The organism is Rodentibacter caecimuris (genome assembly GCF_010587025.1).
Lineage (GTDB): Bacteria > Pseudomonadota > Gammaproteobacteria > Enterobacterales > Pasteurellaceae > Rodentibacter > Rodentibacter caecimuris.
The window spans coordinates 512,853-570,523 of the sequence record NZ_CP040863.1 but is presented as its reverse complement, the minus strand read 5'-3'; the positions used below and the strand labels follow the sequence as shown (position 1 = coordinate 570,523).

Genomic DNA, 57,671 nt, shown 5'->3' with positions numbered 1-57,671 from the left:
GCTTACAAAGCAAAGAGACGGATTTAATTTTACGCACAGAACCGGCAGAGATTCTCTATTTTGGTAAACGCCTTGAATTGGATGAAATTACCGAAGCGGATGTGATGAGCATTGAACGTGGTGTAGCAAACGGTAGTCTTGATGTAGATACGCCAATTACCCTCGCCGCAGAAAACGGCAGAGGCTATTTTGGCGTTTCAAGTGTGGAAGGACATCGCAACGGTTATGATTGGGCGCCGGTATTCATTACCAAAAACATTGCGAAAACCGACCGCACTTTAGTGTTAGAAATGGAAGACAATATCGCAAAACTGGCTTTCAAGGCAGAAATTGAATGCGATGAAAATGGGGTGTTTAAATTCCGTCATACTTTAACTAACTTAGGCGAGGGCGAATTTACCGTAAATCGTCTCACCGTTACCTTGCCGGTGCCTGAATATGCCGATGAAGTATTAAGTTTCTACGGGCGTTGGTGTCGTGAATTACACGAAAATCGAGTATCACTTAAACACGGTGCGTTTGTCCAAGAAAATCGCCATGGACGCACCTCTCACGAATATGCCCCTAATCTGATTTTGGGAACACCTCATTTTAGTCAGCAACAGGGTAAAGTCTGGGGATTTCACTTAGCATGGTCGGGAAATCACCGTATTCGTGCAGATGTATTGATTGATGGTCGCCGTTTCGCCCAATTAGAAAATCTTTATTTACCGGGAGAAATTCAACTTCAACAAGGTGAAAGCCATAGCACGCCTTGGGTGTATTCGGTGTATTCGGAAGAGGGACTAAACGGTATGTCACGCCAATTTCACAATCATGTCCGCCAACATATTTTACATTTTGCTCATCCTGTGCGTCCGGTACACTTGAATATTTGGGAGGGCGTTATGTTTAATCACCACCCTAAACACATTATTGCAATGGCGGAGAAAGCCGCGGAAATGGGGATAGAGCGCTTTATTATTGATGACGGTTGGTTTATTGGGCGTAATGATGATTTTGGCGGTTTAGGCGATTGGTATTTAGATGAAGAAAAATACCCGAACGGTTTAAACGAAGTCATTAATGCTGTGAAAAAACTAGGTATGCAATTTGGTATTTGGGTCGAACTGGAAATGATCAACAAACCCACCAAATTGTACCAAACCCACCCCGATTGGTTATTACAATTAGAGGGGTATGACCAACCGGAAGAACGCCATCAATATGTATTGGATCTCACTAAACAGGAAGTATTTGATTATTTGTTAGCGCGTATGGATTGGTTACTGGGCAGTCACGCCATTGATTATATTAAATGGGATCACAACCGCCGTCTTGTTCAACCGGGTAGTCGAGGGCGTGCAGCGGTGGTGGAACAAACTCAAGCCGCTTATCGTTTATTTGATGAATTGCAAAAACGTTATCCGCACGTTGAAATCGAAAGTTGTTCATCGGGTGGGGCGCGTATCGACTATGAAATTTTAAAACGTTCACAGCGTTTTTGGGCATCGGATAATATTGATGCCTACACCCGCCAACAAATTCACCGCGGGATGAGTTATTTTTATCCGCCTGAAGTAATGGGCGCGCACATTGGCGGTTCGCCTTGCCAAACGACGCATCGTTGCTTTTCCATAGATTATCGGGGATTAACCGCCTTATTTGGACATATGGGAGTAGAGCTTGATCCGGTGAAAGAAAGTGAAGAGGAATGTATCGGTTTTGCAAAATATATTGCCTTGCACAAACAACTTCGTCCGTTATTACACGGCGGAGAGGTATTCCGTCTTGATTATCATGATGATAAAACGCTTCTTCATGGCGTAGTGGCAAAAGATAAATCGCAAGCCGTAGTGCTTGTAAGCCAACTTGATATGCCGGATTACAAGCAAATGGGGAAACTCCGATTGCCTTACTTGCAAGCCAACGGGAATTATCAAGTCAGTGTGCTTTCTGTTCCGAATTATATCCGCGAGGGGAAAGCGGGGCATTTAATGAAAGTTTTCCCACAATGGTTGCGTGATTGCTTTGACGGAAAAATTCTCTCTATTTGTGGCGAATGGCTTGCTAATGCCGGTTTAACTATTCCTGTGTTAGATCCGCAAAGTGCAATGTTATTGGAATTTAAAAAGTTATAGATAATCGGCATTATGTAGCTAACGCACAATTTAAAGAAAATGTAGGGAGGTCACACTAGCGTCCGTAAAAATTTAATGATTTTAAAGGTTGTATGGCGGATGTCAGTGTGGCGCCCCTACCTATGAGATAAAATTTAAGTTTGTGCAACTGCTACATAATACCGGAGATAATGAAAAGTGCGGTCAATTTTGACCGCACTTTTTGCTGCTGAAGGAGTTTTAGCGTTGAATCAAATATCTCAACTTTGTTCCATCTTGTTCAACACTCAGGAGCGTATAACCGTGGTTTTTGGTATCCACAGGAATATTATTGATGGATTGGGCACAATCACTTAATAATTCCAAAATCTCACCTTTTTGTAATCGTGGCATGGTTTCAAGCATTGCAATCGCTGGATAAGGACAAGGTTCGCCTAAGGTATCTAATGTATAATCCGGTGTGATGTCTTTCGGATCTTTATCTAATTTTTGAACAACGATAAATGCCATAATCATTTCCTTTTTACTGAATAAGAATTAACAACCGCAAGATGGTTGTGTCGCTGTAATTTTTGCTTTGGCTTTTGCAAGGAATCGGCGTTCCCACCAAACCACCGCAACTAAACAGAGAATTAATAAAGCGTAATTTACTAATAAACCGCCTACCGGGCCGAAAGATTTAAGTAGGTTCAATTTTTCGTAATCCAAGGCGAGGGCTGGGGCGATGTCATCCCAAACGTAGGCAAGATAAGTAGAACCGATAATATTACCTAATCCCACCCACATAAAATGAACTTGCCCCTCCATGGCGCGATACATCCAACCGGTTTCACAGCCGCCGGCTAACACGATACCAAAACCGAATAGTAATCCGCCGATAATTGCATTTGGTCCTGCCCACATAATTTTTGGTGAAACGCCCAATTGAATATAGGAGAAAACACCGATCGTTCCTACGATAATTCCATAAATAATGGCTTTTGCCATATAAGCACGACCGGTTACCCAGAGATCACGGAACGCAGAGGTAAAGCAAATTTGTGCGCGTTCGATTAATAAACCGAATGCTAAGCCGCAAAACATAGCGAACCCAAGTTTAATGGAATGTGTCATCACATAAAGTGATGTCATGAGATAGGCAAAGAAAATCACCATACCCAGCCAAAAACGACGAGAGGCTTGTTTGGGATCGGTTTCGTTTAATTTTGCCGCGCCTTTTTTTAATGCTAATTTCACGCGGAACATTGGGAGTAAGGTCACTTTTACTCCGATATAAGTCCCAAGTGCGGTAGCAATAGTAAAAAACCAAGCGTGGACAGAGAATTGCGGAATACCGGTGAAAAGTGAGGCAAGGTTACACCCCATGGCAAGGCGAGCGCCGAAACCGGCTAATGCTCCGCCGATTAAGGCTTGGGCAATACGGCGTTTATACGGTTGATTGCGCCATTTAACGTTATTTGCCCAAAGTGCTGCGGACATACAGCCGGCGAACATCCCTAGAATCATCACACCGTCAATACGGGTAAAAATACTTCCTTCCATTCCAATGATTTTGTAATAGCTCCATTCGCTCAGATCGACACCAAGCATTTGTAACGCATGCCCTCCCCAACGGGTGAATTCTCCCGTTACAGCCCAGTAAGTACCGGTTACACCGAAATAATAAGCGGAAAGCAAACCGGCTGCGATCACGGCTGCGACAGGATTCCAATATTTAATGAGATAGTTTTGTTTGAATTGTTGCCAAATCTCTAACATAAGTTCTTAAATCCTTAAGAAAGTTAATGATTTGCAAGCAAAGGTATATGATGAAAAATAGAATTGAGAATACAATCAGATTTGTTCATTTCCTATACACAAACTTGCGATATATGAATGAATATGCTGTTAAAGCGGTTAGAGTATAAACAAAAATATGGGGGAAACAAAGGGAATTAATATTTTTGTCACGTTTTTGTCATTTTTATCGGTTATTTTTTCCATTCGAAATGTAACGATAAAAATAGGGATATTACAATGACTGATAACAATCGTTTTCTTTGTCGAGAAATGAGTTTACTGGCTTTTAACCGTCGGGTTTTAGCACAGGCGCAAGATCCGAATACGCCATTATTGGAACGGTTACGTTTTCTTTGTATTGTTTCATCAAATTTAGATGAATTTTTTGAAGTTCGGATTGCCAGTTTAAAACGTGAAAGTAAATTAAGTCCTTATACATTATTAGATAGTGGCAGAACGGCAGAAGAAGCGATTGCTTTTGCTTCAAAAGAAGCCCGTGATTTAATTAATGAGCAATATGCTCTATTTAATGATGTGCTTGAGCCGGAGTTGGCAAAAGAAGGCATTCATTTTTATCGCCGTTCAAGTTGGACTGAGGCGCAACGTGAATGGGTAAGTCAATATTTTGATCGTGAATTATTACCTATATTAACGCCCATAGGGCTTGATCCTTCCCATCCTTTTCCGCGTTTATTGAATAAATCGCTTAATTTTGCGGTGGAACTTGACGGCAATGATGCTTTTGGCAGACCTTCCAGTATGGCAATCGTACAAGCTCCACGAATTTTACCTCGAGTGGTAAAAATGCCGTCGGATATTTGCCAAGGCGAAAACGGGTTTGTTTTTCTTTCTTCTATTTTGCATTCTAACGTACATAAATTATTTTTAGGTATGACGGTTAAAGGCTGTCATCAATTTCGCCTTACCCGAGACAGTGATCTGAGTGTGGAATCGGATAGAGATAGATTGGACAACCTACGCACTGCAATACAAAGTGAGTTACATTATCGCGAATACGGTGACGGTGTACGTTTAGAAGTGGCGGATCTTTGTCCGGCACATATTTATGATTTTTTACTGGCACAGTTTAAGCTCGGCAGCAATGAACTTTATCGGGTGAAAGGCCCGGTTAATCTTATTCGTTTGAATGCTATTCCCGATTTAGTTGACCGACCTGATTTAAAATTTCCTCCGGTTACTCCTAGCCCGCTATCCAAGAAAACAAAAATTGATTCGATTTTGAATCATGTCAGGCAAGCCCCTATCTTATTGCATCACCCTTATCAATCGTTTGATCCTGTGGTTGAAATGATTAGCGAAGCCGCAAACGATCCGGATGTATTGGCAATTAAGATGACGATTTATCGCACAGGTAGCCGTTCAGAACTGGTTAATGCCTTGATGAAAGCCGCGCTTTCAGGCAAACAGGTTACCGTTGTTGTTGAATTAATGGCGCGTTTTGATGAGGCTAATAATGTTAACTGGGCACAACAGCTTGAAAATGCAGGTGCTCATGTTGTTTATGGTGTCTTTGGTTATAAAGTACATGCCAAAATGGTACTGATTATCCGGCGTGAAAAAGGTTTACTTAAACGTTATGCTCATTTAGGCACAGGGAATTACCATCAAGGAACATCCCGTATTTATACGGACTTTGGTTTAATCACCGCCGATGAACAAATTACCGATGATGTTAATACCTTATTTATGGAAATTACAGGATTAGGTCGTCCGGTAAAATTAAACAAACTCTATCAAAGCCCTTTCACTTTACATCAATCGGTTTTGTCTCACATCAAGCAAGAAACTCGAAATGCACAAGAGGGCAGAACGGGGCGAATTATTGCAAAAATGAATTCATTGGTCGATACCGGTGTAATCGAAGCTTTATACGAAGCCAGTCAGGCTGGTGTGCAAATTGATTTAATTGTGCGAGGAATGTGTACATTACGTCCCGGTGTAGAAGGGCTTTCTGAGAACATTCGCGTACGTTCCATTGTGGGTCGCCAACTTGAACACTCTCGCGTTTATTACTTCTATAATAATGGTGCGGAAAATACTTACATTTCGAGCGCCGATTGGATGGGACGTAATTTCTTCCGTCGTATTGAAACGGCAACACCGATCGAATCCTCAGAAGTTAAAGCACGCGTGATTGAAGAAAGTCTCACTATGGCGTTAAAAGATAATACGAAAGCATGGGAGATGCAGCCGGATGGTTGTTACAAACAAGTTGTTCCGACAGAAAATGAAGTGCCTTTTAGTTTACAAAATGCTTTATGGGAAAAATACGGGCAAACTTTATAACAAGCTCTCTTGATCTTATTAAAGTATAGGTAGCAAATAATTTATCTTTCAATCATAGTTTACTAATAAATAAAAAAGCATTTTGAACTCAAAATGCTTTTTTTATATTTATTTTTATTTTTGATATGTTAATAGTGGTACTTGAGATAAATCCATTTCAGTATTGGCTAATGTTTCTATGGGTAAATTTGAGGTTTTGGAACGATGAAAACAAGCTAAGTTATAATCTAAACCGGAAATTGTTTTTTCCTGATTGAAATAATTATTAGCTTGATAACGATCGGAAATAAACCAAAAACATTGATAATCAAGTTGATTTAAATAATTTAATATTGCTTCGGATCTATGGGGATGAGCTTCAATGAAAATAACGGGTTTATATTGATTAATAATATTATTTGCACCTTGTAATACGTTTAGATCAAAACCTTCCGCATCAATTTTTAGTAAAGATAATTCATTTAGTTTTTGAATTTCGGGATGTTCGTCCAAGGTGAGAACTTGAACCCATTCTTTATGCTGACAGTCTTGAAAATAACCTTCGGTATCAAATCCTTTGTCTAAAGAAAAACTGCCGTAATTCCAAGCCGTATCGTAATTTGATGAGGGAATTTCAATATTTTGTTTTTGATTGCTTACACCTTGATGATATGTATAGACATTCGTGAGGTGATTTAATGAAATATTGGCACAAAGTGTTTGGAAAATAATGCGTTGGGGTTCAAAACAAAATAATTTCCCCTGTGGAATAAATTTTGCAAGGGGGATGGAGTGCATTCCAATATTTGCTCCCACTTCAATAATATTGCTATGGCTAGATAGAACACTACGGAAAAATTGAACTTCAACTTCGGACCACTCTCCATAAGTTTTGACAAATTGACTAATAAAGTCACCTTCAATGAGATTAAATAGTCCCCATTTCGTTTGGTGTAATGAAGTACGCATAAATTTAACTAATATTAGAAATTAAGTTCGGATATTATAAATTGTTTTTTAAGAGAGAGAAAGGTAATTTTTTGCATATTTTTTTATTATTAACGTAGCAGATGTAATAAAGTGCGGTTAGTTTTATATGAGTTTTTATTGATAACTAAAAACTATATTTATAAAAGGTGTTTGTTTTCATTTTGGTAATACCGGATTTGCAAGGCTTATATATTTTGACAATAATCTTATGAAGAGAGAGTGTGATCTAAAAATGAAATGCGTTTAATCGACGATTGACGAGATTTCGTTTATTCAGCAGAGAAAACAAAAAACAGACTATTGAAAGGTATTCAATGAGATCATCATAATGCATAATCAAGTTGTGCTTTGGAATTCTTGACATAAATGACGAAATTAGACAACGGCAAACAGTTATCAATATAGGCTTTGTTTAGAAACTGCAAGGATTAATCGCTTATCAAATCTTTTTGTAACGTATTGGTGTAGAAATTCGTATAAATGGCTAAATTTTGTTGCATAAAATATGCGGATACTATAGAATTCGTGCGTTTTTGCTCGTTTTACTCGGGTAATAAAATTTGGAATCTTTTGTGTGTTACAGAGGATTTTTGCATAAACCAATAGAAGGAATACGATTATTAAAACCGTGAAAAAAGCGCCGGCAGTAAATCGCCCAAATCGCATTAATGATGAAATTCGCGTAAAAGAAGTTCGTTTAATTGACCAAGATGGTGAACAATTAGGGATTGTTCCTATTCAACAAGCCTTAGAAATGGCGGAGCAAGCAGAGCTTGATCTCGTTGAAATCAGTCCAAATGCAGAGCCGCCGGTTTGCCGTATTATGAATTACGGTAAATTCCTTTACGAAAAGAGTAAAACTGCAAAAGAGCAAAAGAAAAAACAAAAAGTTGTTCAAGTTAAGGAAATTAAATTCCGTCCGGGCACTGACGAAGGTGATTACCAAGTTAAATTACGTAGCCTTATTCGTTTTTTAGAAGATGGCGATAAAGCCAAAATTACCGTACGATTCCGTGGGCGTGAAATGGCGCACCAAGAGATCGGTTTAGATGTGTTGGAACGTGTAAAAAATGATTTGGCTGAGATTTCCGTTGTGGAATCGGCACCGGGTAAGTTAGAAGGTCGTCAAGCCGTGATGGTGTTGGCACCGAAGAAAAAATAAGAATTTTTTATTGAGATATTCATTTCAATAAAAATCTTTTCACTTAGGTGAAAAGTCATTGTATGTTGGGCACACTACGCAGCCTAACTACTTTGGGAAAAGGCAATTTGCCTTATAGTGGAAATAATCAGTGCCTCCAAGTAACTTTTTAGTTCGCCTGATTATGTTGTTTTAAACAAAAATGCGGAGTTATTTTAACAATGCCTAAAATCAAAACAGTACGCGGCGCAGCTAAGCGCTTCAAAAAAACTGCTTCCGGCGGTTTCAAGCGTAAACAATCTCACTTACGTCATATTTTGACTAAAAAATCAACTAAACGTAAACGTCATTTACGTCATAAATCCATGGTTGCGAAAGCAGACCAAGTTTTAGTCGTGGCTTGCTTACCATATGCATAAGCCGTTATTTAAGCAAAACGTACGATTTAGTTCATTTTAGAAAAATATACATAGGAGATTAAATAATGGCTCGTGTAAAACGTGGTGTTATTGCAAGAGCACGCCATAAGAAAGTTCTTAAGGCTGCTAAAGGTTATTATGGTGCACGTTCACGCGTGTATCGCGTTGCTTTCCAAGCGGTGATCAAAGCAGGTCAATACGCATATCGTGACCGTCGTCAACGTAAACGTCAATTCCGTCAATTATGGATTGCACGTATCAACGCAGCGGCTCGTCAAAATGGTTTATCTTACAGCAAATTTATCAATGGCTTGAAAAAAGCGTCTGTTGAAATCGACCGTAAGATCCTTGCCGATATTGCAGTATTCGACAAAGTAGCTTTCGCTGCATTAGTTGAAAAAGCAAAATCTGCACTTTAATTTTTTAAAGTTTAGAGAATGAGGACGCTGAAAAGCGTCCTTTTTTCTTATATTTACTTTCATCTTTTCGCTTTTCCCTGCAAACCGTATAAAATAGTGCGGTCAGTTTTAGTTAAATTTTTACGAGGTTATTGTGGCATTAATTAGCTTAACGAATGGCTATCTTTCTTTTAGTGATGCTCCATTGTTGGATCATACCGAGCTCCATATTGAGCCTAATGAGCGCGTTTGTTTGGTCGGGCGAAATGGTGCGGGCAAATCAACATTACTCAAAATTATTGCCGGCGACGTCTTGTTGGATGATGGCAATATTCAATATGAAAAAGATTTAGTGATATCCCGTCTTGAACAGGATCCGCCTCGTAATGCGGAAGGTAATGTATTTGATTATGTGGCGGAAGGTATCGATCATATAACGGATTTATTAAAAGAATATCACCGTATTTCCATTCAATTGGAAGAAAATTATAGTGATCAAATCTTGAATCAATTTGAACAAATTCAGGCAAAGTTAGAACATGCTGATGGTTGGCGGTTTGAAAATAAAATCAAAGAAGTTTTGCTCAAATTGGGATTAAATCCGAACACAAAATTGACCGCACTTTCCGGCGGTTGGTTACGTAAAGCGGCTTTAGCCCGTGCCTTAGTGTGCGATCCGGATGTGTTGTTACTTGATGAGCCGACTAACCACTTAGATGTGGAAGCAATTGAATGGCTGGAAAATTTCCTCTTAGAATTTAACGGTAGTATTGTTTTTATTTCCCATGATCGTTCTTTTATTCGCAAAATGGCGACCCGTATTGTTGATTTGGATCGCGGACAGCTGGTTTCTTATCCGGGGAATTATGATTTGTATCTCACGACAAAAGAAGAAAATTTACGTGTAGAAGCACTTCAAAATGAATTATTTGATAAAAGATTAGCGCAAGAAGAAGTGTGGATTCGCCAGGGAATAAAAGCACGCCGTACTCGTAATGAAGGACGGGTGAGAGCATTAAAAGCAATGCGTGAAGAACGTAGCCAACGCCGTGATGTGATGGGAACGGCAAAATTACAACTTGATAGCTCAAGCCGTTCCGGAAAAATCGTGTTTGAAATGGAAAACGTGAGTTATGAGGTGGCGGGTAAGACCTTGTTAAAGGATTTCAGCACAACTATTTTGAGAGGCGATAAAATTGCACTAGTAGGAGCAAATGGCTGTGGTAAAACCACTTTTATTAAATTACTACTCGGTGAAATTCAACCGACAAGTGGAAAAATTCGTACGGGGACAAAATTAGAGATCGCCTATTTTGACCAATACCGCTCGGAGCTTGATCCGGAAAAAACAGTTATGGATAACGTTGCCGACGGTAAGCAAGATATTGAAGTGAACGGTATAAAACGCCATGTACTGGGGTATTTACAAGATTTCTTATTTCCGCCTAAACGGGCAATGACACCGGTGAAAGCCTTATCCGGTGGGGAACGTAACCGTTTGTTGTTGGCAAAATTATTACTTAAACCGAATAATTTACTGATTCTTGATGAACCCACCAATGATTTAGATGTGGAAACCTTAGAATTGTTAGAAGAAATTTTGACGGATTATCAGGGCACATTATTGATCGTTAGTCATGATCGTCAGTTTATTGATAATACCGCCACTGAATGCTATTTATTTGAAGGAGAAGGCGTAGTCAATAAATATGTAGGCGGTTTCTTTGATGCAAAACAGCAGCAAGCCAATTTTTGGGCAGCTAAAGCCGAACAAGAGATGACGAAGAAATTGTCAGCTAAGCCACAAGAAAATACTGTCAAAACCGACCGCACTTCTAATAAGTCAAAGTCCGTTAAATTATCCTATAAGGAGCAACGGGAATTAGAACAACTCCCGCAGCAATTGGAAGAATTAGAGGAAAAATTGACCGCACTTCAAGCGGAAGTTGGTGAGCCTACGTTTTTCCAACAATCACATGAAATTACAGAGGCGAAGCTAAAGGAGTTGGCTGATATTGAATCCCTGCTTGAACAAACATTTTTGCGTTGGGAAGAATTGGAAGAGAAAAAAACGATTGCAGAAAGTAAGTAACAAAGAAAAACCGAGCATTGGCTCGGTTTTTTTATGGATTAAAATAAGTTACTGATGAAAATCACGATAATAATCACAGGTACAACAAATTTTACATAGTTAAACCAAATTTTGGTGAAGGTCGAATCAGGTGTTTGAGAGAGCTCTTTTTTGGCTTCATCTTTTAATACAAAACCAACGAAAATTGCGCAGCCTAATGCGGTGAGCATAAATAAAATATTGCCACTCGCATAATCATAGAAATCAAAAATACTTTTACCGAAAATAGTAACGTCTTTCCAAAGATTATCGCCTAGAATGGCCGGAATGTTGCCCGCAAGAAAAATCCCTCCTAGGGTTAAAATGATTGCTTTGCTACGGCGCATACGAAGTTTTTCTTGTAATGCGGTAATAATGACTTCGTAAATAGTAATAGAAGTCGTGAGGGCTGCAATTAATAATAAGCTAAAGAAAATGATGGCAAAGAATTTTCCCGCCCATAAATGGGAGAAAACAATCGGTAAACTTTGGAAGACTAAAGTTGGGCCGGCATTGGGTTCGATACCAAAAGTGAATAATGAAGGAAAGATCATAAAACCGGCAAGTACCGCAATTATGGTATTGGTAAAACCGGTAATGACAGCTGTGTGAATGAGGTTTTCTTCCTTATTAAGATAGCTTGAAAGGGTAATTAAAACACCAAAGCCAAGGCTCAAAGCAAAGAAGACTTGTCCTAATACAAAAATGAAAAGTTGAGGAGTAATCTTACTGAAATCCGGTTTTAAATAGAAAGTAATCCCTTCCATTGCACCCGGCAAGGTAATATTGCGGATCACCATACCGATCAAGAAAATAAACAGTAACGGCATTAAATATTTGACCGAACGTTCAATACCGCCAATGATACCTTTTGCCAAAATAATGTAATTGACGATGACAAAAAGGAAGGTGTAAAACATAATTTCATAAGGGCTGTTGCCAATATGAAGATCATAGAAGTTTTTGGCGACATCTTTTGTAATGGGGGTTGAAATATCAAGAGTACCGTTGATTAAGTTTAGGATATAAGAAATAACCCAGCCACCCAGTACCATATAATAAGCCATAATACCAAATGCCCCGAGCAACCCCATATAACCGATGATCTTCCAATGTTTTGAAATATGTTTGCCTTTATCTAGAATTTTATCGCCAAAAGCATCAATGGAGTTTACTCGTAAACGGCGACCTATTACATTTTCCACTAAAATCATTGGAATTCCGATTACAATCATGGCAAGACAAAAAAGCAGTACGTAAGCGCCGCCGCCATTTTCTCCGACAAGATAAGGGAATCGCCAAGTTGCACCGAAACCAACGGTTGCGCCGGCAACGGTCATTACATAAGTCAGTCGGCTAGACCAAGTTTGACGTTGTTGTTTATTTGTTGTCATTGTCTTTCCTATTAATAAAAGTGCGGTCAAAAAATGAGTTGTTTTTAATATTCGGTTTTTTCTTTATATTCGCAGAGATCCTCAATAATACAGGAACCGCAACGGGGCTTTCTGGCAACACAAGTGTAACGACCGTGTAAGATCAGCCAGTGATGCACATCTACTTTAAATTCATCGGGCACCACTTTTAAGAGTTTTTCTTCCACTTTGACAACATCTTTACCCGGTGCAAAATTAGTGCGATTGCATACGCGAAATATATGGGTATCGACTGCAATAGTGGGGTGACCAAAGGCGGTATTTAATACCACATTCGCAGTTTTTCGTCCAACGCCGGCAAGAGCTTCTAAGGCTTCACGATTTTCCGGTATTTCACCGTTGTGTTTTTCAATGAGATCGCGGCAGGTTTTAATGATGTTTTCTGCTTTACTATTATAAAGTCCGATCGTTTTAATGTAGCTTTTTAAGCCATCCAAGCCCAGATCTAAAATCGCTTGTGGAGTATTGGCAACGGGAAAAAGTTTTTCTGTCGCTTTATTTACCCCTTTATCAGTGGCTTGCGCCGATAAAATCACCGCGATTAATAATTCGAAGGGCGAATTATACTGCAATTCGGTAGTCGGGTGGGGATTTTGATCCCGTAGTCGGGTTAATATTTCAATTCTTTTTTTCTGATTCATAATTTTATTTCCTTCTACTTTCTTGCTGTGCAAGAAAGTAGCAAAGAACACACCCCGATTAAATCGCTTTTCCGACCTTTGTTGTCATTTCTTTACGGAAAATTTGTAAACTCGCCGTTGGCTCAAACAATACAAATTTTCCTAAAAATGCCAAGTTGGTCGGGCGATTTACACGGGGAAGATTAAGTGTGTGTTCAATCTATATTTTTCTTCGGTTATCAATTCTATTTTTTAGGGCAAGGAGTAATCCCAATCCAATAAATGCACCCGGCGGCAGGATGAAGAGTAAAAAGCTGCTATCCGTTTGGTAAATATGGAAAGTGAGAAATTTTGCTTGTTCGCCAAAAAGATTTTCGATACCTTCAAAAATCGTCCCTTGCCCGAAAATTTCACGGAGTGCGCCAAGCATAGTAAGGCTTAAAGCCATACCGAACCCCATCGAGAAACCGTCCCAAATAGACTGTAAAAGATTATTTTTGGACGCAAAGGCTTCAGCTCGACCAATGACAATACAGTTTGTCACAATCAGTGGAATAAAAATGCCAAGAGATTGATACAATCTGTAGGTATAAGCATTCATTAATAATTGCACCACGGTGACTGTCGTTGCAATGATCATCACATAAATAGGAATGCGAATTTCGTGAGGAATTTGTTTGCGAAAGAGCGAAATGACCGTATTGGTGCAGATTAAAACCAGCATGGTTGCAAGCCCTAAACCGAGAGCATTGGTCGCAGTGCTGGAAACTGCCAATAAAGGACAAAGCCCTAATAGCTGCACGATTGCCGGATTATTTTTCCAAATACCTTGTATAAAAATTTCCCGCCATACGGATTTTTCCGTCTGATCCTTAACGTTGTTTTGAGGTAGCGCTTCTTCAAGTGCGGTGGTTTTTTCCGTTAAATTTGTCATATTATTCCCTTTCTTGAATCGCAAGCTGTTGCAATGTTGCCTGATTGTTAAGCATGGTTAGGGCCGAACGTTTTACTTGATTTACAATGGCGCGGGGAGTAATGGTTGCTCCGGAGAATTGATCAAATTTTCCGCCGTCTTTTTTGACCGCCCAATCGGTTAAATTAGTTTCATTAATAGACTGATGATCGAAAGATAAAATCCACTTGGAAATACGGAGTTCGATTTTATCGCCTAACCCCGGTGTTTCATGATGCTCGATCACCCGTACGCCTAACACGTTGCCCTCAGGCGTTAAACCGACAAGTAAGCGAATATCGCCGGAATAGCCGTCCGGTGCGGTTGTTTCATAGACATAGGCTGAAAGATGATGGTCTTTCTTTGCGAAATAAACTTTTTGAATACCGGCTAAATTTTCTGACTTTGGCGTCACCGCACTTTCTAGCAAATTATTATCAAAATAGCTTTGTGGGATTACTTGGAGCAGGAGTTCCCGTTGTTGTGCCGCCATGGCTTCATCAATTTTACCTTTTGTCAGAAAAAAAATGCCGGATGAAATAGCACTACAAAGTAGCGCAATAAAGCCTAAAATCACGCCATATTGAGAAGTAGTTTTAATAATGCCCATTAGTTTTTTCTCCCTTTTATGCCGTAGCCCGCAACACGAGGGCGGGTGTAATGGTCGATGAGAGGAACGCAGATATTACTTAATAAAATCGCAAATGCAACGCCGTCAGGGTAATTGCCGTGATAGCGGATAAGATAGGTGAGAAGTCCTACTAATGCGCCAAATACGATTTTTCCACGCGGTGTAATGGAGGCTGTAACCGGATCGGTCGCAATAAAAAATGCGCCAAACATCATTGCACCGCTGAACATTTGGCTCACCGCACTTAAATGTGTCCCCCCCGTTATGGCGGTAATGGTTGCCAAGCAAAAAAATGTGGTGAGCATTGCTACGGGGATTTGCCAATGAATGGTGCGTTTTAAGATTAAAAATACGCCGCCGAGTAAAAAAGCAAGATTGACTTGCCACCACCCCTGTGCAAAGTCCGTACCGTTCCCCATAAAAATTGGCATTTTAATCAGTCCATAGAAATCCGTTAATTCTTTGTGATTAGAATAAAAGATTTTTGCACTGTCTAACGGTGTAGCCTGCGTGATGCCGTCAATACTATGGGTAAGTTGTGGCAAGGAAAATCCATCGGTGGTTAAGCCGGAAAAAATTAATGCGACAGCATCGGAGAGTGTAGGCGGTTCCTGCAATAAATGAATTGGCGGTATCCAAGTAGTCATTTGTAATGGGAACGAAATTAATAATACGACATAGCCAATCATTGCCGGATTAAAGGGGTTTTGCCCTAATCCGCCATACACATGTTTACCCAGTAGTACCGCACAAAGTGTACCGATAATAATAATCCAATAAGGGGCATAGGGAGGAATTGCCACGGCTAAAATCAAGGCGGTTAGAACTACGCTGAAATCGGAAAGATAGGATAACGGCTTTTTACCGCGTAATTTCATTGCTAACAATTCAGCAAGTAACGCCACAATGATCGCTAATACCGATTGAATGAGTACACCGAAACCAAAATAATAAATTTGTGTAAATAGAGCCGGCATCATGGCTAAGATGACCCAAAGCATAATACGAGCTGTTAACTTCCCTGAATGTGAGTGAGGAGAACTGACCATTTTAAACATTGTTTATTCCTGTGCATTATCTGATTTCTGTTGGGCTTGAGCCAATTTCTTGGCTTTCGCACGGGCAATTGCAGCAGCCACAGCGGCTTTTTTCGGATCAAGTGCGGTTGGTTTTTCGCCTGTTTCTTGTTCCGCATTTTCCGTTGTTATATCGCTATCATGGTTAGTCTGAGCCAATTTTTTGGCTTTCGCACGGGCAATAGCGGCAGCCACAGCCGCTTTTTTTGGAGCAAGTGCGGTTGGTTTTTCGTCTGTTTTTTGTTCCACACTTTCCGTTGTTATATCACCATCATGGTTAGTTTGAGCCAATTTCTTGGCTTTCGCACGGGCAATAGCGGCAGCCACAGCGGCTTTTTTCGGATCAAGTGCGGTTGGTTTTTCGTCCGTTTTTTGCTCCGCATTTTCCGTTGCTATATCGCTATCATGGTTAGTCTGAGCCAATTTCTTGGCTTTCGCACGGGCGATAGCGGCAGCCACAGCGGCTTTTTTCGGATCAAGTGCGGTTGGTTTTTCGTCTGTTTTTTGCTCCGCATTTTCCGTTGTTATATCGCTATCATGGTTAGTTTGAGCCAATTTTTTGGCTTTTGCGCGGGCAATAGCGGCAGCCACAGTCGCTTTTTTTGGATCAAGTGCGGTTGGTTTTTCGCCTGTTTCTTGTTCCACATTTTCCGTTGTTATATCACCATTATGGTTAGCCTGAGCCAATTTCTTGGCTTTCGCACGGGCGATAGCGGCAGCCACAGCGGCTTTTTTCGGATCAAGTGCGGTTGGTTTTTCGTCTGTTTTTTGCTCCGCATTTTCCGTTGTTATATCGCTATCATGGTTAGTTTGAGCCAATTTTTTGGCTTTTGCGCGGGCAATAGCGGCAGCTACGGTAGCTTTTTTCGGATTTGCTGAGGCTGTTTCTTCGCTATTATTTTCAAGATTTTCTGTTTTTATTTCCGTTTGTTGGCGGGCTAGACGACGTGCTTTACGCAATGCCGTCATATCGCTATTATCCGGTAAAATTTCGCCTTTTTCTGTTGTTAATGTTTTCTGCTGAGTTATTTCTTCTGAAGCGGCTTTTTTCGCTTTGAGGCGTGCTAATGCTGCTTTTACCGGATCTTCGCCTTTGGTTTTGGCTAATTCTTCGCGACGGGCTTCAGCTGCGCGTTGAGAACGGGCTTTACGTTCCTGTTCTTCACGTTCCATACGTGCTTGTTTCGCTTCAAAGCGAATTTTTGCTTCTTCCGCTTTTTTCTGTTTCTCTTTTATTTGCCAAATTTTTGCTTTTTCTTGGCGGAAATATTGAATAAGCGGGATATGGCTCGGGCAAACATAAGCACATACGCCACATTCAATACAATCTTTTAAAGCATATTCTTCCGATTTTGTGTGATCTTCACTGCGTGCGAACCAGTAAAGTTGCTGTGGCATTAAATTTACCGGACAAGCGTCCGAGCAGCTTGAGCAGCGAATACAGGCTTGTTCCGGCTCCGGTTCGGTATATTCAAAATGATCCGGCGCAAGTAAGCAATTAACGATTTTGGTGACCGGTGCATTTAAATTCGGTAGCTCCAAGCCCATCATTGGACCGCCGACAAACACAGGGAAACGTTCGTCAAATTGATAACCCGTATGAGTTAATGCGTGATAGATTGGCGTGCCTAGACGTACCCAATAATTCCCTTTTTCTTGAATTTTATCGCCGGTTAATGTAACTACGCGTTCAATTAAAGGTTCGTCATTGATGACCGCTCTTTTTATCGCAAAAGCGGTTCCCACGTTGTGCATTAAAACGCCAATATCGGAGGAGCGTGAGCCGCTTGGCACTTCCATACCGGTGAGTAAATAAATGAGTTGTTTTGCTGCGCCGGACGGGTATTTCGTTGGGATTACGCGTATATCAATATCATTTGCGCCGTGTAGCGCCGCATTAATTGCTTCAATGGCGTTAGGTTTGTTATCTTCAATGGCGATAACCACTTTTTCAGGGCGTAGGATATAGCGTAAAATACGCACGCCTTCAATAATTTCATCGGCATGTTCACGCATTAGGCGATCATCACAGGTGATGTAAGGTTCACATTCCGCACCGTTAATAATCAATAATTTGACTTTTTTATCCGCTGATTGGATCTTGGCGGCGGTAGGGAATACGGCGCCTCCCAAGCCCGCAATGCCGGCAAGATAAATTTTTTCGATAAGTTGTTCCGCAGTGAGGTGAAGAAAATCTTCAATCGGGTGTTGTTCAATATGTTGATCCAAACCGTCAGCCTGTAAATAAATAGTCATTTCATCAAGCCCGGAAGGATGTGCGGCGACATAGGGGGTAATATTTTTAATTGTGCCGGATGTCGGAGCATGAACGGGGAGTACGCGTAAACCGTCACCTTGCGTTAAGGCTTGTCCTTTTAAAACATAATCACCGACGCTCACTAAAATATTACCCGCCTGACCTGAGTGTTGTTTGAGCGGAATATAAAAATCCTTGCTTAAAGGAAGTATTCTGATCGGTTGATGGTTAGATTGATCTTTCATTTCCGGAGGATGAATTCCCCCTTTGAAATCCCATAGTTTACCGGAATTAAAACGAGATAAAACGTCCGCCATTTATTCCCCCACAACCCATTTTTTTTTCGCTACCGTTCACATTCACCACCGGAATAACCAGCTTTGCGTCAAATTTCCAATCCCAACTATCAATACCTTTTTTTACCGGAATCATTGAGATGCAATCTGTCGGGCAAGGTGCGACACAAAGTTCACAGCCGGTGCAAAGATCGGGAATAATAGTGTGCATCATTTTATTTGTCCCAATAATGGCATCGACCGGACAGGCTTGAATACATTTGGTGCAGCCAATACACATATTTTCATCAATAAACGCCACGGTTTCGACCGGTTCTTCCATGCCATCAACTGCCGGCACGTCAACACCTAGAATCTCTGCAATTTTTACTATGGTGTCCCGCCCGCCCGGAACACATTTGGTAATTGAATCACCATTGCAAACTGCTTCCGCATAGGGTTTGCAGCCGGGATAACCGCATTGACCGCATTGGCTTTGCGGTAATATGGCATCAATTTTTTCCACAATAGGATCGGCTTCCACTTTTAGTTTTAAGGAAGCAAATCCCAAAATAGCACCGAAAATGAGCGCAAGCAGACTGATGACAATAAGTAGAATAGTCATTATTTCTTCATTTTCCCTGAAAATTTTTGATAGAGCCCGATAAGTAAAATTAACACGGTAACAGCCATTAAAAAGTAGATCATAATTAACGATGAGTGTTACTTAACGAGCCCTGTGAATCCCATAAAGGCAAGTGACATTAAACCCGCCGTGATTAATGCAATGGATGCACCCTGAAATGTATTGGGTACATCTGCCGCCACTAAGCGTTCACGTAATGCGGCAAATAAAACTAATACTAAGGAAAAGCCTAGTGATGCTCCAAAGCCATAGAGGACTGATCCGGTTAAGTTATGGGCAAGATTGACATTGAGTAATGCCACACCTAGAACGGCACAGTTTGTTGTGATCAGCGGTAAAAAAATACCAAGCAGCCGATAAAGTGTCGGGCTGGTTTTATTAATAGCCATTTCGGTAAATTGAACCACAACGGCAATCACCAGAATAAACACAAAGGTTCGTAAAAAAGTTGCATTTAAAGGTAATAAAATATAGTGATCGACCAAATAAGCAGAGAGTGAGGCAACGGTTAAAACGAACATGGTTGCTAAGCCCATGCCGATTGCGGTTTCAATTTTTTTTGATACGCCCATAAAGGGACAAAGCCCAAGAAACTTCACTAGGACGAAGTTGTTAATCAATGCGGTACCAATAATTAATAAAATATAATGTGTCATCACTGCCTGCCTTTTAAATAGGGCGTTATTATCCCTATTTATGGGCGGAAGAACAATAGGAAATTTAGGGTAGAATCCTACCCAAAAATAAGTGTGGTTAATTTTAAAAAGGTATGATTTCAATGCCTTTAAATGATGACATAAGGTGACAATTCGCCTTGTTTTATTGTAATACTCGGTTTTTACCGTAAAGTGCGGTTAAAAAATCCAATTTTTTATTAATCTCCATGGTTTAAGTCATGATTGGATGTTTTATGAAAGTAACTATAAATTTGCGGCAATAGTTGTGCGATTAGATTTAACTGCTGATATGGGAGTACAAATGCCGTACTTTCAGATACGTGAATCTCTTTCAAACTGGATTCAATATTTTCAAATAATTTAGCAAAAACCTCAGGCGTGAGTTTTTCGATGTTTTCAAGGGCGTAAATAATTTTTTTGGCTGCTGGATAAAAGACCGATAGAAAACCGGTGGTTTGTTGTAATTCGCGCATTTTATAGCGGTATGAGCCAAGTGCAGAGATATAGCTTAATAAAGAATAATTGATTTTGAGTAAATCAAAGCCTTCTTGCAAATGTGCTTGATATTTCATCGGTTCACTGTTCATATTGGAAATGGTTGTACTCAGTGCGGCGTTGTATTCGTGTGCATTACGGCGGGCAATGCGATATTTAAGATCATCGCTTTTGCTAAATTGTAACTGACTGGTGATATGTAACAAATATTGTGCATCACTTTTGATAGCAAGTCGGCTGACTTTATCAAGTTGTAAGTATTTCCAATCCGGCCATAAATAAGAGACACCAAACCAAGCGATAGCCGAACCAAGTAAGGTATCGAGTACACGGGGAATCAGCGCGGTTTCTGTGCTGAAGCCCATGATATCAAAGCCTAATAATACTTGTAGGGTAATGAAAAAAGTTGAAAAACTGTAATTATTACTGCGAAAGAAGAAAAATAGTGTACTGGTTAGCACAATTAGGCCGAGTTTTAATTCAAGGGTCGGATTTAAATAAGGCAATAGTAGCCCCACAATTACACCTAAGATTGTGCCGATAATACGTTGGCGTAGTCGTGCTTTAGTTGCGGAGTAATTGGGCTGGCAAACAAAAATTGCCGTGAGTAAGATCCAATAACCGAGATTGAATTGGAAAAAATCCACAATGACACAGCAAAGGAAAACGACAATAGATAAGCGCACGGCATGACGGAATAATTGCGATTCAAAGGTAAAGTGTCCGGCAATAGTGGAAAGAATATTCTTTAGCCCCGTTACTTGCACGGTATGAATTTGCGCAAGCGGCTCATTGATGTTGGACTCTTGTTCTAATTGATTCATTTGCCAATTAATATTTTGCAAATTATCCAATAACCCTTGAATATGAATAATCAGATCTTTGTCATCGGGGTATTTTTGACGATACAGCTCAAAAGATTGTAAGGTGCCGAGGAGGGCTTTTTCTACCCGTTGGTTATAATGATAAGGGCGGTTATGACGTAAACTTTGCTTAATTTCTTGACAGGATTGGGCTTGTAATTCCAATAATCGTTGAATACGGAAAATCAGATCCGTATTTTTAAGTTTTTCGGCAATTTGTTGATAATCAAAATGGGTGGAATTGGCACGCTCGTGGATTTCTTGTGCGGCAAAATAATAGCGAACCATTTTTTGTGTGCGGATATGTCGGTGTTGCCCTCGAATACGATAAAAAAGTGCGGTTCGGGCAAGGTTAAACGCATTTATGACGTTGGCATTTTTGAGGGCGAAATTGAGGTGTTTTTTCTCGATTTCATCAATTTCATCGGGATCGAAAAACATTGATTTGGCATCTAAATATTCCCCTAAGGAGCAAAAGGCTTTAGCAACACTTTCTTGTACGGGGCGATTTGGGAAAAAAAGATGAACGATTAGGGTTATCACACTATAAAGTAGCGTACCGAGCAAAATCAGTGTTGTTTTAATAAACCAACTTTCTGTGTCATTGGGATCATGAGTGAGCGTTGTATAGAGCGCGACAACAAGTGCACCGAAAGCAATGGTACTGTAACGTTGTCCAACAGCCCCTATCATAGTAAAAATGAAGGTAAGCGAAGTAATTAATGCAATGTATTGAATCGGTTTGCCGATATTGAGCTGCACTACAAAAGAAGAAATGGCAAAGGCAACTAATGTGTAAAAAATATTTTTTAAACGACCGGTTAAACGGTTATCCAAGTCCACTAATCCACCTGAAATAATTCCCAAAATTAATGGCATGGATTGACTGGAAATATCAAAGAACCAAACACCGAAAGCGGCGAGATTCACGCTAATAAATATTGGAATGGAAGCGATGACTTTTGCGTTTAACCAGTTATTCATTTTGAATCCTTATCAAAATAGAAAAGTGAGCTTGATAGCTCACTCTCCGTTATAAAGTGCGGTCATTATTTATGGGATTTTGCCCAATTTAAGAAACGGGTTTGGGTTTCTTTATCCGCTTGTTGGAACCAATATTGCAATTGTTGTTCCGCAACATTTTCACCTTGAACAACGACTTTACCCTTGGTTGCTTTACCGTTTGTAGCAGGCATCGCCCCCATCATTGGTTGCATACTTGCCGTAGCCAGTGCCGGAACTGCTGCGGTTGCACCCGAAGCGTTATAGTTTGCTAGATCACTCACAATATTCGCCGATGGAAACAAACCTTCTTGTTTTAACGTATCTATTTTTGCCGGAATATCCTGACCTGAGGTTGTTTTCACGCTGATAACAGGAGCACCGTTGAATTTTTCTGCTTCAGCTTTGGTGCGAATGCTAGGAGTGGAAATCACGATATCTTCGGTTGAACCTTGAAAGGTAACAATAATTGGGTTGGATTCAAATAGAGATTGGCTTGAACCGCTACCAACAATTTCGCCCACACGCACGACGACTTGATGGGTGTTGCTATCATTGATGTTGAATGAGTTATTTTTGTTTAGAAGGGATTTACTTGCTTTTTGACCATCAATAGCTAGAAAATCGATATTTGATGAACTGGAAACCACACCGGCAAAACTTGCCGTACTGGCTAATAGTGTTGCGATACTAAAGGCAAACGTGCGTAATTTCATGATTACTCCTTTTATTATGGTGAAAATAAGTTTCGCTGCCTATGCTATGCTAATTTCTATGAAATGGAAATAAAAAAGTGCGGTCAAAAATGAAAAAGTTTTTCGGTATTATGTCGAAGTTGCATAAAACCGACGTTTTAGCGGATTATAGGGACACGCTGCATTAATGTTCCAAGGCGCATGCAGTACACCTACACATTTTGTATAAAGCTAACTTATATCACATCGGAATGATAAAAAAGTGCGGTTAATTTTAACCGCACTTTTTGGTCGCTTGAATATGGCTTAAACTTTCGGAATTTCAGCACCAGAGGCAAGCAGATCTTGAATATCGGATTTCAGCACATCGGCTTTTGGCCCGTAGATGGCTTGAATGCCGGTTCCTTTGATAATAATCCCCATCGCGCCGGCTTGTTTCCAACCCGCCTCATTGCCAACTAAATCGGCATTATGCACGGTAATACGTAAGCGTGTCATACAGGCATCAACATCGGCAATATTATTGCGTCCGCCAAGTAAGTTCACAATTTGCACGACTTGTGCGCTTGCGTTGGCGACTTTGGGTTCGTTGGACGTATTTTCATCGGCATTTTTCGCATCATAGTTACCATTGCGTCCCGCCGTTGCTAGGTTGAATTTTTTAATCATAAAATTCGCAATCAGGAACATAGCTAATGCAAAGAGAATAGAAACCCAAATAAAGTTGATAACATCCATGCCAATGCCGGCTTTAATTGCCATTGGTGTACGGGTTAAAAACTCAATATTACCGAATGAATGCATCCGTAAATTCACAATATCCGCCATGGCAAATGCCGCACCTTGAACCAAAGCATACACGATATAAAGCGGCATGGCGGCGAACATAAACATATATTCAATCGGTTCTGTTACACCGGTAAGGAAAACGGCAAGGGCAGAAGAGAGGAAAATCCCTTTATAAATTTTTTTCTTATCTGCATCGACATTGACATACATTGCTAGGGTAATTCCCATCAAGATACCGCTTGAACCAATCATTTGCCCGACTTTAAAACGAGCCGGTGTGACGCTTGAGAGTAGTTCGTTATATTGAGCCAAATTACCCGTATCTTTTAAATTGATTAAGTCGGAGATCCACGCCAGCCACAATGGATCTTGTCCAAAGACTTGCACACCTTTTTGCGCTCCTGTTAAGAACTCATAAGTGCCGCCTAATGATGTATAGTTCATTGGGATAGTGAGCATATGGTGCAAACCGAAAGGCAATAAAAGACGTTCTAATGTACCGTAGATAAAGGGGGCAAGGATTGGGGCGCTATTTTGTGAACTGGCTATCCATTGACCGAAATGATTGATTCCCGATTGTACTAAAGGCCAAAATAAAGCAAGGAGTAATGCAACTAATACGGAACGATAAATCACAACAAAAGGCACGAAGCGTTTGCCGTTAAAGAAGGTGAGCACTTCAGGTAGTTTGCGGAAGTTGTAGTAGCGATTGAATGTTGTTGCCCCTACAAAGCCGGCGATGATACCCACAAAGACTCCCATATTCAATGCCGGTTGTCCGAGTATATTGACGAAGTAGTTTGCGACGGGAATTTCACCGGCAAGTAGGGTGCCGACATGCGCGTTGGGATCTGTCAGCATTTCAATTTTTACACCGAAAATATGTCCGGTAACAAGGTTGATTAAGATAAAGGCTAATCCTGCTGCAAACGCTCCGCCTGCACGCTCATTTGCCCAACTGCCGCCAATGGCTAGGGCAAATAAGAGATGTAGATTACCGATGATCCCCCAACCAATTTGGGCAATGATATTACCAATGCGGAAGACCCATTCGGCATCACTCAACAAAGGCAATGAGTTACCAATACTCACCATTAATCCGGCAGCCGGCATAACGGCAATTACCACCATAAGGCATTTGCCGAATTTTTGCCAAAATTCAAAACTTAGCAATTTTTTCATTTGTTTTCTCCTAAAGAATGACATCCACTTCCAAGCCAAAATGATCGGAAATCACAGGTTTATTTTTACCATTAAAAATAACCTGACTAGATAAAACCCTTTTTGCTTGATTTAAAAAAATATAATCCAAACGTTTTTCTTCGCTATGGCTATGCCAACCATCAATGGCTTTTGCCACAGTGATCCCCGAATCTTTTTGTTCCGCTATTTCATAGCTATCAAGCAAACCTAATGCTTTGATTTGTTGATAGGCTTGAGGGTTGGTGATGGCATCGGTATTGAAGTCACCCATTAGGATTTTTAGATTATTACTCTGACTGCGCGTCATAATGGTGCGAATATTGTCGAGTTGATCTTCGCCTTTCGAATCCGGCAAATTAATATGGCAGGAGTAGCAGTCTATGAGCTGCTCTTGATACTCTACGGTTAAACCCAGAATTTTGCGTGAGAGAATGGAATCAAGGCGTTGATGGCGGCTGCAATAAAAAGGATCAACGTCATAAACGGGTAGTCGGGTTAAGAATGCGACACCTTCATCATATTTATCATAGCCAATGTGTGAATTACTCCAAAACAGCGAATATTTTTGCTCGGCTTGTTGGTTAATTTGGCGTAATAGTATTACGCCATAATTATCCCGTTTTAAGGCTTGGCTAATCGGTGGCGCTGTCATCAGTTGATTGACTTCTTGTAACGCAATGATGTCATAGCCTTTTTCTACGATAGTTTGAGCAAGAATGGCTATTTTCTCCGCTTGGTTATCTTCTAACCAAGCGTGTACATTTAGGGTAAGTAGTTTCATTGCCCCCCCCTTTAATCCTCACAGTGCCAGATATCGGCGTTGTATTGTGCAATAGTTCGATCTGACGAGAAGAAGCCCGCTTTTGCGATATTTTGAACGACTTTTTTATTCCAACTATCTTGATCTTCATAATCCGCCAAAATTTGCTCTTTAGCTTTTACGTAAGCGTTGAAGTCAATTAAGGTCATAAACCAGTCTTTATTCAATAATTCGTTATAGAGGCGTTTTAAACGCACCGGATTACCGAGTTTCACCAAGGTCGGATTGATAATAAAATCTACCGCACGTTTAATATACTTATCATTGGTATAGTAATCTTTTGAAACATAGCCGGCGGTTTCATAAAGTGTAATGATACTTTGTGAATCTTTACCAAAGGTATAAATGTTTTCTGCTCCCGCAAGTTCTGCGATCTCAACATTTGCACCGTCCATAGTACCCAGTGTTAATGCGCCGTTAAGCATAAATTTCATATTACCGGTGCCAGAGGCTTCTTTTGAGGCTAGAGAGATTTGCTCTGAAATATCCGTCGCTGGAATTAATTTTTCAGCCACACTCACATTATAGTTTTCTACTAAATAAACATTTAAATATTTGTTTACTTCCGGATCATGATTGATGAGTTCGGATAAACAAAGAATTAAGTGAATAATATCTTGTGCAATGATATAAGCAGGAGCTGCTTTACCGCCAAAAATAACGGTAATTTTGCGTTGGGGTAATTTCCCTGCTTTGATCTCAAGATATTTATGAATCACATAAAGTGTATTCATCTGTTGGCGTTTGTATTCATGGAAACGTTTAATTTGCGTATCAATAATTGAATTTTCGTCTAATTCAATGTTTTTATTTTCTTTAAGATAGGTTTTTAACGCTAACTTATTTTTAAATTTAATTTCGGCGAGTTTTTGATGAACTTGCTTATCGTCGGCAAAAGTAAGTAATTTTTCTAACTGTGTTGCATCTTGTAGATAACTATCCCCAATAAGCTGTTTTAGATAAGCTGCCAACTCTTGGTTAGAAAATTCTAACCAACGACGGAAAGTAATACCGTTTGTTTTATTATTAAATTTTTCAGGATAGATCGTATAAAAGGCTTTGAGTTCCGCATTTTTCAAAATGTCAGTATGTAATGCCGCAACACCATTGACCGAGTTTGAAAAATGGATATCCATATTAGCCATATGTACACGATGCTGTTTATCAATAATTTGTACCGCCGGATCCTTATGTTCAGCACGCACCAATTTGTCTAATTTTTTGATAATGACGACTAAATGTGGAACGACTTCTTCTAAATAATCAAGAGGCCATTTTTCTAAGGCTTCAGAAAGGATCGTGTGGTTGGTATAACCCACCATACTACGGACGATTTTTACCGCATCTAAAAATTCAAGATGATGTTTTTCGGTGAGTAGGCGAATGAGCTCCGGAATCACCATTGAAGGGTGGGTATCATTAATTTGCACATAAGCATAGTTCGCAAGATCCCGTATGTTACTTCCACGCTCAATTGCTTCATCAAGTAATAATTGTGCCGCATTGGATACCATAAAATATTGTTGATAAATGCGTAGCAATTCTCCATTTTTATCAGAATCATCCGGATAAAGAAATAAGGTTAAATTTTCTTTAATGTTCGTTTTATCGAACTCAATCCCATCTTTGATTAAGTGATAATTCACTGATTTTATATCAAATAAATTGAGATAATTTTTAGTTGATTTTTTATAACCCAGAATATCAATACGATCTAATTTTGAGGTCAACGTAAAAGATTTAAACGGCACTTCATAGCTAACGTTGGTTGGGCGCAACCAAGAATTTTTTTCGATCCAATAATTTGGTTCGGTTTTTTGTTCATTTTGTTTAAAAACTTGTTTAAATAACCCGCAGTGATAATTTAACCCCACACCTTCTGCATTTAAACCAAGTGTTGCCATGGAGTCAATAAAACAAGAGGCTAAACGACCTAAGCCGCCATTTCCTAAAGAGGGTTCGGGTTCAATATCTTCAATATGGCTTAATGATTTTCCGGCACGAGCCAATTCATCTTTAACGTCTTGATATACCCCAAGATTGATGAGGTTGTTAGATAATAATTTGCCAATCAAAAATTCAGCAGAAATATAATAAACTTTCCGTTTTCCTACATTTTTTGGTTTATCCGCCGAAAGTGTTTTTACATAGTTTAATAATTGTACATAAATAGCCTGATCGTTTAATTTTTCAAGCGGCTTCTTTTCATTGGTTTGCACAAAATCACTAAATTTAATCATTGTTTTTTTCCTTATTCGCTCTTTGATATAACGTGGTTATTTTCGTTAAGAAATCTTTTTTATCTTGAGTTAAATCGCTTTCTTGCATCCGCCATTGCCAGTTTCCTCCAATGGTAGAGGGAATATTCATTCTTGAGCAGGTTGGTAAATCTAAAATATCTTGCATAGTGGCAATCGCCGTATTACTTACTGTTGCAAATAATTGACGGACAACCGCCTGACAAATAGATTCATCTGCACTGCGATGGGTATAATCATTCACATATTGTTGTTGATCCGAGGTTAAACTGTCATACCAGCCGTTTAGTACGTCGTTATCGTGCGTACCTGTGTAGGCAATGCAATGAGGGATGCAGTAATGCGGGCTGTCAAAACTTTCTCCCGTAATATCTTCAAAACCGAATTGTAAAATTTTCATACCGGGATAACCGCAATCGGCTAATAATTTTTTCGCTTTATCATCAATATTTCCGAGATCTTCAGCAATAATCGGTAAGTCGCCCAATTGTTGTTTTACGGCTTCGAATAGTTCATAACCCGGCCCCGGTTGCCAGCTACCGTACTTCGCAATTTCTGCCTTACCGTCAACTTGCCAATAATCTGAAAAGCCTTTGAAATGGTCGATACGCAACACATCATAGATTTTAAAACTTTCTTCAATGCGATAAATCCACCAAGCATAGCCTTGTTTTTTATGTTCGTCCCAATCATAAAGCGGATTACCCCAGAGTTGTCCTGTTGCACTGAACTGATCTGCAGGAACCCCCGCCACAAAAAGTGGATGACGTTCAGCATCTAATTGAAAAAGTTCCGGTTTTGTCCATACTTCCACACTATCGGCAGAGACATAAATCGGCATATCACCGATAATTTTAATACCTTTTTGGTTGGCGTAATCTTTCAATGCTTGCCACTGTTGGAAGAAAAAATATTGTGTCACTTTAAAATATTGAATCTGTGGAGCAAGCATTGTGCGGTATTTTTTTAACGCCTCAGGTTTTCGAGCAATAACTTGTTTGTCATCCCATTCTTGCAACGCACGATTGCCAAAATACTCTTTAATTGCCATAAATTCCGCGTAATCCGATAACCAAGTGCGGTTGTTTTTTTCAAAGTTTTTAAATTCAGGCTGTAACTTATCATTTGCAACGAAGTTTTTTACCGCGGTTTCTAAAATAGGGCGTCTTGCACAAGCTATACGCTCATAATCAATTTGCGTCGGATCATCGCCAAAATTAACGGAATGGTAGTCTTTTTCTGTTAAAAGCCCCATTTGTGTTAATAAATCAAGGTCAATTAAATGAGGATTGCCGGCAATGGCGGAAAAAGATTGATAGGGGGAATCGCCGTAACTTGTTGTGGTTAATGGCAGGATTTGCCAGTAAGTCTGTTTGGTTTCAAGCAAAAAATCGACAAAATCATAGGCGGATTGCCCGAAACTGCCGATACCAAATGAATTAGGTAAGGAGGTGATGTGCATTAAAATGCCACTTGAACGAGTAAGCATAGTTTTTCCTTATGGAAGCTAGAGTGCTGCCAATTTTAGCTAAAATTTTGTGTTACGCAACATCTTTTACGTAAAAGTAAAATCATTAACGTAAAAGTGTGACATGGATCATGATTTATACGCATAAATTTAAGTGATTTATGCTATCCTATCCGCTAAACAGGAAACGTGGAATAAAGAATGAGCAAATATAAAAAAGTCTATGATGATATAAAAAGTAAAATTAACAAAGGGGATTTAACGAAAAACCAAGAACTACCCAGTGAAAATGAGTTAATGCAAAGCTATGGTTTTTCTAAAGATACTATTCGCAAAGCCCTTTCATTACTGGAAATTGACGGCTATATTCAAAAGCAACAGGGAAGGAATTCTATCGTTTTGGAACAGGATCCATTAAAACCTCAGATGCTTTCTGAAATTAAAACGCTGAGAGAATTGAATTACTCTTCAACCCATCAAGTGAAAACAACGTTAACGAGCTTGTATATTGTGCAAGGAGAAGAGAAACTAATGCGTATCTTTAACGTAAATGATCAAATTGATTTTTACCGTATAGGTCGCATACGTGAAATTGATGGGGAAAATGTGGAATATGAACTTTCTTATTTTGATCGCCGTATCGTGCCTTTTATTAACCGTGACATTGTGGAACAATCTATCTATCACTATTTAGAAAGCGAATTAGGTTTGAAAATTAGCCACTCGCAACGGAAAATTGCTTTTCGTTATGCTAATGAAGAAGAAAAAACGACCTTGGATCTTGGGGAATATGAGATGGTTGTTAATGTCACCAGTACGACTTATTTGGCGGATGGTCGCCCGTTTCAATATGGGAGTATTAGCTATCGTCCTGATAAAATTATTTTTGCCAGCACAGCGAAACGGAATACAAAACATTCATCATCAGAATAATATGATTGAGCAAATCGTTTTATTTGTATCTTACCGATTTTGGGGAAACGATACATTTAGCCGGTTATGGAATCAAATGACTTTTTGCCATAAGAAAATTCCTATTAAATTAAAATTTCAATAGGAATTTTATCGTTTTTAATCGGCTAAATCTTTGTACAACAGCCACATAATACCGATAGTTTTGATCGTATTTTATTTTTCATTTAGTACTCGCGGGAACAAAATATTATTCTCTAAATGAATGTGGTGCATTAAATCGTCAATAAAGGCATTAATGCCGTTATAAAGCGCATGCCAACTAAAGCAGGCGTCTTCCGGTGCTGTAAGGTGATTTGTGAGCAGTTTCAAAATCTCTAGGTCCTGCCCGGCTTCGTCATGTTCCATTTCCATTACAGGAATTGGCATGGCAGCCATGGCGTAGTTGCCAAGTTTAATCATTGGGAAAAGAATGTTTTCTTCTTTCATAATATGCTGGCTTAATTCTGCATGGATTTTTTCTAATTGTGCAGCCGTACCAAGCGGGCAATCTTCGCGATCACTATGTACACTTTCTACTTTTTTCGCCAATGTAATTAACTCGGGCAGTTGTTCGCGATGGTGATTATGAAAGCGTTCAATAATATGTTCGATTAATTCATTGTAAGAGGTATTTGACCAATCTTTTTCCGTATTTTCTTGCTGTTGTAACTTTGCTAAACGCATTTCTATCTCAGCGAGATTAAGATTTTTTTGTTGTACGGCAACGTCTAAAAGGGCAGAACCGCCACAACAGAAATCAAGATCATATTCACGGAAAATTTTTGTTGCACCCGGAATTGAAACGGCTAATTCACTAAGGGTTTGTTGAGCAAAAGACATAATAAGCACTCCATTTAAGCTAAATAAATCCGATAAAAATAGTATGGTATTTTTAAAGAATTGGAAAGCTTAGAATTTCATTTCTTGATAAAATGATGACCAAAATCAAGAAAGATACTTAATAAGAGTTAGATTGGGAGAAGTGATAATATGACAAAACAATTTTTTATTTATGGACGTGTACAAGGTGTCGGATTTCGTTATTTTACTTGGAAAGAAGCAAAAAAATTAGGAATTAAAGGTTTTGTACGAAATCGTGATGATGGTTCGGTGGAAGCCATTGCACAGGGGAGTGAAGAACAGTTGGAAAGTTTCGAACAATGGTTAAGGTTAGGGCCTGTGACGGCAAACGTTGAGCGAGTGATAGTGAATGCACATAAAGAAATCTCAGATGAAGATTTTTCAGTGATTCGCGATTAAAAATGACCGCACTTTTTTGCCTAACAACGTGATTTTACGTAGAATACACCACTTTTTAAGCGACAGATTCCATTATTCATTATAAGGACGATATGCGTAATCAAACCAAACTTCATCTTGAACAGCTACAACAAATCATGCAAAGCTTGAATTTGTGGCAATCCGTGCCACCGGCACAGGAAGCTTTTTTGAGCGAAGAGCCTTTTTCACTTGATACGATGGCGCCCGAAGAATGGCTACAATGGGTGTTTATTCCACGTATGTATGCGTTGTTGGAAAGTGTAGCACCACTACCGAGTCAAATTGCTATTTCACCTTACATTGAGGAAGCATTAAAAGAATTCGATGGGCTTGCGTTATTACTTGCCCCTTTATTGGAATTGGAAAAATTATTGCAGAATCAATGATCCTAGAGATTTTATATCAAGATGAATGGCTGGTTGCGGTAAATAAACCGGCCGGGATGTTGGTACACCGTAGCTGGTTAGATCCCCATGAAACGCAATTTGTTATGCAAACATTACGCGATCAAATCGGACGTCACGTATTTCCTATTCATCGTTTGGATCGTCCGACATCCGGTGTGTTGCTGTTTGCCTTAAATAGTGAAATTGCAAATTTGATGTGTCAGCAATTTGAGCAAAAAAAGGTGAAAAAATCCTATTTAGCGGTGTTGCGTGGTTATTTAGAAGGGGCGAATAGAATTGATTATCCGTTGAAAATTCAACTTGATAAAATTGCCGATAAGTTTGCAAAAGAAGACAAAGTTGCACAAGAGGCGGTAACGGATTATGAATGCCTAAAAACTATAGAAATGCCTTATCCGGCAGGGCGTTATAAGACTTCACGCTATTCTTTGGTTCGCTTAATCCCACATACGGGAAGAAAGCATCAGTTGCGCCGACACTGTAAGCATATTTTTCATCCTATCTTAGGCGATACTCAATATGGCGATTTACATCAAAATCGGGCGTTGACGGAAAATACGGGGTGTAAACGTTTGTTGTTACATTCGGAAACATTATGTTTTATTCATCCTATTTCGCAGGTTAAAATCACAATTCATGCACCATTGGATGAGCAATGGCAAAATTTAATAACAAAATTTGGTTGGTAGATTTATGTTAGATATTCAATTAACACACGAAGAACAACAAAGCGCGGTTGAAAAAATTCAAGAATTAATGGCAAAAGGAATAAATAGTGGTGAAGCAATTCAAATTGTGGCGAGAGAATTGCGTGAATTACATGAAAAATCAGCGAAACATACTGAAAAATAAAAATATTTTGTGATCTCCATAACATTTTTTAATATTGCTTGTTGCATAAAAAATCAAAATATTTAAAGATAACGGCCAATTCGGGTGATAAGGCACACGTCTTATTTGTTTTATGATTGTATAGGCGAAGCCTAAGAGGTCAATAATGGAAATTGGTATTGTTAAGTGGTTTAATAACGCAAAAGGATTTGGTTTTATTTCCGCAGAAGGCGTGGAAGCTGATATTTTTGCACATTATTCTGTGATTGAAATGGATGGATACCGTTCATTAAAAGCAGGGCAAAAAGTGCAATTTGAAGTGATTCACGGCGATAAAGGATCTCATGCCACAAAGATTATTCCAATTGTGGAATAAAAACAGGAGCGCGAATTAAACCGCGCTCTTAAACTTCTCTATTTAGTTTAATTCAAAAGACAAGGTTTACCGCCTTGTCTTTTTTATTGGTTTAATAAATTTTTAAGGCTACTTTTCATTGCTGACATTTGGCTTTCATATAGGGCTTTACTTTCACGTTCATCAATCATATAAGTGATAGTTTCCGAAAGGGTCATATTCATTTTGCGTGAATATTTTGAAAGACGTAACCAAACCGCATATTCCAAATCAATGGATTTCTTTTTTGTAGATTGTTTTTCCGCATTGAAAAAACGTTTTCGTCTTGCCCGAATCGCCTGATCCAATTTAATCGGTAGTGCCGTGGAAAGATGTTGTTTGATCCAATTTTCAATCTTTTCAGGATAATTCTGGCTTTCTACTAATTCTGCCACAACCGATTCTTGTCGGCTTTTTTCTTCGTAGCGCGTGATATTTTCACCTTCACGATATTTTCTAATCAAGTAAATCCATTTCCAGTTGGCTTCTTGATTTTCTAATTTTTGATATTTCATAATATGTAATATTTAGTGACGTGGTAACTCACTTAATATACGTGTTTTAAATTAATTTTTCCAGCTGATTTTTACAATATACGCAAATGTGCGATAATGCGACCAATTTTACTAATGAGAAATTGCCAGTGAGTTCATCTTTCTTTCAAGAACAATCCCTTAATTGGGAATCTCTACAACCCCTGTTAGCCTATACCGAACACCCCTCTCAACCCCTTGATTTTTGGGCTTTACAACCAAATACCAAAAACGCCCTTTCTTTGTTTTTGCGTAATCCAAATCGCTCCCTTATGGTATTAAAAGCTGATGATCAGGTAGATTATGCCTCTTTGCTTATTCCATTAATACGACAAATGTTACCTAAAGAGCGGTCGATTTTTGGGGTAAATTATATAGTGGAGCAAGGGGATTCCTTCTCATTTCCTCGTATTGAAGTTGAGCCTGCTCAATCGTTGGAAGATAATTTTGCCGCTTCAGGTGAAGTGCTAAGTGCATTGCATTGTGATCCGTTCCGGCTCTTTGGTAGTGTCAGACTGCATTCTAGCTCGCAAGATATTCAACTTCATCCGGGCTTAATTCACCGTGCAAATGGAGGCGTACTGATTTTGAGTGCGTCAACATTATTGGCACAATTTGATTTATGGCAACGTTTAAAACATATTTTACAAACCAAGCGTTTCGATTGGTATTCTGCGCATCCTTTTAAAACACTACCTTGTGAAATTCCAAGTTATCCGCTTGAGACCAAAGTAATTGTGTTAGGCAATCGTACGGAACTCGCCACATTAGGGGAGTTGGAAGAAAATTTATACAATTTTGCGGATTATGCCGAAATTGAAAGTTATCTTTCGGTAACTGATGTTGATGAACAAAAAAATTGGGTCGGCTATGCTCATGGTGTCGCTGAGGAAAATCAGCTAGCTTTGGATTTTTCAGCATTAAATAAATTGTATCAATTCCTTGTAAGGGAAAGTGAGAATCGGTTTTTAATTAATGCTTCGCCTGCTATCTTGAAGAATGTATTACTTAATACAGCGACACTAGCACAAAAAAACTCACTAAGTGCGGTTGATTTTGAAGCATTTTTTCAACAGCAAAGGGTACAACACAGCTCTTTAAAAGAGCAAACCTATGCCGATATTCTCAATGAACAGGTTTATGTCGAAACAGAGGGGGAGATTGTCGGGCAGATTAATGGTTTATCTGTGATTGAATATCCCGGTACACCGGTGGTATTTGGCGAGCCGTCACGGATTAGTTGTGTCGTGCAATTTGGCGAAGGGGAAGTGGTCGATGTCGAACGTAAAAATGAACTTGCCGGAAATTTACACGGTAAAGGAATGATGATTGCACAGGCCTGTCTGTCGAATATTTTAGAATTGCCTTCTCAGCTACCGTTTTCCGCCTCTCTTGTTTTTGAACAATCCTATGGTGAAATTGATGGCGACAGCGCATCGTTGGCAATTTTTTGTGTGCTTGTCAGTGCCTTGGCTGAATTGCCTTTGCCGCAACATATTGCGATAACCGGTTCGATTGATCAGTTTGGACTGGTTCATGCGGTAGGTGGGGTAAACGACAAAATTGAGGGATTTTTCACGATTTGTCAACGCCGAGGACTCTGCGGAAAGCAAGGGGTTATTATTCCGGCTACAACCATTCAGCAACTGAGTCTTTCCGATGAAGTAGTAAGTGCGGTCAAAAATGGCGAGTTTTTTATTTTTCCGGTCGAAGATATTTATCAAACCTGTGAATTGATCTTCCAACGTGATTTATTGGAAGAGGAAAATAAAATTTACGAAGATCGTAAAACCCCGATTTCCCGCCTTATCCGGCAGCGAATTGATTTTCGTACGGAACCGCCGAAAAAAGGTTTATTTAATTTTTTTCGGTGATTATAAATTGAGAGCGAACAAATGTTCGCTCTTATTTTTTATATCATGTCTATGATTCCTTCATTACAAAACTGATCGGACAAGTTCAGCTAACAAGTGTTATCTGTTTACAGTCTTTCTTATTCCTTTTAGAATGCTTAATATCAAGGTTTGTTGAAACAAAATAAATTGAAGGAAGAAAAATGCAAAACAGTTGTACACTAAATAAAAAAGAAAGTTATAGCTACGAAGATTTACTTGCATCCGGTCGTGGTGAATTATTTGGTGATGAAGGGCCGCAACTTCCCGCCCCAACGATGTTAATGATGGATCGTATTGTGAAAATGGAACAAGAGGGCGGTTCTTTTGGAAAAGGCTATATTGAGGCTGAATTAGATATTCATCCGGATTTACCTTTTTTTAGCTGCCATTTTATTGGCGATCCGGTAATGCCGGGGTGCTTAGGCTTAGATGCTATGTGGCAATTAGTCGGTTTTTTTCTAGGTTGGATCGGCGGTAAGGGAAAAGGGCGTGCGCTCGGTGTTGGAGAAGTCAAATTCACCGGTCAGATTTTACCCACAGCAAAAAAAGTGATTTATCGTATTAATATAAAGCGGGTGATTAACCGTAAATTAGTCATGGGAATGGCTGATGGGGAAGTCGAAGTCGATGGACGCATTATTTATACCGCTACGGATCTGAAAGTCGGGTTGTTTCAAGATACCTCTACTTTTTAATAGTCAGAAATCGATAAAAATATCGGTTATAGCAATTTAAAGCGATAGAATACGCTTAATTGATTTTGGGGGACAAGCTAATAGCTTGTCCTTTTTCATTATTCCCAATTCTTATTCTTCATCAATAATATCCACAAACTTAGCATTCAATAAATTGGCTAAATCTCTAGGGGCAAGTTCCACACTTAATCCTCGTTTTCCTCCGGAAACATAAATGGTCTCAAATTTAAGTGCGGTTGAATTTATAACTGTTTTTAAACGTTTCTTTTGTGCGATGGGGCTAATTCCCCCTAACAAATATCCACTGCTTTTTTGCGCAGCGTCTTTGTCTGCCATTTCGAGTTTTTTGACGTCAATTGCTTTGGCGGCTTTTTTTAAATTCAGCATATCGGATGTAGGTAACACAAAACAGGCTAGCTTTTTTTGATCGCCGTTCTCGGCTACAAGTAAGGTTTTGAAAGAACGATGGGGATCTATACCTAATTTTTCCGCCGCTTCTTCGCCGAAATGGGTATTATTGGGATCGTGCTCGTAAGTATGAAGAATAAAAGGAATTTTTTGTTTTTTAAGTAAATCGATTGCCGGTGTCATTTTATTTTTAGCCCTTTTTTTGTAGAATGGGGCGCTTATTTTATAGCGGAGAAAAAAATGGATGCAAGCCTAAATATTGCCATTGCGGCAGAATTTGAATTATGTGAGAAAATTGCTGAAGCTCTTGAAGAAAGTAAACTAACGATAGGTCGCATATCAATTGTAGAAATTTCCCCTTTTGATGAAGAACAAAGTGTGCGTTTTAATAATAAAAGCGTTGTACAGCGTTCTGTGCAAGAAATGGATTGGTCTGAGGTTGATTACCTCTTTTTTTCCGGTGATGTTGAACAATTAGCCGCTATTGCGATTGCTGCTGAAAGCGGTTGCGTAATCATAGATATGAAAGGCGTGTGTGCCGCACTTTCCAATGTACCTGTTGTCGTACCGACAATTAATGAGGGTGATTTAGTTGAATTAAGACAACGTAATATTGTGAGTTTGCCGGATCCTCAAGTTAGCCAACTTGCTTTAACGATGTCTCCGGTATTGCAGACAACCAATATTACTCAAATTTTTGCGACTTCTTTGCTTCCTGCTTCTTATCAGAACGGTGAAACCGTCAGTAAATTAGCAGGACAAACAGCACGTTTGTTGAATGGTATCCCGTTAGATGACGATGAAAAGCGGTTAGCATTTGATGTCTATCCACAAAAAACAATGACGTTGTCAGAGCAATTTCAAAAGATTTTTCCTCAATGCCATTCTGTGCTATTTCATGCTGTGCAAGTACCGGTATTTTATGGCATGGCACAAAAAGTAACCGCACTTTGGGATTATGCGGCGGATTTCCAACCGCAAGATAATGAACTTTTACAATACCATGACACAAGTATTAGTCCGGTAATAAATGGGGAAATAGAAAGCGGGGAAACACAGGTAAAATTACATATTCATCCGTTAAGTGCGGTTGAAAACGGCATTGAATTTTGGACGGTAGCCGATGATCAACGTTTTAATCTTGCTTATCTTGCCGTCAAATTACTCGAAGCTATTTATCATCAAGGTTATTAATTTTAAGGAACAATTATGTTAGAACGAGTTTTTAAGTTGCGTGAAAAAGGTTCAACCACAAAAACTGAAATTATTGCGGGTATCACCACCTTTTTTACTATGGTTTATATTGTATTTGTTAACCCCTCAATACTGGGTGATGCAGGAATGGATAAACAAGTTGTCTTTGTTACCACTTGTTTAATTGCCGGTATTGGGACAATGGCAATGGGGTTATTTAGCAATTTGCCGATCGCACTTGCACCGGCAATGGGGTTGAATGCCTTTTTCGCTTATGTGGTTGTTGGGAAGTTGGGCTATTCTTGGGAAATCGGAATGGGAACCATTTTTTGGGGTTCTGTCGGTTTATTCGTCCTAACGCTTTTACAAATTCGTTATTGGTTAATGGCATCCATTCCGTTAAGTATTCGCGTAGGAATTGGAGCAGGGATTGGTTTTTTCATTGCATTAATTGGTTTTAAAAATATGGGGCTTGTGGTGGCTAATCCGGCTACCTTAGTGGCACTCGGTGATTTGCATGATCCTAAAGTGTTACTCGGTGTACTTGGTTTTTTCATTATCGTTGTATTGGCTGCCCGTAATATTTTTTCCGGCGTATTGATTTCTATTGCGGTCGTCACGGGGCTTGCACTTTGGTTAGATGAATCGGTAATGTTTCACGGTGTGATTTCAATGCCGCCGGCATTAGATGCCGTCGTCGGTAAAGTAGATATTACCGGTGCGTTAGATACTGCATTGCTAGGTATTATTTTCTCATTTTTATTGGTAAACCTATTTGATTCTTCCGGTACATTATTAGGGGTAACTGACAAAGCAGGCATTAGCGATGAAAAAGGACGTTTCCCAAAAATGAAACAAGCCCTATTAGTTGATAGTGTCAGTGCGGTAGGTGGTTCTTATATCGGCACTTCTGCAATTAGTACCTATATTGAAAGCGGTGCGGGTGTGTCGGTTGGGGGGCGCACGGGATTAACCGCTGTGACCGTCGGCGTATTATTCTTACTCACCATTTTCTTTTCACCGCTTGCCGGTGTTGTGCCTGCCTATGCAACCGCAGGGGCGTTGGTTTATGTCGGTATCTTGATGGCATCCAGCCTAATTCGTGTGCAATGGGATGATTTAACCGAAGCCGCTCCGGCATTTGTTACCGCAGCCATGATGCCTTTTACTTACTCTATTACGGAGGGTATTGCATTTGGTTTCATCAGCTACTGTATTATGAAAACCTGCACAGGTCGTATCAAGGAGATTAATGCACCGGTTTGGGTGGTTTCACTTTTATTTGTTGCGAAATTTGTTTGGGTGGGATAATTTTATGGGCGAGCGAAAGTTCGCCCTTTTTATATTTGAAGGAAAACTACGAGAGTGATTATGCAGAATATCCTTTTTATTATTCATTCTTCGCCTTATGGCGATGAACATTTTTTTAGTGCATTACGCCTTGCTTTACAGTTACAAGAACAGCATAAAAGTGCGGTCAATTTGAAACTGTTTTTAATGTCGGATGCGGTGAGTGGCGGGCTTGCAAAACAAAACCCGGCGGAAGGGTATCATTTACAGCAAATGTTGGAAATTTTAACCGCACAAGGGGCAGTCGTAAAACTTTGTAAAACCTGTACCAATGCGAGGGGGATCACCGATTTACCCTTGGCGGAGGGCATAGAAATCGGTACATTGGCAGAGTTTGCCGATTGGACGATGGAAGCGGATAAAGTATTAAATTTTTAAGAAATAAGATGGCTTACAGAGGTAAGCCATTATTTTTTATCGCTTTCCGCCATTACAGCTTTGGTTTTTTCATCCATTGTGACATTAATATTATGATCCACCACCACATTCATATTAATTGTGATGCCTTCTTTTGGGGTATCAAGCTGAATAGTCGGGGTGCAACCCGTCAGTAAGCTAAAAGCTACACAGATAAATAAAAAGTGCAGTCGATTTTTAACGTGTTTTTTCATGTTCTAAATCTTGATAAAGCCGATATTGTAAATTTTGTTCAAATTGCGCACCGTAGTCTATCATATTCCATAATTCGAACATATTTTCTTGGTGATGATAGTTTAATGTAATCGGTGCATGGTTTGGATTATTGAGGTTGAAACCTTTAATGCTGGCACGTAAATTCATTTGCCCGTTCGGGGTAAGATGAATATTTGCATAGGCGTTTTGAAGCTCCATTTCTTTTAATAAATTAACCAGAATACTTTCGGTCAAGCCGCCTTTTTTCAATCCGTTAGCTACCTCATCATTCAGTTTAATTCGCATTTTGTCGGCTTGTTGTAATGTGCCGTCACAAATTAAACAGGCTGAATGATTGAGCCAAAAAGGCAAGGTCGCATTCACAAGTCCTTCCAAATGAATTTGATTATACTGTGCCATTGTCATGACCTGATTGAGATCAATATTACGGAAGGTTAACGTTGCAATTTGATGTTGTGGAAAATTAAGTTTGTCTATGGTTAATTCACCGTCAAATAAACCGATTTTTACATCACTCAATGTAAGTGGTTTGGCGTGAGAATTCGGATAAATACCGAATAAATTAAATGTTGCGTCATTCAGCCATAATGCCCCTTTGCGCATATTGCGAACAGAAACTTTAATCGGATTATTTGCTGAATTTTGTAAAACATTATTCTGATAATTAACTGGAAAACGAATGTCCAGATCTTTAATTTCACCATCAGGAAAGGAAAGACCGACGTGATAAAGTCGTACGTCCCCTTTCATCGTAATTCCTTGATGATCGATATTGAAATTGCTCGCGCCTTTAATATGCCCATTATGAATTAACCAGCCCCATTGTTGCGGAAAAAGCGATTGGAATATATTTGCTGATTGTTTTTTCCAACTGATATTGCCTGTTAGCCTTTGATTTTCATAACGGGCGAACAGATCAATAGGGCCTAGCGTACCCGCCTTTAGATCGCCGGCAATATTGAAACGTTCGATACTTTCCCCATCAATACCGATGCCAAAAACAGGTTGAGTGAAACCGCCGCCGTAATCAAAGTGAATCCGGTCGCTTTTGACTTGTAATAAACCGCGGATATGGGATTTCTCGTAATCCCAATACAAACGATCTTTTAGTTCTAGCGAGAGCGGCGCCATTGTTATGCCATTTGTCCGAATTTTATCGGAATAGGCGGTAAGCTGATTTAATTCAATATGATCGCCGTTCCAAAAGCCGATACCTTGTAGTTTTATCGGTGTGTTTAAGGTATTCCAATAAGCGCTACCGTTAATTATCCAATCCCAGCGGTTATTCGCATCCTGTTCGGCATCGTGTAATTTTTGTTGTGGATCGCGTAATTCAAAGATGGTTTTGATCCCTGCAATAAATTCGTCCGCTTCGCCGTCCAATTTTAAATCGATAGCGGAAAATTGCGGTGTGAAACCTTTTAAGCTTGCTTGTAATTGACCGTTTAAGCCGTATTTACCAATTTGTATTTGATCTAATGGCAAGCGAACATGAATATTGGTATCTTGTTGTTGATTATCCATTTTAAAAATCGAACCTTCGTTAAAACGCAGTAATGGATCAGCAAATGAACCGCCCAGATGATAAGTTAAATTTGTTTGTGCCACCGTATTGTTATAGCGTAAATCGCCTCGCGTTTTTAAATTAAAATGAATCTGATCTTGGTTTTCGCCACCGCCAATTTCGCCATTTTCGCCGGAAATCACAATCTCGCCTTTTCCATACTCACCAAAAGTTTGTACGATAATATTGGTATCAATACCAAAGGGAAGCCAACCTTTTGACGGCGTACGTAGAGACAAGCCTAAAAAGCCTTTGATCGGCTGATAACCGTCAAATGTCCAATAAAAAGTTCCCCACGAAATGTCTAGTCCGTTCTGTGTAAAAATAAACGGCACATCCAACAATGGTGATTTACGCGTGAGATCTTGTGCTTTAATCACGCCCTTTTCTCCCTGCCAAGCAAGGTTTGCTTCCCCGTGATTAACAGAAAAATTGGGGTTTTGCCATGTGAAGGTGATTTCACCTTTTGGCTGCATTTGCAGAATTTCATCATTTAATTGAAGGTTAAAATGAGATTGATAATGTTGTTTCTCTTCCGGTTGATAATCGGTTTTACCTTGCCAAATGAAATGGTTATCCTGTGGGGAAAGGGTTGATTGATGTTGTAATATTAATCCTTTCTGATTTCGGGCGGAAAAATTGAGTTGAAATTGATCGTGGCGACGCTTGACCGTTGCTGAAATATCGGCATTGAGAAGATCATGAAAAAGAGGCGGAACAAGCTCATCGGCATTTAAGAGTTGAAACTGTTTAACATTGATCTCAAAGATTGGCATGGTCGCAAAAAGTGCGGTCAATTTTACCGGTGTTTTGTTGTTGCGACTTGGCATATTTTGAATGCAAGCGTTATCGACAGATGCCTTTTCAACGATTAAATGTGGTGAAAACCAATTATTAAGTTGAATCTTGTGAAGATTAGCCAGCGTACATGTTCCGACCTTGATTCGCAAAGCAGGGAGTTTCAAACCTCCACTATTTAGCGCCCAATCATCGGATAATTGCACGGAATAGTCAGGCGCAAGGAAATAATTTATCGTCCGTTCAAGTTGTTTTGAAGAGATCCACCACGGCAAAGAAATTATCCCGATTAAAAATATCAATACCAATAAGGCACAACAACGACCCTTACGCATATTTTTTCAATTATCCTCTTTTTTATCGCGACGTATTGTAACGAAATAATCACGATTAAAAAATCAATTTATACATAGCCAAACTAATAATTACTCCCTAAAATAATGCCATTTAGTTCCATATTTTCGACCCAATGACAAAATCAACGCCTCTTGACCCCGTCACTTTACCCTTAAACCAAATCAATTTAATCGAAGCCTCAGCCGGTACGGGAAAAACCTATACCATCGGTTCTTTATACCTCAGACTTTTGCTGCAAGCGGGAGAACAGAATTTCTCACGCCCGTTGAATGTGGAAGAAATTTTGGTGGTAACTTTTACGGAAATGGCGACAGAAGAGCTGAAGCAAAAAATCCGTGAACGCATTACGGATGCCATTCAAAAATTGTCTGCTTATGCAGAAACAAAAACGGAAAGTGCGTTTAAAAATGACGAATTTCTGACCGCACTTTCTCGACATATCAATGACCTTACACTTGCCATTCAGCGTTTAAAATTAGCGGAACAAAATATGGATCTTGCCGCTATTTTCACAATTCATGGCTTCTGTCGCCGAATGCTGATGCAATACGCTTTTCATTCCGGCGTTCATTTTAATTTGGAATTGGTGAAAGATCAGTCGGATTTATTGAAACAATTTGCCAATGAATTTTGGCGTGAACATTTTTACCCGCAGCCCTTTGAAATTGCCAATTTTATTGCGCAAGAATTCATATCACCGGATAGCGTATTAGCGGTGCTTAAAAATGATATCGGAAAAGATTTCGATGCGGAATTGGAAAATGCCGATCTGCTAACCTTGTCTCTTGAAAGGCTTTTTAAGAAAGTGGCGGAGCAACGTCATATCCTTGATAAATTAAAACAAACATGGCAAGAAAATGAGCCGGAAATTAAGGATTTCATTGCACAAGAACTTCAAAATAAGCGATTAAACGGCAATAAATATAGGTCTAACAATTTACCCGGTTATTATGCACGGGTAGCGGCTTGGGCAAAGAATACAACGGATCATTCATTAAGCGAAGATATTATAAAATATTTTACGCAATCTGCGCTGAATGCCAACGCGGCAAAGGAAAAACAGCCTAATAGTTCCCCCATTTTAGAAAAATTGGATCGTTTGGCTGAAGAATTTCAACAAACTATTTCTCCCGAATTATTGTACAAACTTATTCTTTACCATTATCGCCAAGGTATTCAGCAGAAACTGCTTGAGTATCAACTTAACCATCAAGAAAAATCCTTTGATGATTTATTGCGATTGCTTTGTGAAGCCCTACAACAAGCACAAGGCGATCAATTGGCGGAAATGATCCGTTTTCAATATCCTTTTGCCATGATTGATGAATTTCAGGATACGGATGCACAACAATACGCGATTTTCTCAACGATTTATCGTGAAAAACCGACTAAAAATAGCGGTTTCATTATGATTGGTGATCCTAAACAGGCGATATATCGTTTCCGTGGTGCGGATATTTTTACTTATCTGAAAGCTGCTGCTCAGGCAGATGAACGTTTCAGCTTAATGAAAAATTACCGCTCGGAACAACGGGTGGTGGAAGGCGTAAACAGATTATTCGATTTTCCTAACTCGCCGTTTATTTATCACAATATTGAATTTACCCCGGTTAATGCAAGAACGGATCATCGTCAATTTTATTTAAATGGCGAACAAGAGCCGGCTTATCGCTTTTATTTAAATGAGGGTGAAAAAACGGATAAAACGGCACTTGCCCGCACCTGTGCCGTTTCTATTCAACATTGGATAAAAAGTGCGGTTGAAAATCAGGCTGTTTTTAAAGGGCTGGGAGACCTACAGGAGAGCAAAATTTTACAAGCAGCGGATATCGCCGTATTGGTGCGTGATAAAAATGAAGCTGCATTGGTTAAAACAGCATTGCAGCAGTTGGGCATTGCTTCTGTTTATTTATCCGATCAAAACAGCGTTTTTGACAGTCGGGTCGCCAAAGAATTAGTACTTGTTTTGAAAGCCTGTTTGAATGTAACGGAACGTTCTATTTTAAATGCTATCGCTACCACGCTTTTTGGTTTAAGTGCCACAGAAATTCATCAAATTCATCATAACGAACAAGATTGGCAACGTTGGGCAGACGGTTTTGCGCAGTACCGACAAACTTGGCAGCAGCAAGGGGTATTGCCAATGCTGCATCGACTTTTACTTGAACAAAAAATTGCCGAGCGTTTGCTCGGGTTGGCGAGCGGTGAGCGTGATTTAACGGATTTTTTACATCTTAGCGAAATTTTACAGCAGGCTTCGACCTTAAATGATAGTGAGGCGGCTTTATTGAGTTGGTTTGAAAAACAAATTCAAGAAGCAATCCGGCAAGAAGCGCAAATTCGTTTGGAAAGCGAGCGTCAGCTGGTGAAAATTGTAACGATTCATAAATCCAAAGGGTTGGAATATGATTTGGTATGGTTACCGTTTTTAGCCGTGCCGAGCCGTGATCCGACAAAATCCGCGAAAAAAGAGATCAATCTCTATTACTCAAAAGAGCGGGAGGGGATGTTGTGGGATATGGAAAATCAGCATTCGACCTTGATTAATCAAGAAACCTTTGCGGAAGAACTGCGTTTGCTCTACGTGGCATTAACTCGGGCAAAATATCAAATGGCGTTCGCTTTACCGACACAATTTGAGAAAAAATGGAATCCGTTACTTTATGTGCTAACCCAAGGGGAAATCGGCGAGAATCCGGTGTTGTCGCAAAGCTATCTCACCGCACCGTTGCTCGAAACATTCGTCAGTCAAATGTCTGGTGGAGTATTGATTGAATCGGCAGAAAAATTAAATAAATTGCCGCCTTTGGTTTTATCTCATCACGAAGACGGGCTTTCGGTTGCGGAATTTTACGGTGAAATCGAACAAAATTGGCGGGTAACGAGTTTTACCGGAATTGAACAGGCACACCGTTGGAAAGATTATCTTAATGAAAGTGCGGTGAAAAATTCCTCTGTTTTTGATGAAACAAAAGATTACGATACACAACTCATATCGGAAAATTCTGCTGAAATATCAACCGCACTTTCTGATGAAAAAAGACAAATTGTTTCTGAGCTTCCACGTGGTACGCACGTTGGTACATTGCTCCATCGGTATTTAGAAAAAAATGAATTTAATGCGCTGAGTAATGTGGCAACAATAGAAAAACTCTGCCAAGAATTACAATTAGACGAATCCTATACTCCTTCTTTACAGCAATGGTTTGAAGACATCGTGCAAACGCCGTTGTCCGAATCCGTTAATTTGACACTAAATGCGTTAGACAAGAGCGATTACATTAAAGAAATGGCGTTTTATTTGGCTATTCGTGATCGTTTTGATGTCGCCGCCTTTAATCGGACATTAAAAAGACACCATCATTTATCGAGTGAGGCGCTACAGTTTGAGGATATTCAAGGCATGGTACGGGGCACAATTGATTTAGTGTTTCGCTATCAGGATAAGTATTATTTGCTGGATTATAAATCCAATTTTCTTGGCGATAAACCACGTGATTATGCCTCGGACAACTTAGAAAAAACGATGTTACATCACCATTATGATTGGCAATATTTACTCTATACATTGGCATTGCACCGTTATTTAAAAACAGCGGATCGCAACTATGATTATGCGCGTCATTTTGGCGGTGTATTTTATCTTTTCCTACGAGGTATGAACGGAGAAACCCAATCCGGCATATTTTTCGATCGTCCCGAGATGCAACTCATCTCTGAATTAGAGGAGATCTTTTGATGTTGAGCCTATTACGAATGCTGAATGAGCAGGGGATTATCAGTTTAGCCGATTACTATTTTGCCAAATTGATCGGGGATAAACAGCCGGCTAATCAGCCTGAAACCGTTAAGAATTTGGCGGTGTTACTTGCCGCACTTTGTAGTTGGCACTATGCGCAAGGAAATACCTGCATTGAATTAGATAAAACATTGGAACGAAATTTGTTCGGCTTGGCATATCGTGTGACCGAAAAAAATTATTTGGCGGAAATTCAGCAAAAAATTAATTATTTGCCCGTAGAACAGTGGCAGGCAGCACTACAGGGGCACATTGCTTTTAGCCAAACTCCACACAGTCAGGCTGCCCCTATGGTGTTTCAATTTAACGCTTTATATTTTTATCGTATTTGGCAAGATGAATATCGTGTGGCTCGATATATTAAAAATACATTGAAAAATAACCGCACTTTAGCGTTTTCCTATGATGACATCCGCCAAAAATTGGCGGTTTATTTCCCATCTAAAGTAGAGGAAAGCGAAAAAATTGGCGCGGTTGATTGGCAAAAAGTTGCGGTCGCGACTGCAATTAAAAGCACCTTTAGTGTGATTACCGGGGGCCCCGGCACGGGAAAAACAACAACGGTTGCCCGTTTATTACTGGTATTGCAAGAGTTATATCAGTATCAATTACACATTAAATTAGTCGCACCGACAGGAAAAGCCGCTTCCCGTTTAGAAGAATCTATTCATCATGCTTTACAGCGTTTGCAAGAGTCTATGGCGTTATCCGAGCGCTTATTGCAATCTATTCCACAAAAAGCCGGCACCTTACATAGTCTGCTTGGAATCAATGCTTTTAACGAGAATACCCGTCATAATGAACATAATCCGTTACAATTGGATGTATTGGTGGTGGATGAAACGTCAATGATTGATTTGCCATTAATGGCAAAATTAGTTAATGCGTTAAAACCGGAAACCCGTTTGATTTTATTAGGGGATCAAGCGCAACTTGCTTCTGTGGAAGCGGGTGCCGTATTGGGGGAATTGGCACAGTGGGCAAACCAACCTTATAGCGATGAACAAGCCGATTATTTGCGCCAAACGACGGGTTATAATGTGCCGAGTGCCGCAATAATCAATCCTATGCGTGATTGTTTATGTCATCTTACTTTTAGTCGTCGCTTTGATAAACATTCCGGCATTGGTAAACTTGCCGAACAGATTAAGCAGGGGAAAGGGGAAGAAAGTCTGGCATTATTCTCGGAATATCCGCAGGAATTGCATTTTAATGGTTTTAATGTCGAACAAGATGATTCGGTCTTTGTGCATCAAGTGGTGCAAAGTGCGGTAGAAAATTATCGCGTTTATTTAACGGCATTACGTGAGTTACAGAGACAGAATAAAGATTTTAATAGTCAGGACGAAAACGGCAAAACCTATGCGGAGATCATTCAATCCCTTTTTAATTCAAGCCGATTTTTGACCGCACTTCGTAGCAGTGCATTGGGGGTAGAAAATCTAAATAAAGAAATCGCGTTAGCCCTCCGTCGTGCAAATCTTATTTGGTTTCACAATGAGCAAGATTGGTATATTGGCAAGCCAATTATGATTACCGAAAACGATCACAATATACGCTTGTATAACGGCGATATTGGATTGTGTTTGGCAAAGGGTAAGGTATGGTTTGGTGATCGTGAAGTATTAACCAGCCGTATTCCTGCCCATGAACCGGCATTTATGATGACGATCCATAAATCGCAAGGTTCGGAATTTGATCACACGCTGATGGTATTACCGACAGAGCCTAATCCTGTACTTTCCCGCGAATTGGTGTTTACTGCGGTAACCCGAGCCAAGAAATCACTCAGGGTTTTTGCCGATAAAAAAATTTGGAAAATGGCCGTGCGCCAAACGGTAAAACGGCAGAGTGGATTAGGTAAACTATTAGAAAATTTCATTCAAACAGGAGACTAATATGAAATTATATGCTTATGATCATTGCCCGTTTTGTGTGCGTGCAAGAATGATTTTCGGCTTGAAAAATATCCCTTTTGAATTGGTTATTTTAGCCAATGATGATGAAACGACGCCGATCGGGTTAGTGGGTAAAAAAGTAGTACCGATTTTAATTAAAGAGGACGGAACGGCAATGCCGGAAAGTTTGGATATTGTCCGTTATGTGGATGAGAATATCGGTGAAAAAATGCTTTCCGAACCACTTCGTCCTGAAATTGATGCTTGGACGAAAACCGTCGGTAGTTATTACAACCATTTGCTAAGCCCACGCTTTGTGAAAATCGGTTTGCCGGAATTTAAAACTCAAAGTGCGGTGGATTATTTTACTAAAAAGAAAACCGAATCAATCGGGGATTTTCAACAGAATTTAGATGAAACGGCAAACTATCTTGTTCGCTTACATCAGGATCTCAACAATCTTGTGCCACTGATTAAATCCGCTTCTGCATTGAATGGGGCGCTTTCCTTGGAAGATATTATCGTTTTCCCAATGTTGCGTAATTTAACTTGTGTCCGTGGTATTCAATTTCCGGCGGAAGTGACGGCATATTTGGAGAAAATGTCCGAACTAAGTGGCGTAGCCTTGTATTTTGATAAAGCAATTTAATAAACTAAAAAACCTGCCAAGCGGCAGGTTTTTTCATCATTTCTCAATTATGCGTGGCAAGTTTGGCAAGCCGCTTGGAACATCCAGACAAGTTTTTCTTGTTCTTTGATGTAGTCGCTCATTTGAGAGGCAGTACCTTCATCATCCGCATCGCCTGCAAGGGCTAAAATTTCGCGTTGTTGCTCAAGTAATACTTTTAAGCCGGATAAGGTTCCGGATAAACATTCTTGCGCACCGCTTACGGCAATGTCTTCTTGAATGCGGGATACTTTTAAGTATTGGCTATAAGCATTATTTGGGGTGTAGCCTAGGGTTAAGATACGTTCTGCCACTTCATCTACTTTAGTGACTAAATCTGTGTAAATTTCTTCAAATTTTGCATGTAACTCAAAGAAGTTTACGCCTTTAATATTCCAGTGATAACCACGAATGTTGGTATAGAAAACTTGATAGGTTGCCAGTAGGTCATTTAATTTACTTGCTAATTCTGCCGATTTTGCTGTATCTAGTCCGATTGATGTTTTTGACATAATGATTTCCCCTTATGTTGTTAATGAATTTTTTAGAAGCCGAAACTGTTTCGTTTCAAGTGTCGTCATTATACATAATAAAAGTAGGGAATAAAGCCACTTTTATTAGATAGAATTAATAGATTATTTGTATCAAAACCAATATTTTGAAAGGTTTAACGATTAATTAACAAATGTCCGCCGTGCTTAGCTTCTGATCTTTTTAACAAATCTTGTAAATAAGCGATTGATTAGTCTGATTTTGATCTACAATAAGTGCGGTTAAATTTTAAAATGTTTTTAAGGAGAGAATGTGCAGGAATTAATTAAAAATGTATTGCCATTAGATATTGCTCTCAATCAAGCAATTATCAAAAAACTTGAAGAAGGGCAGTGGGTAGGTTTTTTAAATCATCAACAAGTCGCACGGCTTTGTCAGGATTTTGATTATAACCCTTTGGAATTGGCAATATATTTACTTCCCGTCGCGGCTTGTTATAGTCATGCGGACATTTCCCGTTTTAATGTTGGTGCAGTGGCAATAGGCGAACAGGGCGATTTTTACTTTGGTGCGAATCAGGAGTTTGCCGATACGGCGATTCAGCAAACTATTCATGCGGAACAAAGTGCCATTAGCCATGCGTGGTTGCGTGGTGAAACAAGGATTACCGATGTGGTTGTTAATTACACGCCCTGCGGTCATTGCCGACAATTTATGAATGAGCTGCACGGTGCAGAACGTTTAAATATTCACCTACCCCATAGTTTACATAATCCTTTACAGAATTATTTGCCGGATTCTTTTGGGCCAAAAGATTTAAATATCGCGACACATCTATTAGCAAAAGAAGATCATCATTTGGCTGCTAATTCTTCCGATGAATTGATTAATCAAGCGATTTTAGCCGCGAATCAATCCCATTGCCCTTATTCCGAAAGCCCCCATGGCATTGCGATTTTATTTAAAAATGGTGAGACAATTCACGGGCAATATGCAGAAAATGCGGCGTTTAATCCAAGTTTGCCTGCATTACAAACCGCCTTGAATTTTGCTTATCTCAATAATAAAAAGCTCGGGGATATTCAGCGTATCGTAATGGCTGAACGGGTGGTAAATTTTAGCCATAAAAACATGGCTGAACAGCTTTTACGGACGTTAAATTTACCTGAATTGGAATATGTGGGCGTATAACAAAATAGGGTAGAATAATCTACCCGTTTTATTGGCTTTTCGCTTGAAAACATTGAGCGATTTCTTGAAAAAGCGTTTGTATTTGTTCGGCACGGTGTCCGAGAACACGAAGCATCATTCCTCCCTCGTTCAAGAGTGAGGCGCCAACTAACATATTTTTTACTTCAGCAATTTGAGTGTGGATAGATTGTAAAACCGCTTTCAATTCAACCGCACTTTTGCCTAGGTTTAGATAGATTAATGAGCCTTGATGAGAATAATTTTCCATTTGGCTCAATGCCGTGAGATTCATTGCGGAGGGCTGCCATTGAATACAATCTGATACCAACGGTCGTTTTTTTCCGTCATTTTGCAATGTATAAATTTTCAAATGGGATGAAAACCGTCTAAAAGCAAAACGTTCATCATTCAACACACGCCCAACAGCGATAATCTCACCATAAATAAGCTCCGCCTTTTCACACATTTCAATTAAGGTTTTCTGTTTAAAAGCAGAATCTTTATGCAACACTAAGGGATGAGGCAAATAGAATAAGCGGCTTCCCTCTGCCAAATGAATTTGTGTGAGTTGCTCGGCACAGTCGCCTGTATTCATTGATTGAACACGGGTAAACGCCTGAGTATTGAGCGAAAGTGCGGTTGATTTTGCCAAAGAAATTTGAATATTCAGCCTATCACCCGCCAACACACCGGGGGAAGACGACATTTGCATGGCATTCAACCCCTGCCGCCAACTACCCGAATAGTGGGGTAAAATCATCACCTTAAAGGGTGGTGTGGCAAAATATTCGGCAAGTTGGGTTTTCCCGTTTGGAGAAAGTTTGGTGGAAAGTTTGAGTTTACTGTTCATTATTTTTCAAACCGATCATTCCCTCTTTGCTAAAAAGAGGGATCGTTTTTATCTTATCAATCCCGTAGGTTCTTCTACATTTTTCAATAATGCATATTTTTCGATCCAGCCGATCACCCCATCGAGATTTTCTTTTTTCATCAGATTGGTGAAAATAAATGGCTGACCGTTACGCATACGGCGGGCGTCTCGTTCCATCACGCTTAAATCCGCCCCCACGAACGGCGCAAGATCGGTTTTGTTGATAACCAGTAAATCCGAGCGGGTAATACCCGGCCCGCCTTTACGTGGAATTTTTTCACCTTGTGCCACGTCGATAACGAAAATGGTGACATCTGCCAAGTCCGGGCTAAAGGTTGCAGAAAGATTATCCCCACCTGATTCAATGAACACGATTTCCACATCAGGGAAACGGGCTACCATTTCATCAACCGCCTCTAAGTTCATTGAGGCGTCTTCTCGGATTGCCGTATGCGGGCAGCCACCGGTTTCCACGCCCATAATACGTTCAGGGGGAAGCAGACTGTTTTTGGTTAAAAACTCCGCATCTTCTTGAGTGTAAATATCATTGGTGATTACCGCAACACTGTATTTGCCGGCAATTTCACGAGTGAGTTTTTCAATTAGCGCCGTTTTACCTGCCCCGACTGGGCCGGCTACGCCGATTTTAATGTAATTACGCATTGGTTTTCCTTAGCAAAAATAGTTTAGAAATGACCGCACTTTTGACTTCCGTCGTTTACGGAGAAATGAATAAATTTATTTATGACATATATAATCGAGTATAAAGCTGTTCATGTTGCATTGCCCGAATATCATTGGCGAGAGTGGCAGAACCAAGCCAGTCAAGATTAGGATTTAAACTTAGTTCTACCGCTTGTTGCAGCGGTTGACGCAAGCCGAACAAAATATCTTGTCCGTCCATTTGACTTAACGGAATCAGTTTTACACCGTTGGTGATCACACCGACTGCTGCGTTGTAATAAAAGGCATAGAGCGTATCGGCTTTGGTGAGACCCATTGTTTGGGCGATCATAGCGAATACGATAGGGAAGTAGCCTTGTACGCATTTTTCGCTGATCGCTTGCTGATATGCCATGAGAACTGGATGATTTTCATAACGAATGAAAATTTTAAGCAACCGTACGCCGAGTTTAAAGCTGCCTTCACGGCTTTCTCGCGCAACCTTAGTAGCAGAAAGCTCCCAATCCAGTTCGCATAAGCGGTCGAAATTGTGGCTTTCCATTGCATCAAAGGAAAGAGAAAGATACGCCCCGTCATTGTAAATCCAGTTTTGTAACAGCTGGGTTTGAACATAGTCTTCAAGCGTAGCTTTGCTTTCCACAATACGTTGTTGGACGAAAGTTTCCAAACCGTTGGAGTGGTTAAACCCGCCAATAGGTAGGGTTGGATCAACCAAGTGTAGCAATGCGCCTAAATCAGCCAAGCTACGGTTTTTAGCTAAATTACGGTTTAATGTTGATGCCAATTTCCGTCTCCGTGGTGATGATAGCCGCTATGTGAATGAGCATGATCGTGGCTGTGCGAATGACCGTGTCCTTGTGCGGAATTGGCGCGCAACGCTTGGCTTAAACGGCGTTCTGCTTTTTGCGGATTAAATCCCGCAGCTTGTAGCCAATCAAACATCGGTTTGTCATAAGATAAGGTGACTTCATCACCGTCTAAAAACAGCGGTGAATGTTTGTTACCGATTTCATAGCAGGCTCGCGCCATTTCAGGTAAGGTTTTTGGTGAAAGTACGATGACTTCACTTGGCAAAATATCGATCACGATTGCCAGTTCATCGCTAATAAACACCACATCATTATGTTTCAACCGTTGCCCTTCTTTGAGCAAACGAAACGCCACTTCACGTCCTGTGTCAGTGGTTTTTCGTAAAATATTGCGTTCGCTTTCATACCATTGTAACGGCACACGCTCAATGGTTTGAGTGGTGATTTTACCTTCTTGTTGAAGGTCGGATAAATTGCCCAAGATGTTTTCCATAATGGGGAGAATGGAGTTGATAATTTTCATATTTTTTCGATAAAACTCAACATTCTCTTTTCTACAAATCGGTAGAAGAGAGAGAATAACTAGAACATAAAATACCGCTGAGCCAATGGCACTTTCTCGGCGGGTTCACAAGTGATAAGTTCGCCGTTCACTCGAACTTCGTAGCGCTCTGGATCGACAGTAATTTCAGGTGTGGCATCATTATGAACCAAGTCTTTTTTGCCAATATTACGGCAGCCTTTTACCGCAATGAGCTCTTTTTCGATACCGAAATTTTCTTTAATATTCGCATCAACACCGGCTTGTGACACGAAGTACACAGCGGTTTGGGCGGTAGCTTTGCCTTGGCTGCCATACATCGGGCGGTAGAATACCGGTTGTGGTGTAGGGATTGAGGCATTCGGATCGCCCATTTTGGCATAGCTAATCAAGCCTTTTTTGATAACGGTTTCAGGTTTTACACCGAAAAACATCGGTTTCCATAACACAATATCGGCAATTTTGCCGACTTCTAATGAGCCAACGTGATCCGCAATACCGTGAGCAATAGCCGGGTTGATAGTGTATTTGGCGATGTAGCGTTTAATACGGAAGTTATCGTTGCCTTCCGAACCAAGTTCGCCATGTTGTGCTTTCATTTTGTCTGCGGTTTGCCAAGTACGGGTGACCACTTCACCGACACGTCCCATTGCTTGCGAGTCGGAACTCATAATTGAGAATACGCCGATATCGTGCAGAATATCTTCTGCGGCAATGGTTTCAGGACGGATACGACTGTCTGCGAACGCGACATCTTCCGGTACGCACTTATCTAAATGATGACAAACCATCAACATATCCAAATGCTCGTCAATGGTGTTTACCGTGAACGGACGGGTCGGGTTGGTGGAAGCGGGGAGTACATTCGGATACATTGCCGCTTTAATGATGTCGGGAGCGTGTCCGCCGCCAGCACCTTCAGTGTGGAAAGTGTGGATCACTCGTCCGTCAATGGCTTTCATCGTATCTTCTAAGAAGCCGCTCTCATTGAGGGTATCGGTGTGGATCGCTACTTGTACGTCCATTTCGTCTGCGACTTTCAGTGCCGCATTGATGACTGCCGGTGTTGCCCCCCAGTCTTCATGAATTTTCAAACCTAATGCGCCGGCACGAATTTGCTCTCTTAACGGTTCAAGGGTTGAACAGTTGCCTTTACCGAAAAAGCCGACATTGACAGGCAATGCTTCCGCTGCTTGAAACATTCTTTGCAGATTCCACGCTCCCGGTGTACAGGTGGTGGCGTGCGTACCGTCTGCCGGGCCTGTACCACCGCCAATTAATGTTGTTGTACCGTTTTCGAGGGCGTGTTGGGCTTGTTGCGGGCAGATAAAGTGAATGTGGGTATCAATTCCCCCTGCGGTCGCAATTAAATTAGCGCCATTATGGACTTCTGTACTGACACCGATAATCATATTTGGGGTAACGCCGTTCATTGTATCGGGATTACCGGCTTGACCTATGCCAACGATTCGCCCGTCACGAATACCAATATCCGCTTTGATAATGCCAAGTTTCGCATCAATAATCATCACATTAGTGATGACAAGATCGAGGACATTGGGATTATCACGCGTTGCCGTACCGGATTGTGCCATACCGTCACGGACGCTTTTTCCACCGCCAAACTTACATTCATCACCTTGAGTGAGTAAATCTTGTTCAATGGTTGCCCATAAATCCGTATCGCCTAAACGCACGCTATCGCCCACCGTCGGGCCATAAGTTGCGACATATTGGGCTCTTGGAATTGTTAATGCCATTATTTCCCCCTACAATTTGCCGTCAATTTTATTATGGAAACCGTAAATCACTTTGTTTCCGCCAAATTCTACTAACTCCACGGTTTTGACCTCACCCGGCTCAAAACGCACAGCATTGCCTGAGGGGACGTTTAAACGCATACCACGGGCTAAAGTGCGGTCAAATTCAAGGGCATTATTGGTTTCAAAAAAGTGGTAATGCGATCCAACTTGAATTGGACGGTCGCCTTTATTAACGACATCGATTTTTACGGTTTTCCGCCCAATATTCGCGTGAATATCACCGTTTGCTAATTTATATTCGCCTGGGATCATTGTGTTATTCCTTTATTTTGTTTCGTTTACAAAGGGAGAAAAGAGCGGTTATTTTTCATTGATTTTGCCACTTCACTACAATTCTTCCTTCAGTCGTATAACCTTTATCTGATCGGATTGTGCACGGTAACGAGTTTTGTACCATCGGGAAAGGTTGCTTCAATTTGCACTTCATGTACCATTTCGGGGATGCCTTCCATCACATCATCGACAGTTAAAAGTGTTGCACCGTACTGCATTACTTCCGCCACCGTCATGCCGTCACGTGCCGCTTCTTGTAGATGGCTGGCAATATAAGCGATAGATTCAGGATAGTTTAATTTTACGCCACGGGCTTTGCGTTTTGCCGCAAGCTCACCTGCAAGAAAAAGCATTAATTTTTCTTGTTCTCTTGATGTTAAATGCATAGTTATCTTCTCTCTTTATTATGGATTAAATAAATTACTGAGTTTTTCCGAACTCACCTTGCTGTGATCGACTTTGCCCTTAATCCATAGAATAAGCCAAGCCGTAACAATAAAGCCGATAGTATAAGGGGCTAAACCGGTTTTTTCCACGCCAAATTGGATACAAATTGCAAGCGTAATGCCGAAAATCACGTAAACCAGATCTCGGAATCGATTGCCAGAAAAGGCACAGGCAAGCAGAATTGCAGAGAAACTATAAATGCCGTTTGCCAGTTGATTTGGTTCGATGTCAAACAGAAAACCTGCCAAGGTTGGGCTGATGATCGTTGCGCTCATTCCCCATATCGCCACATTAGGCGAGCTGATGGCGATAGCGATAAATAAGAGAATACCGGTGATGAGGCTTCCGCCAAAATTGACTTCCGCCCAAGCATAAAAGGGTTGTTTGATGGATTCTAATGTTGCGGTGTGATCCACCAGTTCCGGCGTGGTTTGCCATAAACCGAATAAGCCGATTTGTGAGATACCCCAGCAAAAAATCCAACAGGTGAATACGAAAGGAAAAGTGTAGGCAACCCAATTTCTTTTGGTAAATTCTCGCATAACCAAGGTTGCGACAACGGCACTGATAACTCCTAACAGAAATACTGGGAGTGAAACGCCTTTTAACCCAAAAGTGAACATGGTACACATAAAGGCAAGGCTGGCATTGAAACCATATAAGCCTTGTTTAATTTCTTCTTTAGGATAATTGAGTTTAATCGCGGTTAATGTGCCGATGATTGCACCGAGTAAACAACCGATGCCGAGAGCCCAATGGCTGAAAAACATGGCAATGCAGATGATAAGACCTGATAAGCCGTTTTTTTGTAAAAAAATTTGTCCGATTCCAACAAGGACAATTTTTATAAATTGCATAAAAAATACCCTCCCCGATAAAATAAAATCCTTGTATTTTAAAGGGATTGTTTAAGATTTAAAGTATTAATCTCTGTTCTTTTCAATAATTTGAATGTTAAATTGAATAACATTTAAAGTATTTGATTATATTTTAAATGTTATTTGATTGTTACGTGCCTAAGATGATAGATATAAAGGCGCATATTAAGATACGCCTTTTGTGATGGGAGAAGGATTAAAGCACCTTCACAATACTTTCACATAAATAACGGATATTATCTTCTGTAATACCTGCCACGTTAATGCGACCTGAACGCACCGCATAAATGGCAAATTCGTCTTTCAAACGATCGACTTGTTCTGCGGTTAAACCGCTGAAAGAGAACATGCCGTTTTGTTCAATAATAAAACTAAAATCTTGTTGGGCACCAAATTCTTTTAATAATTGCACGAATAAATGGCGCATTTTTTTGATTCGTTCGCGCATTTCGGTGAGTTCATCATCCCAAGATTGGCGAAGTATCGGATTGCTTAGCACTTGTACTACCGTTGCCGCGCCATGAGAGGCCGGGTTAGAGTAGAGGGTGCGGATAATGGATTTTACTTGAGTCAAGGCGGTTGAAGCAATGTCTGAATTTTCAGCCACTAACGTAAATGCCCC

At 40.1% G+C, this 57,671-nt stretch carries 53 protein-coding genes (2 of these 53 cut by a window edge); 21 read left to right on the top strand and 32 right to left on the bottom strand.

Going from position 1 to position 57,671, the window contains the following annotated elements; genetic code table 11:
- Window positions 1–2,120, top strand: partial view of an alpha-galactosidase gene (locus FEE42_RS02860; RefSeq protein ID WP_135968659.1) — the 3' portion only. It extends 19 nt beyond the left edge of the window; only the last 2,120 of its 2,139 coding nucleotides appear in the window; the start codon falls outside the window, past its left edge; it ends in the stop codon at window positions 2,118–2,120.
- A 219-nt stretch (window positions 2,121–2,339) separates the two neighbouring features.
- On the opposite strand, the gene yedF is transcribed toward FEE42_RS02860, so the two are convergent.
- On the bottom strand, window positions 2,340–2,609 hold the full coding sequence (gene yedF / locus FEE42_RS02855; RefSeq protein ID WP_135968658.1) for a sulfurtransferase-like selenium metabolism protein YedF: 270 nt from the start codon (window positions 2,607–2,609) through the stop codon (window positions 2,340–2,342).
- A 27-nt stretch (window positions 2,610–2,636) separates the two neighbouring features.
- Window positions 2,637–3,857, bottom strand: coding sequence for a selenium metabolism membrane protein YedE/FdhT (yedE, locus tag FEE42_RS02850; protein WP_164027667.1), 1,221 nt, complete (start codon window positions 3,855–3,857; stop codon window positions 2,637–2,639).
- 201 nt (window positions 3,858–4,058) lie between these two features.
- On the opposite strand from yedE, the gene ppk1 reads away from it, so the two are divergent.
- Window positions 4,059–6,185 (top strand): polyphosphate kinase 1, encoded by a 2,127-nt coding sequence (gene ppk1 / locus FEE42_RS02845; RefSeq protein ID WP_335341615.1) that lies wholly within the window; start codon window positions 4,059–4,061, stop codon window positions 6,183–6,185.
- Window positions 6,186–6,299: 114 nt separating this feature from the next.
- Here the strand turns inward: ppk1 and FEE42_RS02840 are convergent, their stop codons facing one another.
- The gene (locus tag FEE42_RS02840) at window positions 6,300–7,133 is read right to left on the bottom strand and encodes an FkbM family methyltransferase (RefSeq protein ID WP_164027666.1); all 834 of its coding nucleotides are present in this window, start codon (window positions 7,131–7,133) and stop codon (window positions 6,300–6,302) included.
- Between the two features lie 649 nt (window positions 7,134–7,782).
- Between FEE42_RS02840 and infC the strand changes: the two genes are divergently transcribed.
- From infC to FEE42_RS02820, 4 genes are all read left to right on the top strand, one after another.
- A complete protein-coding gene (gene infC / locus FEE42_RS02835) occupies window positions 7,783–8,316 on the top strand; it encodes a translation initiation factor IF-3 (RefSeq protein ID WP_059366468.1) in 534 nt (177 codons plus the stop codon).
- 200 nt (window positions 8,317–8,516) lie between these two features.
- Window positions 8,517–8,714, top strand: a complete 198-nt coding sequence (gene rpmI / locus FEE42_RS02830; protein ID WP_034613912.1) for a 50S ribosomal protein L35 — start codon at window positions 8,517–8,519, stop codon at window positions 8,712–8,714.
- Between the two features lie 65 nt (window positions 8,715–8,779).
- On the top strand, window positions 8,780–9,133 hold the full coding sequence (gene rplT, locus FEE42_RS02825; protein WP_005596075.1) for a 50S ribosomal protein L20: 354 nt from the start codon (window positions 8,780–8,782) through the stop codon (window positions 9,131–9,133).
- 133 nt (window positions 9,134–9,266) lie between these two features.
- Entirely contained in the window at window positions 9,267–11,204 is a 1,938-nt protein-coding gene (locus tag FEE42_RS02820; RefSeq protein ID WP_059366467.1) for an ABC transporter ATP-binding protein, read from the top strand.
- 38 nt (window positions 11,205–11,242) lie between these two features.
- Here FEE42_RS02820 and FEE42_RS02815 read toward each other — a convergent pair whose 3' ends face one another.
- The 14 genes from FEE42_RS02815 to malQ form a co-directional block, all read right to left on the bottom strand.
- The gene (locus FEE42_RS02815; RefSeq protein WP_059366465.1) at window positions 11,243–12,616 is read right to left on the bottom strand and encodes a sodium-dependent transporter; all 1,374 of its coding nucleotides are present in this window, start codon (window positions 12,614–12,616) and stop codon (window positions 11,243–11,245) included.
- Window positions 12,617–12,660: 44 nt separating this feature from the next.
- Entirely contained in the window at window positions 12,661–13,296 is a 636-nt protein-coding gene (nth, locus tag FEE42_RS02810) for an endonuclease III (protein ID WP_135968654.1), read from the bottom strand.
- A 199-nt stretch (window positions 13,297–13,495) separates the two neighbouring features.
- Window positions 13,496–14,209 carry an electron transport complex subunit E gene (locus FEE42_RS02805; RefSeq protein WP_059366462.1) on the bottom strand — a complete coding sequence of 238 codons (714 nt, stop codon included), beginning with the start codon at window positions 14,207–14,209 and terminating at the stop codon, window positions 13,496–13,498.
- Window position 14,210: 1 nt separating this feature from the next.
- Complete coding sequence (gene rsxG / locus FEE42_RS02800; protein WP_135968652.1) at window positions 14,211–14,837, bottom strand: electron transport complex subunit RsxG; 627 nt, start codon at window positions 14,835–14,837, stop codon at window positions 14,211–14,213.
- A complete protein-coding gene (gene rsxD, locus FEE42_RS02795; protein ID WP_135968651.1) occupies window positions 14,837–15,916 on the bottom strand; it encodes an electron transport complex subunit RsxD in 1,080 nt (359 codons plus the stop codon). The genes rsxG and rsxD overlap by 1 nt, the downstream gene beginning before the upstream one ends.
- 3 nt (window positions 15,917–15,919) lie before the next feature.
- Window positions 15,920–18,508: an electron transport complex subunit RsxC gene (gene rsxC / locus FEE42_RS02790; RefSeq protein ID WP_164027665.1), complete on the bottom strand. Its 2,589-nt coding sequence runs from the start codon at window positions 18,506–18,508 to the stop codon at window positions 15,920–15,922.
- On the bottom strand, window positions 18,483–19,091 hold the full coding sequence (gene rsxB / locus FEE42_RS02785; RefSeq protein ID WP_164027664.1) for an electron transport complex subunit RsxB: 609 nt from the start codon (window positions 19,089–19,091) through the stop codon (window positions 18,483–18,485). The genes rsxC and rsxB overlap by 26 nt, the downstream gene beginning before the upstream one ends.
- Before the next feature lie 98 nt (window positions 19,092–19,189).
- Window positions 19,190–19,768, bottom strand: a complete 579-nt coding sequence (rsxA, locus tag FEE42_RS02780; protein WP_164027663.1) for an electron transport complex subunit RsxA — start codon at window positions 19,766–19,768, stop codon at window positions 19,190–19,192.
- 218 nt (window positions 19,769–19,986) lie between these two features.
- Window positions 19,987–22,131 (bottom strand): YccS family putative transporter, encoded by a 2,145-nt coding sequence (yccS, locus tag FEE42_RS02775; RefSeq protein ID WP_164027662.1) that lies wholly within the window; start codon window positions 22,129–22,131, stop codon window positions 19,987–19,989.
- A gap of 65 nt (window positions 22,132–22,196) precedes the next feature.
- Window positions 22,197–22,865, bottom strand: coding sequence for a curli polymerization inhibitor CsgI-related protein (locus tag FEE42_RS02770; protein WP_077582535.1), 669 nt, complete (start codon window positions 22,863–22,865; stop codon window positions 22,197–22,199).
- A 285-nt stretch (window positions 22,866–23,150) separates the two neighbouring features.
- Complete coding sequence (locus FEE42_RS02765; protein WP_164027661.1) at window positions 23,151–24,815, bottom strand: PTS transporter subunit IIBC; 1,665 nt, start codon at window positions 24,813–24,815, stop codon at window positions 23,151–23,153.
- Between the two features lie 10 nt (window positions 24,816–24,825).
- The gene (locus tag FEE42_RS02760) at window positions 24,826–25,617 is read right to left on the bottom strand and encodes an endonuclease/exonuclease/phosphatase family protein (protein ID WP_164027660.1); all 792 of its coding nucleotides are present in this window, start codon (window positions 25,615–25,617) and stop codon (window positions 24,826–24,828) included.
- Between the two features lie 11 nt (window positions 25,618–25,628).
- The gene (gene glgP, locus FEE42_RS02755; protein WP_237184463.1) at window positions 25,629–27,896 is read right to left on the bottom strand and encodes a glycogen/starch/alpha-glucan family phosphorylase; all 2,268 of its coding nucleotides are present in this window, start codon (window positions 27,894–27,896) and stop codon (window positions 25,629–25,631) included.
- The gene (gene malQ, locus FEE42_RS02750) at window positions 27,889–29,403 is read right to left on the bottom strand and encodes a 4-alpha-glucanotransferase (RefSeq protein WP_164027659.1); all 1,515 of its coding nucleotides are present in this window, start codon (window positions 29,401–29,403) and stop codon (window positions 27,889–27,891) included. The genes glgP and malQ overlap by 8 nt, the downstream gene beginning before the upstream one ends.
- Window positions 29,404–29,583: 180 nt before the next feature.
- On the opposite strand from malQ, the gene FEE42_RS02745 reads away from it, so the two are divergent.
- On the top strand, window positions 29,584–30,315 hold the full coding sequence (locus tag FEE42_RS02745) for a GntR family transcriptional regulator (protein WP_059366440.1): 732 nt from the start codon (window positions 29,584–29,586) through the stop codon (window positions 30,313–30,315).
- Between the two features lie 195 nt (window positions 30,316–30,510).
- Here FEE42_RS02745 and ytfE read toward each other — a convergent pair whose 3' ends face one another.
- A complete protein-coding gene (ytfE, locus tag FEE42_RS02740) occupies window positions 30,511–31,176 on the bottom strand; it encodes an iron-sulfur cluster repair protein YtfE (RefSeq protein WP_059366437.1) in 666 nt (221 codons plus the stop codon).
- A gap of 150 nt (window positions 31,177–31,326) precedes the next feature.
- Here ytfE and FEE42_RS02735 point away from each other — a divergent pair, with 150 nt between their 5' ends.
- From FEE42_RS02735 to cspD, 5 genes are all read left to right on the top strand, one after another.
- A complete protein-coding gene (locus FEE42_RS02735; RefSeq protein WP_059366435.1) occupies window positions 31,327–31,596 on the top strand; it encodes an acylphosphatase in 270 nt (89 codons plus the stop codon).
- A gap of 92 nt (window positions 31,597–31,688) precedes the next feature.
- Window positions 31,689–32,003 carry a YqcC family protein gene (locus FEE42_RS02730; RefSeq protein ID WP_059366434.1) on the top strand — a complete coding sequence of 105 codons (315 nt, stop codon included), beginning with the start codon at window positions 31,689–31,691 and terminating at the stop codon, window positions 32,001–32,003.
- Window positions 32,003–32,713, top strand: a complete 711-nt coding sequence (gene truC, locus FEE42_RS02725; protein WP_164028802.1) for a tRNA pseudouridine(65) synthase TruC — start codon at window positions 32,003–32,005, stop codon at window positions 32,711–32,713. Before FEE42_RS02730 ends, truC begins: the two co-directional genes overlap by 1 nt.
- Window positions 32,714–32,717: 4 nt before the next feature.
- Entirely contained in the window at window positions 32,718–32,876 is a 159-nt protein-coding gene (locus FEE42_RS02720) for a YoaH family protein (RefSeq protein WP_077582544.1), read from the top strand.
- A 145-nt stretch (window positions 32,877–33,021) separates the two neighbouring features.
- Window positions 33,022–33,231 carry a cold shock domain-containing protein CspD gene (cspD, locus tag FEE42_RS02715; protein ID WP_018355702.1) on the top strand — a complete coding sequence of 70 codons (210 nt, stop codon included), beginning with the start codon at window positions 33,022–33,024 and terminating at the stop codon, window positions 33,229–33,231.
- A gap of 83 nt (window positions 33,232–33,314) precedes the next feature.
- Here the strand turns inward: cspD and matP are convergent, their stop codons facing one another.
- On the bottom strand, window positions 33,315–33,764 hold the full coding sequence (matP, locus tag FEE42_RS02710) for a macrodomain Ter protein MatP (protein ID WP_059366433.1): 450 nt from the start codon (window positions 33,762–33,764) through the stop codon (window positions 33,315–33,317).
- A gap of 128 nt (window positions 33,765–33,892) precedes the next feature.
- On the opposite strand from matP, the gene FEE42_RS02705 reads away from it, so the two are divergent.
- Both FEE42_RS02705 and fabA read left to right on the top strand, forming a co-directional pair.
- Window positions 33,893–35,656 carry an AAA family ATPase gene (locus FEE42_RS02705; RefSeq protein WP_164027658.1) on the top strand — a complete coding sequence of 588 codons (1,764 nt, stop codon included), beginning with the start codon at window positions 33,893–33,895 and terminating at the stop codon, window positions 35,654–35,656.
- Between the two features lie 182 nt (window positions 35,657–35,838).
- Entirely contained in the window at window positions 35,839–36,372 is a 534-nt protein-coding gene (gene fabA / locus FEE42_RS02700) for a bifunctional 3-hydroxydecanoyl-ACP dehydratase/trans-2-decenoyl-ACP isomerase (protein WP_059366431.1), read from the top strand.
- Between the two features lie 111 nt (window positions 36,373–36,483).
- Here the strand turns inward: fabA and ybaK are convergent, their stop codons facing one another.
- The gene (ybaK, locus tag FEE42_RS02695; protein ID WP_059366430.1) at window positions 36,484–36,963 is read right to left on the bottom strand and encodes a Cys-tRNA(Pro) deacylase; all 480 of its coding nucleotides are present in this window, start codon (window positions 36,961–36,963) and stop codon (window positions 36,484–36,486) included.
- 57 nt (window positions 36,964–37,020) lie between these two features.
- On the opposite strand from ybaK, the gene FEE42_RS02690 reads away from it, so the two are divergent.
- Genes FEE42_RS02690 through FEE42_RS02680 form a run of 3 tightly spaced genes read left to right on the top strand, consistent with a single transcriptional unit; the run spans window position 37,021 to window position 39,702 of the window.
- Window positions 37,021–37,974, top strand: coding sequence for an oxidoreductase (locus tag FEE42_RS02690; protein WP_164027657.1), 954 nt, complete (start codon window positions 37,021–37,023; stop codon window positions 37,972–37,974).
- 15 nt (window positions 37,975–37,989) lie between these two features.
- Entirely contained in the window at window positions 37,990–39,285 is a 1,296-nt protein-coding gene (locus tag FEE42_RS02685; protein ID WP_164027656.1) for an NCS2 family permease, read from the top strand.
- Between the two features lie 60 nt (window positions 39,286–39,345).
- Window positions 39,346–39,702, top strand: coding sequence for a DsrE/DsrF/TusD sulfur relay family protein (locus FEE42_RS02680; protein WP_164027655.1), 357 nt, complete (start codon window positions 39,346–39,348; stop codon window positions 39,700–39,702).
- A 29-nt stretch (window positions 39,703–39,731) separates the two neighbouring features.
- Here FEE42_RS02680 and FEE42_RS02675 read toward each other — a convergent pair whose 3' ends face one another.
- On the bottom strand, window positions 39,732–39,935 hold the full coding sequence (locus FEE42_RS02675) for a YnbE family lipoprotein (RefSeq protein ID WP_059366426.1): 204 nt from the start codon (window positions 39,933–39,935) through the stop codon (window positions 39,732–39,734).
- The gene (locus FEE42_RS02670) at window positions 39,919–42,654 is read right to left on the bottom strand and encodes a YdbH family protein (RefSeq protein WP_164027654.1); all 2,736 of its coding nucleotides are present in this window, start codon (window positions 42,652–42,654) and stop codon (window positions 39,919–39,921) included. Before FEE42_RS02670 ends, FEE42_RS02675 begins: the two co-directional genes overlap by 17 nt.
- A gap of 134 nt (window positions 42,655–42,788) precedes the next feature.
- Here FEE42_RS02670 and recB point away from each other — a divergent pair, with 134 nt between their 5' ends.
- From recB to FEE42_RS02655, 3 genes are read left to right on the top strand one after another with little or no spacing between them, the layout of a single operon-like run.
- Entirely contained in the window at window positions 42,789–46,415 is a 3,627-nt protein-coding gene (gene recB, locus FEE42_RS02665) for an exodeoxyribonuclease V subunit beta (protein ID WP_164027653.1), read from the top strand.
- Window positions 46,415–48,373 carry an exodeoxyribonuclease V subunit alpha gene (gene recD / locus FEE42_RS02660; protein WP_164027652.1) on the top strand — a complete coding sequence of 653 codons (1,959 nt, stop codon included), beginning with the start codon at window positions 46,415–46,417 and terminating at the stop codon, window positions 48,371–48,373. Before recB ends, recD begins: the two co-directional genes overlap by 1 nt.
- A 1-nt stretch (window position 48,374) precedes the next feature.
- A complete protein-coding gene (locus tag FEE42_RS02655) occupies window positions 48,375–49,022 on the top strand; it encodes a GrxB family glutaredoxin (RefSeq protein ID WP_164027651.1) in 648 nt (215 codons plus the stop codon).
- A gap of 47 nt (window positions 49,023–49,069) precedes the next feature.
- On the opposite strand, the gene FEE42_RS02650 is transcribed toward FEE42_RS02655, so the two are convergent.
- Window positions 49,070–49,552, bottom strand: a complete 483-nt coding sequence (locus FEE42_RS02650; RefSeq protein ID WP_059366421.1) for a Dps family protein — start codon at window positions 49,550–49,552, stop codon at window positions 49,070–49,072.
- A 292-nt stretch (window positions 49,553–49,844) separates the two neighbouring features.
- Here FEE42_RS02650 and cdd point away from each other — a divergent pair, with 292 nt between their 5' ends.
- Window positions 49,845–50,723, top strand: a complete 879-nt coding sequence (gene cdd / locus FEE42_RS02645; protein ID WP_164027650.1) for a cytidine deaminase — start codon at window positions 49,845–49,847, stop codon at window positions 50,721–50,723.
- Between the two features lie 28 nt (window positions 50,724–50,751).
- On the opposite strand, the gene FEE42_RS02640 is transcribed toward cdd, so the two are convergent.
- The 9 genes from FEE42_RS02640 to FEE42_RS02600 all read right to left on the bottom strand — a co-directional run.
- A complete protein-coding gene (locus tag FEE42_RS02640) occupies window positions 50,752–51,573 on the bottom strand; it encodes an urease accessory protein UreD (protein WP_164027649.1) in 822 nt (273 codons plus the stop codon).
- A gap of 48 nt (window positions 51,574–51,621) precedes the next feature.
- Window positions 51,622–52,257: an urease accessory protein UreG gene (gene ureG, locus FEE42_RS02635; protein WP_059366418.1), complete on the bottom strand. Its 636-nt coding sequence runs from the start codon at window positions 52,255–52,257 to the stop codon at window positions 51,622–51,624.
- 79 nt (window positions 52,258–52,336) lie between these two features.
- Window positions 52,337–53,020, bottom strand: a complete 684-nt coding sequence (locus FEE42_RS02630) for an urease accessory protein UreF (RefSeq protein ID WP_164028801.1) — start codon at window positions 53,018–53,020, stop codon at window positions 52,337–52,339.
- Between the two features lie 26 nt (window positions 53,021–53,046).
- On the bottom strand, window positions 53,047–53,610 hold the full coding sequence (ureE, locus tag FEE42_RS02625; protein WP_164027648.1) for an urease accessory protein UreE: 564 nt from the start codon (window positions 53,608–53,610) through the stop codon (window positions 53,047–53,049).
- 59 nt (window positions 53,611–53,669) lie between these two features.
- Complete coding sequence (ureC, locus tag FEE42_RS02620) at window positions 53,670–55,388, bottom strand: urease subunit alpha (RefSeq protein ID WP_164027647.1); 1,719 nt, start codon at window positions 55,386–55,388, stop codon at window positions 53,670–53,672.
- Between the two features lie 9 nt (window positions 55,389–55,397).
- The gene (gene ureB / locus FEE42_RS02615) at window positions 55,398–55,703 is read right to left on the bottom strand and encodes an urease subunit beta (RefSeq protein WP_077493033.1); all 306 of its coding nucleotides are present in this window, start codon (window positions 55,701–55,703) and stop codon (window positions 55,398–55,400) included.
- A 104-nt stretch (window positions 55,704–55,807) separates the two neighbouring features.
- Window positions 55,808–56,110, bottom strand: a complete 303-nt coding sequence (gene ureA / locus FEE42_RS02610; RefSeq protein ID WP_059366413.1) for an urease subunit gamma — start codon at window positions 56,108–56,110, stop codon at window positions 55,808–55,810.
- An 18-nt stretch (window positions 56,111–56,128) separates the two neighbouring features.
- Window positions 56,129–57,028, bottom strand: coding sequence for an urea transporter (locus FEE42_RS02605; protein WP_135968635.1), 900 nt, complete (start codon window positions 57,026–57,028; stop codon window positions 56,129–56,131).
- Between the two features lie 217 nt (window positions 57,029–57,245).
- A protein-coding gene (locus FEE42_RS02600) for an amino acid aminotransferase (RefSeq protein ID WP_164027646.1) crosses the window boundary here: on the bottom strand, window positions 57,246–57,671 show its final stretch. 765 nt of this gene lie beyond the right edge of the window; only the last 426 of its 1,191 coding nucleotides appear in the window; its start codon lies beyond the right edge, outside the window; its stop codon occupies window positions 57,246–57,248.

Coding starts and splice junctions, on each gene's coding strand:
- rpmI (WP_034613912.1), top strand. CDS start 8,517: ATGCCTAAAATCAAAACAGTACGCGGCGCAGCTAAGCGCTTCAAAAAA.
- ureG (WP_059366418.1), bottom strand. CDS start 52,257: ATGCGTAATTACATTAAAATCGGCGTAGCCGGCCCAGTCGGGGCAGGT.
- recD (WP_164027652.1), top strand. CDS start 46,415: ATGTTGAGCCTATTACGAATGCTGAATGAGCAGGGGATTATCAGTTTA.
- malQ (WP_164027659.1), bottom strand. CDS start 29,403: ATGCTTACTCGTTCAAGTGGCATTTTAATGCACATCACCTCCTTACCT.
- ureB (WP_077493033.1), bottom strand. CDS start 55,703: ATGATCCCAGGCGAATATAAATTAGCAAACGGTGATATTCACGCGAAT.
- rsxB (WP_164027664.1), bottom strand. CDS start 19,091: ATGACTATTCTACTTATTGTCATCAGTCTGCTTGCGCTCATTTTCGGT.
- FEE42_RS02760 (WP_164027660.1), bottom strand. CDS start 25,617: ATGAAACTACTTACCCTAAATGTACACGCTTGGTTAGAAGATAACCAA.
- FEE42_RS02735 (WP_059366435.1), top strand. CDS start 31,327: ATGACAAAACAATTTTTTATTTATGGACGTGTACAAGGTGTCGGATTT.
- FEE42_RS02670 (WP_164027654.1), bottom strand. CDS start 42,654: ATGCGTAAGGGTCGTTGTTGTGCCTTATTGGTATTGATATTTTTAATC.
- ureC (WP_164027647.1), bottom strand. CDS start 55,388: ATGGCATTAACAATTCCAAGAGCCCAATATGTCGCAACTTATGGCCCG.
- nth (WP_135968654.1), bottom strand. CDS start 13,296: ATGAATCAGAAAAAAAGAATTGAAATATTAACCCGACTACGGGATCAA.
- FEE42_RS02720 (WP_077582544.1), top strand. CDS start 32,718: ATGTTAGATATTCAATTAACACACGAAGAACAACAAAGCGCGGTTGAA.
- FEE42_RS02690 (WP_164027657.1), top strand. CDS start 37,021: ATGGATGCAAGCCTAAATATTGCCATTGCGGCAGAATTTGAATTATGT.
- FEE42_RS02765 (WP_164027661.1), bottom strand. CDS start 24,815: ATGAAAAAATTGCTAAGTTTTGAATTTTGGCAAAAATTCGGCAAATGC.
- cspD (WP_018355702.1), top strand. CDS start 33,022: ATGGAAATTGGTATTGTTAAGTGGTTTAATAACGCAAAAGGATTTGGT.
- FEE42_RS02680 (WP_164027655.1), top strand. CDS start 39,346: ATGCAGAATATCCTTTTTATTATTCATTCTTCGCCTTATGGCGATGAA.
- rsxA (WP_164027663.1), bottom strand. CDS start 19,768: ATGACACATTATATTTTATTAATTATTGGTACCGCATTGATTAACAAC.
- ytfE (WP_059366437.1), bottom strand. CDS start 31,176: ATGTCTTTTGCTCAACAAACCCTTAGTGAATTAGCCGTTTCAATTCCG.
- FEE42_RS02770 (WP_077582535.1), bottom strand. CDS start 22,865: ATGAAATTACGCACGTTTGCCTTTAGTATCGCAACACTATTAGCCAGT.
- rplT (WP_005596075.1), top strand. CDS start 8,780: ATGGCTCGTGTAAAACGTGGTGTTATTGCAAGAGCACGCCATAAGAAA.
- FEE42_RS02640 (WP_164027649.1), bottom strand. CDS start 51,573: ATGAACAGTAAACTCAAACTTTCCACCAAACTTTCTCCAAACGGGAAA.
- FEE42_RS02605 (WP_135968635.1), bottom strand. CDS start 57,028: ATGCAATTTATAAAAATTGTCCTTGTTGGAATCGGACAAATTTTTTTA.
- yedE (WP_164027667.1), bottom strand. CDS start 3,857: ATGTTAGAGATTTGGCAACAATTCAAACAAAACTATCTCATTAAATAT.
- fabA (WP_059366431.1), top strand. CDS start 35,839: ATGCAAAACAGTTGTACACTAAATAAAAAAGAAAGTTATAGCTACGAA.
- FEE42_RS02805 (WP_059366462.1), bottom strand. CDS start 14,209: ATGACAAATTTAACGGAAAAAACCACCGCACTTGAAGAAGCGCTACCT.
- FEE42_RS02650 (WP_059366421.1), bottom strand. CDS start 49,552: ATGTCAAAAACATCAATCGGACTAGATACAGCAAAATCGGCAGAATTA.
- FEE42_RS02685 (WP_164027656.1), top strand. CDS start 37,990: ATGTTAGAACGAGTTTTTAAGTTGCGTGAAAAAGGTTCAACCACAAAA.
- glgP (WP_237184463.1), bottom strand. CDS start 27,896: ATGATTAAATTTAGTGATTTTGTGCAAACCAATGAAAAGAAGCCGCTT.
- rsxC (WP_164027665.1), bottom strand. CDS start 18,508: ATGGCGGACGTTTTATCTCGTTTTAATTCCGGTAAACTATGGGATTTC.
- ureE (WP_164027648.1), bottom strand. CDS start 53,610: ATGAAAATTATCAACTCCATTCTCCCCATTATGGAAAACATCTTGGGC.
- ureA (WP_059366413.1), bottom strand. CDS start 56,110: ATGCATTTAACATCAAGAGAACAAGAAAAATTAATGCTTTTTCTTGCA.
- rsxD (WP_135968651.1), bottom strand. CDS start 15,916: ATGTTTAAAATGGTCAGTTCTCCTCACTCACATTCAGGGAAGTTAACA.
- FEE42_RS02745 (WP_059366440.1), top strand. CDS start 29,584: ATGAGCAAATATAAAAAAGTCTATGATGATATAAAAAGTAAAATTAAC.
- FEE42_RS02815 (WP_059366465.1), bottom strand. CDS start 12,616: ATGACAACAAATAAACAACAACGTCAAACTTGGTCTAGCCGACTGACT.
- FEE42_RS02655 (WP_164027651.1), top strand. CDS start 48,375: ATGAAATTATATGCTTATGATCATTGCCCGTTTTGTGTGCGTGCAAGA.
- yccS (WP_164027662.1), bottom strand. CDS start 22,131: ATGAATAACTGGTTAAACGCAAAAGTCATCGCTTCCATTCCAATATTT.
- ybaK (WP_059366430.1), bottom strand. CDS start 36,963: ATGACACCGGCAATCGATTTACTTAAAAAACAAAAAATTCCTTTTATT.
- rsxG (WP_135968652.1), bottom strand. CDS start 14,837: ATGGGCATTATTAAAACTACTTCTCAATATGGCGTGATTTTAGGCTTT.
- FEE42_RS02675 (WP_059366426.1), bottom strand. CDS start 39,935: ATGAAAAAACACGTTAAAAATCGACTGCACTTTTTATTTATCTGTGTA.
- FEE42_RS02840 (WP_164027666.1), bottom strand. CDS start 7,133: ATGCGTACTTCATTACACCAAACGAAATGGGGACTATTTAATCTCATT.
- matP (WP_059366433.1), bottom strand. CDS start 33,764: ATGAAATATCAAAAATTAGAAAATCAAGAAGCCAACTGGAAATGGATT.
- yedF (WP_135968658.1), bottom strand. CDS start 2,609: ATGGCATTTATCGTTGTTCAAAAATTAGATAAAGATCCGAAAGACATC.
- recB (WP_164027653.1), top strand. CDS start 42,789: ATGACAAAATCAACGCCTCTTGACCCCGTCACTTTACCCTTAAACCAA.
- FEE42_RS02730 (WP_059366434.1), top strand. CDS start 31,689: ATGCGTAATCAAACCAAACTTCATCTTGAACAGCTACAACAAATCATG.